At 69.9% G+C, this 56,810-nt stretch carries 51 protein-coding genes, 4 pseudogenes and 1 riboswitch (1 of these 56 running past the window's edge); of the genes and pseudogenes, 29 read left to right on the top strand and 26 right to left on the bottom strand.

The annotated features are described in order from the left end of the window. The 11 genes and pseudogenes from ACWBNA_RS39470 to ACWBNA_RS39420 all read right to left on the bottom strand — a co-directional run. On the bottom strand, window positions 1–170 hold the 5' end (the start) of the coding sequence (locus ACWBNA_RS39470) for an amidohydrolase family protein (protein WP_482709378.1). 775 nt of this gene lie to the left of the window's left edge; 170 of the gene's 945 nt are visible here — the first part of the coding sequence; the start codon lies at window positions 168–170; the stop codon falls past the left edge of the window. A gap of 91 nt (window positions 171–261) precedes the next feature. Continuing rightward, complete coding sequence (locus ACWBNA_RS39465; protein ID WP_482709377.1) at window positions 262–1,248, bottom strand: aldo/keto reductase; 987 nt, start codon at window positions 1,246–1,248, stop codon at window positions 262–264. 141 nt (window positions 1,249–1,389) lie between these two features. After that, the gene (locus tag ACWBNA_RS39460) at window positions 1,390–2,349 is read right to left on the bottom strand and encodes an amidohydrolase family protein (protein WP_482709376.1); all 960 of its coding nucleotides are present in this window, start codon (window positions 2,347–2,349) and stop codon (window positions 1,390–1,392) included. Between the two features lie 57 nt (window positions 2,350–2,406). Next, entirely contained in the window at window positions 2,407–3,993 is a 1,587-nt protein-coding gene (locus ACWBNA_RS39455) for a Na+/H+ antiporter (protein WP_482709375.1), read from the bottom strand. 67 nt (window positions 3,994–4,060) lie between these two features. Then, window positions 4,061–4,432 (bottom strand): DUF2255 family protein, encoded by a 372-nt coding sequence (locus tag ACWBNA_RS39450; protein WP_482709374.1) that lies wholly within the window; start codon window positions 4,430–4,432, stop codon window positions 4,061–4,063. Window positions 4,433–4,458: 26 nt separating this feature from the next. Then, window positions 4,459–5,850: an MFS transporter gene (locus ACWBNA_RS39445; protein WP_482709373.1), complete on the bottom strand. Its 1,392-nt coding sequence runs from the start codon at window positions 5,848–5,850 to the stop codon at window positions 4,459–4,461. Window positions 5,851–5,922: 72 nt separating this feature from the next. Further along, a complete protein-coding gene (locus tag ACWBNA_RS39440; RefSeq protein WP_482709391.1) occupies window positions 5,923–6,123 on the bottom strand; it encodes a nuclear transport factor 2 family protein in 201 nt (66 codons plus the stop codon). Between the two features lie 37 nt (window positions 6,124–6,160). Beyond that, a pseudogene (locus tag ACWBNA_RS39435) lies at window positions 6,161–6,346 on the bottom strand (nuclear transport factor 2 family protein); the annotation flags it as partial. Window positions 6,347–6,460: 114 nt separating this feature from the next. Next, complete coding sequence (locus ACWBNA_RS39430) at window positions 6,461–7,477, bottom strand: zinc-dependent alcohol dehydrogenase family protein (protein ID WP_482709372.1); 1,017 nt, start codon at window positions 7,475–7,477, stop codon at window positions 6,461–6,463. A gap of 26 nt (window positions 7,478–7,503) precedes the next feature. Then, a complete protein-coding gene (locus ACWBNA_RS39425) occupies window positions 7,504–7,911 on the bottom strand; it encodes a (R)-mandelonitrile lyase (RefSeq protein ID WP_482709371.1) in 408 nt (135 codons plus the stop codon). A gap of 95 nt (window positions 7,912–8,006) precedes the next feature. Further along, window positions 8,007–8,339 (bottom strand): carboxymuconolactone decarboxylase family protein, encoded by a 333-nt coding sequence (locus ACWBNA_RS39420; RefSeq protein ID WP_284434739.1) that lies wholly within the window; start codon window positions 8,337–8,339, stop codon window positions 8,007–8,009. Window positions 8,340–8,784: 445 nt separating this feature from the next. On the opposite strand from ACWBNA_RS39420, the pseudogene ACWBNA_RS39415 reads away from it, so the two are divergent. From ACWBNA_RS39415 to ACWBNA_RS39395, 5 genes and pseudogenes are all read left to right on the top strand, one after another. Beyond that, window positions 8,785–9,560, top strand: a pseudogene (locus ACWBNA_RS39415) (MmyB family transcriptional regulator). A 518-nt stretch (window positions 9,561–10,078) separates the two neighbouring features. Continuing rightward, the gene (locus ACWBNA_RS39410; protein ID WP_482709370.1) at window positions 10,079–13,435 is read left to right on the top strand and encodes an alpha-L-rhamnosidase-related protein; all 3,357 of its coding nucleotides are present in this window, start codon (window positions 10,079–10,081) and stop codon (window positions 13,433–13,435) included. Window positions 13,436–13,692: 257 nt separating this feature from the next. Beyond that, complete coding sequence (locus tag ACWBNA_RS39405) at window positions 13,693–14,763, top strand: integrase core domain-containing protein (RefSeq protein ID WP_482709369.1); 1,071 nt, start codon at window positions 13,693–13,695, stop codon at window positions 14,761–14,763. Window positions 14,764–14,839: 76 nt separating this feature from the next. Further along, window positions 14,840–15,031, top strand: a pseudogene (locus ACWBNA_RS39400) (integrase core domain-containing protein); the annotation flags it as partial. A 99-nt stretch (window positions 15,032–15,130) separates the two neighbouring features. Further along, window positions 15,131–16,291: a hypothetical protein gene (locus ACWBNA_RS39395; protein WP_482709368.1), complete on the top strand. Its 1,161-nt coding sequence runs from the start codon at window positions 15,131–15,133 to the stop codon at window positions 16,289–16,291. Between the two features lie 601 nt (window positions 16,292–16,892). On the opposite strand, the gene ACWBNA_RS39390 is transcribed toward ACWBNA_RS39395, so the two are convergent. Both ACWBNA_RS39390 and ACWBNA_RS39385 read right to left on the bottom strand, forming a co-directional pair. Then, on the bottom strand, window positions 16,893–18,524 hold the full coding sequence (locus ACWBNA_RS39390) for a UvrD-helicase domain-containing protein (protein ID WP_482709367.1): 1,632 nt from the start codon (window positions 18,522–18,524) through the stop codon (window positions 16,893–16,895). Continuing rightward, window positions 18,521–20,545, bottom strand: a complete 2,025-nt coding sequence (locus tag ACWBNA_RS39385) for an ATP-dependent nuclease (RefSeq protein ID WP_482709366.1) — start codon at window positions 20,543–20,545, stop codon at window positions 18,521–18,523. The genes ACWBNA_RS39390 and ACWBNA_RS39385 overlap by 4 nt, the downstream gene beginning before the upstream one ends. 319 nt (window positions 20,546–20,864) lie before the next feature. Here ACWBNA_RS39385 and ACWBNA_RS39380 point away from each other — a divergent pair, with 319 nt between their 5' ends. From ACWBNA_RS39380 to ACWBNA_RS39370, 3 genes and pseudogenes are all read left to right on the top strand, one after another. Beyond that, entirely contained in the window at window positions 20,865–22,553 is a 1,689-nt protein-coding gene (locus ACWBNA_RS39380) for a serine/threonine-protein kinase (RefSeq protein WP_482709365.1), read from the top strand. 644 nt (window positions 22,554–23,197) lie between these two features. Next, window positions 23,198–23,759: pseudogene (locus ACWBNA_RS39375) on the top strand (helix-turn-helix domain-containing protein); the annotation flags it as partial. After that, window positions 23,645–23,962, top strand: coding sequence for a tyrosine-type recombinase/integrase (locus ACWBNA_RS39370; RefSeq protein ID WP_482709390.1), 318 nt, complete (start codon window positions 23,645–23,647; stop codon window positions 23,960–23,962). The pseudogene ACWBNA_RS39375 and the gene ACWBNA_RS39370, both read left to right, overlap by 115 nt. Window positions 23,963–24,004: 42 nt before the next feature. On the opposite strand, the gene ACWBNA_RS39365 is transcribed toward ACWBNA_RS39370, so the two are convergent. Continuing rightward, window positions 24,005–25,429: a hypothetical protein gene (locus tag ACWBNA_RS39365; RefSeq protein ID WP_482709364.1), complete on the bottom strand. Its 1,425-nt coding sequence runs from the start codon at window positions 25,427–25,429 to the stop codon at window positions 24,005–24,007. Window positions 25,430–25,750: 321 nt separating this feature from the next. On the opposite strand from ACWBNA_RS39365, the gene ACWBNA_RS39360 reads away from it, so the two are divergent. The 3 genes from ACWBNA_RS39360 to ACWBNA_RS39350 are packed head-to-tail and all read left to right on the top strand — an operon-like array spanning window position 25,751 to window position 27,176. After that, entirely contained in the window at window positions 25,751–26,494 is a 744-nt protein-coding gene (locus ACWBNA_RS39360; protein WP_482709363.1) for a sacsin N-terminal ATP-binding-like domain-containing protein, read from the top strand. Beyond that, a complete protein-coding gene (locus tag ACWBNA_RS39355; RefSeq protein ID WP_482709362.1) occupies window positions 26,446–26,889 on the top strand; it encodes a hypothetical protein in 444 nt (147 codons plus the stop codon). The genes ACWBNA_RS39360 and ACWBNA_RS39355 overlap by 49 nt, the downstream gene beginning before the upstream one ends. After that, window positions 26,886–27,176: a hypothetical protein gene (locus tag ACWBNA_RS39350; RefSeq protein ID WP_482709361.1), complete on the top strand. Its 291-nt coding sequence runs from the start codon at window positions 26,886–26,888 to the stop codon at window positions 27,174–27,176. The genes ACWBNA_RS39355 and ACWBNA_RS39350 overlap by 4 nt, the downstream gene beginning before the upstream one ends. A gap of 228 nt (window positions 27,177–27,404) precedes the next feature. On the opposite strand, the gene ACWBNA_RS39345 is transcribed toward ACWBNA_RS39350, so the two are convergent. After that, a complete protein-coding gene (locus tag ACWBNA_RS39345) occupies window positions 27,405–28,280 on the bottom strand; it encodes an undecaprenyl-diphosphate phosphatase (protein ID WP_482709360.1) in 876 nt (291 codons plus the stop codon). Window positions 28,281–28,423: 143 nt separating this feature from the next. Continuing rightward, the gene (locus ACWBNA_RS39340) at window positions 28,424–28,894 is read right to left on the bottom strand and encodes a winged helix-turn-helix transcriptional regulator (protein ID WP_482709359.1); all 471 of its coding nucleotides are present in this window, start codon (window positions 28,892–28,894) and stop codon (window positions 28,424–28,426) included. A gap of 126 nt (window positions 28,895–29,020) precedes the next feature. Between ACWBNA_RS39340 and ACWBNA_RS39335 the strand changes: the two genes are divergently transcribed. Then, a complete protein-coding gene (locus ACWBNA_RS39335) occupies window positions 29,021–30,190 on the top strand; it encodes a thiolase family protein (RefSeq protein ID WP_482709358.1) in 1,170 nt (389 codons plus the stop codon). Window positions 30,191–30,194: 4 nt separating this feature from the next. Here the strand turns inward: ACWBNA_RS39335 and ACWBNA_RS39330 are convergent, their stop codons facing one another. Further along, a complete protein-coding gene (locus ACWBNA_RS39330; RefSeq protein WP_482709357.1) occupies window positions 30,195–30,986 on the bottom strand; it encodes a TVP38/TMEM64 family protein in 792 nt (263 codons plus the stop codon). Window positions 30,987–31,305: 319 nt separating this feature from the next. Here ACWBNA_RS39330 and tuf point away from each other — a divergent pair, with 319 nt between their 5' ends. Further along, a complete protein-coding gene (gene tuf, locus ACWBNA_RS39325; RefSeq protein ID WP_482709356.1) occupies window positions 31,306–32,475 on the top strand; it encodes an elongation factor Tu in 1,170 nt (389 codons plus the stop codon). A 101-nt stretch (window positions 32,476–32,576) separates the two neighbouring features. After that, entirely contained in the window at window positions 32,577–33,422 is an 846-nt protein-coding gene (locus ACWBNA_RS39320; RefSeq protein ID WP_482709355.1) for a spermidine synthase, read from the top strand. Between the two features lie 78 nt (window positions 33,423–33,500). Here the strand turns inward: ACWBNA_RS39320 and ACWBNA_RS39315 are convergent, their stop codons facing one another. Next, window positions 33,501–34,499: a DUF8017 domain-containing protein gene (locus tag ACWBNA_RS39315; RefSeq protein ID WP_482709354.1), complete on the bottom strand. Its 999-nt coding sequence runs from the start codon at window positions 34,497–34,499 to the stop codon at window positions 33,501–33,503. 66 nt (window positions 34,500–34,565) lie between these two features. Continuing rightward, a complete protein-coding gene (locus ACWBNA_RS39310) occupies window positions 34,566–35,540 on the bottom strand; it encodes a DUF8017 domain-containing protein (protein WP_482709353.1) in 975 nt (324 codons plus the stop codon). A gap of 85 nt (window positions 35,541–35,625) precedes the next feature. On the opposite strand from ACWBNA_RS39310, the gene ACWBNA_RS39305 reads away from it, so the two are divergent. Beyond that, a complete protein-coding gene (locus tag ACWBNA_RS39305) occupies window positions 35,626–36,063 on the top strand; it encodes a DUF4442 domain-containing protein (RefSeq protein ID WP_482709389.1) in 438 nt (145 codons plus the stop codon). A gap of 145 nt (window positions 36,064–36,208) precedes the next feature. On the opposite strand, the gene galU is transcribed toward ACWBNA_RS39305, so the two are convergent. Next, window positions 36,209–37,159, bottom strand: coding sequence for a UTP--glucose-1-phosphate uridylyltransferase GalU (galU, locus tag ACWBNA_RS39300; protein ID WP_482709352.1), 951 nt, complete (start codon window positions 37,157–37,159; stop codon window positions 36,209–36,211). 469 nt (window positions 37,160–37,628) lie between these two features. Between galU and ACWBNA_RS39295 the strand changes: the two genes are divergently transcribed. Further along, a complete protein-coding gene (locus tag ACWBNA_RS39295; protein ID WP_482709351.1) occupies window positions 37,629–39,389 on the top strand; it encodes an RICIN domain-containing protein in 1,761 nt (586 codons plus the stop codon). Window positions 39,390–39,597: 208 nt separating this feature from the next. Next, window positions 39,598–40,254: a DedA family protein gene (locus ACWBNA_RS39290; protein ID WP_482709350.1), complete on the top strand. Its 657-nt coding sequence runs from the start codon at window positions 39,598–39,600 to the stop codon at window positions 40,252–40,254. Window positions 40,255–40,257: 3 nt separating this feature from the next. Here ACWBNA_RS39290 and ACWBNA_RS39285 read toward each other — a convergent pair whose 3' ends face one another. Beyond that, the gene (locus ACWBNA_RS39285; protein WP_482709388.1) at window positions 40,258–40,788 is read right to left on the bottom strand and encodes a gamma carbonic anhydrase family protein; all 531 of its coding nucleotides are present in this window, start codon (window positions 40,786–40,788) and stop codon (window positions 40,258–40,260) included. A gap of 107 nt (window positions 40,789–40,895) precedes the next feature. Between ACWBNA_RS39285 and ACWBNA_RS39280 the strand changes: the two genes are divergently transcribed. Continuing rightward, complete coding sequence (locus ACWBNA_RS39280; protein ID WP_482709349.1) at window positions 40,896–41,651, top strand: acyltransferase; 756 nt, start codon at window positions 40,896–40,898, stop codon at window positions 41,649–41,651. Window positions 41,652–41,659: 8 nt separating this feature from the next. On the opposite strand, the gene ACWBNA_RS39275 is transcribed toward ACWBNA_RS39280, so the two are convergent. Beyond that, entirely contained in the window at window positions 41,660–42,517 is an 858-nt protein-coding gene (locus ACWBNA_RS39275; RefSeq protein WP_482709348.1) for an EamA family transporter, read from the bottom strand. 105 nt (window positions 42,518–42,622) lie between these two features. On the opposite strand from ACWBNA_RS39275, the gene ACWBNA_RS39270 reads away from it, so the two are divergent. Together ACWBNA_RS39270 and ACWBNA_RS39265 are read left to right on the top strand one after the other, a co-directional pair. Further along, the gene (locus tag ACWBNA_RS39270; RefSeq protein ID WP_482709347.1) at window positions 42,623–43,195 is read left to right on the top strand and encodes a helix-turn-helix domain-containing protein; all 573 of its coding nucleotides are present in this window, start codon (window positions 42,623–42,625) and stop codon (window positions 43,193–43,195) included. A gap of 32 nt (window positions 43,196–43,227) precedes the next feature. Further along, the gene (locus tag ACWBNA_RS39265) at window positions 43,228–43,785 is read left to right on the top strand and encodes a YbaK/EbsC family protein (protein WP_482709346.1); all 558 of its coding nucleotides are present in this window, start codon (window positions 43,228–43,230) and stop codon (window positions 43,783–43,785) included. Window positions 43,786–43,788: 3 nt separating this feature from the next. On the opposite strand, the gene ACWBNA_RS39260 is transcribed toward ACWBNA_RS39265, so the two are convergent. Then, complete coding sequence (locus ACWBNA_RS39260) at window positions 43,789–44,883, bottom strand: cation diffusion facilitator family transporter (protein ID WP_482709345.1); 1,095 nt, start codon at window positions 44,881–44,883, stop codon at window positions 43,789–43,791. A gap of 61 nt (window positions 44,884–44,944) precedes the next feature. Between ACWBNA_RS39260 and ACWBNA_RS39255 the strand changes: the two genes are divergently transcribed. Next, window positions 44,945–45,304 (top strand): ArsR/SmtB family transcription factor, encoded by a 360-nt coding sequence (locus tag ACWBNA_RS39255; protein WP_383867161.1) that lies wholly within the window; start codon window positions 44,945–44,947, stop codon window positions 45,302–45,304. A gap of 19 nt (window positions 45,305–45,323) precedes the next feature. Here ACWBNA_RS39255 and ACWBNA_RS39250 read toward each other — a convergent pair whose 3' ends face one another. Together ACWBNA_RS39250 and ACWBNA_RS39245 are read right to left on the bottom strand one after the other, a co-directional pair. Beyond that, a complete protein-coding gene (locus ACWBNA_RS39250) occupies window positions 45,324–46,541 on the bottom strand; it encodes a 4-hydroxybenzoate 3-monooxygenase (protein ID WP_482709344.1) in 1,218 nt (405 codons plus the stop codon). Window positions 46,542–46,692: 151 nt separating this feature from the next. Further along, window positions 46,693–47,100 (bottom strand): CoA-binding protein, encoded by a 408-nt coding sequence (locus tag ACWBNA_RS39245; RefSeq protein WP_482709343.1) that lies wholly within the window; start codon window positions 47,098–47,100, stop codon window positions 46,693–46,695. Window positions 47,101–47,173: 73 nt separating this feature from the next. Then, window positions 47,174–47,362, top strand: a riboswitch (cobalamin riboswitch). A 68-nt stretch (window positions 47,363–47,430) separates the two neighbouring features. Between ACWBNA_RS39245 and ACWBNA_RS39240 the strand changes: the two genes are divergently transcribed. The 6 genes from ACWBNA_RS39240 to ACWBNA_RS39215 are packed head-to-tail and all read left to right on the top strand — an operon-like array spanning window position 47,431 to window position 52,268. Then, window positions 47,431–48,447, top strand: coding sequence for an ABC transporter substrate-binding protein (locus ACWBNA_RS39240; RefSeq protein WP_482709342.1), 1,017 nt, complete (start codon window positions 47,431–47,433; stop codon window positions 48,445–48,447). Beyond that, a complete protein-coding gene (locus ACWBNA_RS39235; RefSeq protein ID WP_482709341.1) occupies window positions 48,444–49,457 on the top strand; it encodes a FecCD family ABC transporter permease in 1,014 nt (337 codons plus the stop codon). Before ACWBNA_RS39240 ends, ACWBNA_RS39235 begins: the two co-directional genes overlap by 4 nt. Further along, window positions 49,454–50,272: an ABC transporter ATP-binding protein gene (locus ACWBNA_RS39230; protein ID WP_482709340.1), complete on the top strand. Its 819-nt coding sequence runs from the start codon at window positions 49,454–49,456 to the stop codon at window positions 50,270–50,272. Before ACWBNA_RS39235 ends, ACWBNA_RS39230 begins: the two co-directional genes overlap by 4 nt. Window positions 50,273–50,327: 55 nt before the next feature. Beyond that, window positions 50,328–51,050: a hypothetical protein gene (locus ACWBNA_RS39225; RefSeq protein WP_482709339.1), complete on the top strand. Its 723-nt coding sequence runs from the start codon at window positions 50,328–50,330 to the stop codon at window positions 51,048–51,050. Then, window positions 51,047–51,589, top strand: coding sequence for a SixA phosphatase family protein (locus ACWBNA_RS39220; RefSeq protein WP_482709338.1), 543 nt, complete (start codon window positions 51,047–51,049; stop codon window positions 51,587–51,589). The genes ACWBNA_RS39225 and ACWBNA_RS39220 overlap by 4 nt, the downstream gene beginning before the upstream one ends. Before the next feature lie 52 nt (window positions 51,590–51,641). Continuing rightward, window positions 51,642–52,268, top strand: coding sequence for a YigZ family protein (locus tag ACWBNA_RS39215; protein WP_482709337.1), 627 nt, complete (start codon window positions 51,642–51,644; stop codon window positions 52,266–52,268). 78 nt (window positions 52,269–52,346) lie between these two features. Here the strand turns inward: ACWBNA_RS39215 and ACWBNA_RS39210 are convergent, their stop codons facing one another. Then, window positions 52,347–52,787 carry a MarR family winged helix-turn-helix transcriptional regulator gene (locus tag ACWBNA_RS39210; RefSeq protein ID WP_482709336.1) on the bottom strand — a complete coding sequence of 147 codons (441 nt, stop codon included), beginning with the start codon at window positions 52,785–52,787 and terminating at the stop codon, window positions 52,347–52,349. Window positions 52,788–53,190: 403 nt separating this feature from the next. Between ACWBNA_RS39210 and ACWBNA_RS39205 the strand changes: the two genes are divergently transcribed. After that, complete coding sequence (locus ACWBNA_RS39205) at window positions 53,191–54,357, top strand: exonuclease SbcCD subunit D (RefSeq protein ID WP_482709335.1); 1,167 nt, start codon at window positions 53,191–53,193, stop codon at window positions 54,355–54,357. Next, window positions 54,354–56,810 (top strand): AAA family ATPase (locus tag ACWBNA_RS39200; RefSeq protein WP_482709334.1); only part of this gene is annotated, 2,457 nt, incomplete at its 3' end. The genes ACWBNA_RS39205 and ACWBNA_RS39200, both read left to right, overlap by 4 nt.

Here is a 56,810-nt window from a genome sequence, read left to right as displayed (position 1 = left end):
ACCTGCCGGTCCACACCGGCCCGTTCCATCAGGGAGAAGCGGGCCTCGAGTTCCTTGTCGGTGTCGTCGGCCCCGAGCCCGCGCTGGCCGCCGGTGGTCGTGACGCCCGAGTCCGCCAGGAAGTCCAGGTAGTCGCTGGGGTAGACGTGAGCGTGCGTGTCGATGCGCATGGAGGGGTTCCTCAGTCGTCGAGGGAAGGGAGGAGGAGGGGGCGATTCCGGCGGTGCGGGAAAGGCAGTTGGGTGAAATGGAGGGACAGGGCTACTTGTCGACCAGGGACATGTGGTGCTCGTTGTAGCGGTTTCCCTGTACTCCGACGCGGCCGACGAGACCGTTGAGGTCGGCGAGTTCGTCGGCGGAGAGGGGCAGTTGGGTGGCGCCGATGTTCTCCTCGATGCGTGCCGTGCGCCGGGTTCCGGGGATCGGAACGACCGACGGATGCTGTGCGAGCAGCCAGGCGAGCGCGACCTGTCCCGGTGTGGCGTCCTTGGCCTGCGCGAGCAGGGTGACGTGGTCGACGAGTGCTTGGTTCGATGCCCGGTTCTCGGCTGTGAACCGTGGGATGTTCGTGCGGACGTCGTCGGCGGTGAACGGCGTCGTGGCGTCCACCGTCCCGGTCAGGAACCCCTTGCCGAGCGGGCTGAAGGGTACGAATCCGATGCCGAGTTCCGAGCAGGTCGGCAGAACCTCGTGTTCGGGGTCCCGGGTCCACAGCGAGTACTCGCTCTGCACTGCCGTCACCGGGTGGACCGCGTGGGCGCGGCGGATGGTCTGCGCACTGGCCTCGGAAAGCCCGAAGCAGCGCACCTTGCCTTCCTGCACGAGTTCCCCCACGGCTCCGGCGACGTCTTCGATCGGCACGTCCGGATCGACGCGGTGCTGGTAGAAAAGGTCGAGCGTTTCGACCCTGAGCCGTTTGAGGGAGGCCGTGGCGACGGCTCGGATCTGCTCGGGCCGGCTGTCGAGTCCGACGGAGGCGCCGTTCTCGATACGGAATCCGAACTTGGTGGCGATCACCGTCTGGTCTCGCACCGGGGCGAGGGCTTCTCCCAGGAGCTCTTCGTTGACGTAGGGGCCGTACACCTCCGCGGTGTCGAAAAACGTGACTCCGCGGTCGACGGCGCCACGCAGTACGGCGATCATGTCGGTGCGATCGCCGGGATTGGGGCCGTAGCTCTGGGACATTCCCATGACGCCGAGACCGATGGCGGAGACATGCAGGTCGCGTCCGAGCGTTCGGGTGTGCATTCTTCCTCCTCGTTGCTGCCAACTCGTTGCTGTCAATGCCGGTGGGTGGTCTTCAAGCCGTAGGCAGGCGCCGCCGCATCCGGTGTTGTCGCAGGTTGCTTTTCATTCGCGTGATCGCGCTGAGGGCCCGCTTACTGCGGTTCACCGCGCCGTCAGCGGGAACAGGCGCTGGGCGTTGGCTGTCGTGAGTGATCGCCATGTCGTGTCCTGCGTCGGTGGTTCGGCCGCGTCGATCGCCGCGATGTGGGCGTCGGCCAGCGGCGCGGGCGTCCAGCAGTAGTCGCTGCCGAAGAGCACGCGGTCAGGGTCGACGAGGTTCAGCAGTGCGGGGACCTGGCGTGGGAAGGCTGTGCCTGCCATGTCGTAGTAGAGGCCGCGGAGTTGCTCGACGGCATCGGGGGAGGGTGACTTCTGCGAAGGCAGGAACAGGTTCATGAATTCGTTGATGCGGTCGGCCAGGACGGGAATCGCGCCGCCGCAGTGCGGGACGATCACCCGCATGTTCGGGTGACGTGTCAGGACGCCTGCCATCACCATGTCGGTGACGGTGCGGGCGGTGTCGAAGATGTACTCGACCATCGGCCGCGGTCGGCCGAGTGCGGACTGTTCCCAGCATGCGGGTGAGGTGGGGTGCAGGAAGACCACGGCGCGGCGGCGGTCGAGTTCCGCGAAGACCGGGTTGAGGCGCTGGTCGCCCAGGTACACCCCGTGGGTGTGCGTCATCAGGGCCACGCCGTCGGCGCCGAGTTCGTCGAAGGCGAAGGCGATCTCCTCCAGTGTGCCGTCGACGTCCGGCAGGGGCAGTGACACGAAGTTGCCGAAGCGGCCCGGGTGGTTCCGGGTCAGTTCGGCGGTGTATTCGTTGACGCGCCGGGCCAGGAGGCGGGCCGCCTTGTCGTCGCCGAAGTGCACGCCGGGGGAGGACATGGAGAGCATCGCGGTGTCGATGCTGTTGCGGTCCATCAGGTCGAGGTGGGCTTGTACGGACCATGAGGGCCAGCCGCCCATGCCGTCGGGGTGGGCATGGCCGGCCGCCGTCGCCTGCTGGACGTAGAAGTCGGGCAGGAGGTGGGCGTGGACATCGATGAGGCCGGAGGACATGACAGCGGGATTCCTTCTCGTGGGGCTCGCGTCGTTAGGGCACATACCGCAAGCGGCCTACTCCACCTGCTCGCCTCCGGCCAACCGGACCTCTTCGTTGTCCAGGGCTGCCTGGAGATGGCGTAGCACGGTGTCGTCGATCTGCGACTCGTCGCGCAGGCGGACGACGGTCGCACGCTTCGTGGCGATGAGGGCGAGGCGGAGGTCGGTGTAGTGGCGGTTGTGGAGCAGGGCGGGATCGTCGTCGGTGCCCGCGCCCCTTGCCCGTACGGTCGCCAGGTTGGCCTCGTACTCCTGGCGCAGCCACTCCACGACCTTCGGAGCGGTGCCCTGTTCGGCGGCGAGCCGGGGCAGCGCCTTGATGGCTTCCTCGTTTGCCGCCGTCTCGGCCAGGACCTGCTCCTCGTCGACAGAGGTGTCGCGTGGCTGCCGGGCCCAGCGCACCACGCCCGGCAGCAGCAGCCCCTGCACCACGAGGGTCACCACGATGACGCCGGAGGTGACGAAGACGATGAAGGCACGGTCGGGAAAGGGCGCGCCGGAGTCGAGGGTCTCCGGCACCGAGAGCGCCACCGCGAGCGACACCGCGCCCCGGAAGCCCGCCAAGCCGCTGACCACTCGCGCCCGGTCGCTCATTCTCCGCAGGCGCTGCTCGGGGCGCCGGTCGATCGCGCGGATCAGATAGGCGGAGGAGAACAGGAACGCGAACCGGACCGCGACCAGGACCACGCTGACTGCCCCGATCGCGATCAGGGCATGTTGGAGGTCGGACCGGCTCAGGTGGCGCAGTGCGTACTGCAGTTCCACTCCGACCAGGACGAACAGGGCGCCGTTGATGATGAACGTGGCCAGGGGCCAGAAGGCCAGTGCCTGGCGGCGGTGCTCGGCGCGGATGAGGCTCGGCGCCACCTGGGCCATGATCAGTCCGCTCACGACGACCGCCAGGACACCGGAGGCGTGAATCAGCTCGGCGAGCAGATATGCCGTGAACGGGGCCAGGATCATGACGAGGTTGCCGAGCAGAGGATCGTCCAGGCGGCGCCGCAGGTTCATGTTGATCCAGGCGACCGCCACGCCGACCGCGGCCCCGCCGCCGTAGGCCAGCAGGAACAGCGCTCCGACGTGTGGCAGGGTGAGGTGCTCCTCGCCGACGGTGATACCGACCGCCAGGCCGTAGATGACCAGTGCGGTGCCGTCGTTGACGAGGCTTTCCGCTCGGAGCACGGTGACTTGACGGCGCGGCAGGGAGCCGGCCAGGGCGCTGACCGCTGTGGCGTCGGTGGGAGCCACGGCCGCGCCCAGGGCCCACGCCGGTCCCCACGGCAGTCCGAGCGCGTGCCCGGCGACCGCCACGGCGCCTGCGGTGAGGATCACCAGGACCGTGCTGAGCAGGACGATGCCGCGCAGGTTCGAGCGGATCTCCCGCATCGACGTGGTCAGGCTCTCCCAGTACAGCAGCACCGGAAGGAAGAGCAACAACACGACTTCGGGCGGGAGTTGGGTCTGCCGGACGGCCGGGACGAGGCCGATGAGGGCACCCACGACCAGGAGCACGATGGGCGGCGCGACACGGAAGCGCTGCCCCAGGACGTTGCCCACCAGCACGGCCGCACCCAGGACGACGACGAGTTCGAGACCGATCATGACACTTGCTCCTGTGCGGGACTGGCTGACAGCGGCGGCTCGGCGGCTTCCACCGGGATCGTCATGGTCATCTGGGTACCAGCCGCAGGGTCGTGGAACGTGCCGCCACCATGGGATCGACGTACGCTCCGCCGAAACGGCCGTACTTGCTGCGGTACGCGGCGTCGACGCGGTCGTTGGTCGCGGGGTCCGGCACCTCGAAGAAGGTGACGTCCTTGTCGACCCCGCCGGAGCGGACGTGTCCCGCGTGGCTGGCCCGCGCGGTACGCCACCAGGCGCCGTCCGTACCGCGGAAGGAACGGACGTACAGGTCGTCACCGTCGCGGACGACCCAGATCGGTACCGGCTTGCGGAGGGTGCCGTTGTCGCGGAGCGGCGCCATCTGCAACTCGTCGGCCTCGGCGATGTGGTCGAGTTCGTCGCTCGTCCATGTCGTCATCGGTGTTTCTCCGTTCTGAAAGCGCGTCAAGGCTGTGGGGCTGGCCTAAGGAAGAGATTCGCGGCGGCGCTGACGAAGGCCATCACCGCGGTGATGGCCAGGCTTTCGCGCAGGCCGTACAAGATGCCGTCGCGTGCCGCCAACAGGGCGCCGAACACGGCGACGGCCAGCGCTCCGCCCAGTTGGCGGCTGGTGTTGAACACGCCGCTGGCCACGCCTGCGCGGTGGGCGGGAACGCTTTCCAGGAGGACCGCCGTGGTCGGAGCCATGGCCAGCGGGCCGCAGATGCCCACCGGGATCATCACGAGGGACAGCGCCCACACGGGGGTGGATGCGGGCAGGAAGGCCAGCGTTGTCGTGCCGGTGCCCATGAGGAGCATGCCGCCGACGATGGGAACGCGGGGGCCGAACCTCTCGGCCAGCCTGGCAGCGAGCACGCTGACGAAGGCGGACAGGACGGTCATCGGCACGAAGGCCAGCCCCGTGGCCAAGGAGGACAGCCCGCGCTGCTGCTGGTAGTAGAGGCTGTAGACGAACACCATTCCCTGGAAGCCGCCTATGAACGCGAAGCCGGTACCCGAGGCGATCACCACGGTGCGGGAGCGGAACAGGTCCAGCGGAACCATCGGCTGCTTTCCGCGAGCCTGAGCGGCGACGAAGACGACCAGCGCCAGGACGGTGATCGCCAGCGACACGAGCACTCGGGGCCCGCCGAGACCCTCGGCGCCGGCCTCGATCACCCCGAAGGTCAGCGCGCCCATGGCCAGTACCGCCGCGATCTGCCCGATCCAGTCGAACGGCACGTCACGTCGCGGCGAGTGCGCCACGCGCAGCAGCAGCAACAGCGCGACCAGACCGACCGGCAGGTTGATGAAAAAGATCATTCGCCAGCTGACCAGGGCCAGCGAACCGCCCGCGACGGGGCCGGCGGCCGCGGCCACGGCGCCGCCGATGGTCCACAGCGCGATCGCCCGGCCCCGCTTGACCGGGTCGTCGTAGGCCTCGCGGATCAGCGCCAGGGACGACGGTGTCATCGTCGCCGCCCCCAATCCCTGCACCATGCGGGCGATGACCAGGGTCACCAGGTCGGGTGCCAGGCCGCAGGCCGTCGAGGAGGCCACGAACACCGCCAGACCGATCCCGAAGGCACGCCGTGCGCCGGCCCGGTCGCTCAGGGACCCCGCGGACAGCAGCAGCGCCGCAAACATCAGCGTGTAGCCGTCCATCACCCACTGCAGGCCGCTCATGTCACCGCCGAGATCGCTGCGGATGTCAGGCAGAGCGACGTTGACGACCGAGGCGTCCAGGGTGATGACGAAGAAGCCGAGCAGAGCGGCCGAGAGCGCGAAGACAGGGGCGGAACCGCGGCGCGGGGCGCCATCGACGGTCGGTGAGGAGGCGGCGGGCGGGGCGGACATGCGGGTACTCCTGGGGCCGGGCAGGGCGTGGGGCGGGCACCGCTGTCGTGGACGGTGCCGGAAGACCCGTGGTCAGGCGGGAGTGGTGGTGAGCGGCTCACCGAGGTGGGTGCGGGTGATGCCGAGCGAGTCCTCGAAGACGCGGTAGTCGGTGATCAGACCGTCGGCGACGGTGAAGCGCAGGATCATCTCGCTTTCGAGTACCTGTCCCGAGGGATGGAACCGGGAGGCGTACCGGCCCGGTGCCAGGACCCGTCCGTCGGTCTCCACCATGGTCCCCAGCTCGAAGGTGAGTGGCTCGACGGCGGAAGAACGCGGTGAGGGACTGCCGGATCTCCTCCGGTCCGGTGCGGCTCCCGGCCCAGGGGGTCAGGCCGGGATCGCCCGGGATCGTCCAGGTCGCGTCGGGTGTGAAGTGGGAGAGGACGCGCTCCATGTCGCGCGTGCCGAAGGCCTCGAAGTACGCCTCGACGGTGGCGATCGCCTCGCTGGTCATGACTGTCGGTCCGTTCTGCTCGGCGGCTGCGACGGCAAGCGGCCGCTGGTGCTCGGTGGTGCCGGGGGTGGTGGGCGCGGCTGATTGGGCGCCCACCACCCCAAAGGCTTCAGGTCAGGGACGCAGCAGCGTCTTGATGGCGCGGCGTTCGTCCATGGCCTTGTAGCCTTCGGCGGCCTGTTCCAGGGGCAGGGTGAGGTCGAAGACCTTGCCCGGGTTGATACGGCCGCTGAGGACGCGGTCGATCAGGTCGGGAAGGTAGGCGCGCACGGGGGCGGGGCCGCCGCGCAGACCGACGTGGGAGAAGAAGAGCTGCTGGCCGTCGATCTGCACGTCATGCGGCATGCCGACGAAGCCGACGTTGCCGCCGGGGCGGGTGGACTGCAGGGCCTGGTGCATCGACTCCTGGGTGCCGACGCACTCGAGGACGGAGTCGGCGCCGATGCCGTTCGTCAGTTCCTTGACGCGGGCGACGCCTTCCTCGCCGCGTTCGGTGACGATGTCGGTGGCGCCGAACTCCAGGGCCAGCTTCTGCCGGGATTCGTGCCGGCTCATGGCGATGATGCGCTCGGCGCCCAGCTCCTTGGCGGCGATGACGCCGGACAGGCCGACCGCGCCGTCACCGACGACCACGGCGGTCGAACCGGGCTTCACCTCGGCGGCTTTGGCGGCGTACCAGCCGGTGCCCATGACGTCGGAGAGGGTCAGCAGGTCCGGGATCAGTTCGTCGGTCGGCTGTTCCGGGGTGGTGACCAGGGTGCCGTCGGCGAGGGGGATGCGGATGTACTCGGCCTGGCAGCCGTTGGGGAAGTCACGGTGCTGACAGTTGGTCTGGTAGCCGGCCTGGCAGTTCGGGCAGGTGTTGTCGGAGGCGATGAAGGAGCCGATGACGAACTGTCCCGGCCTGACGCTCGAGACGTCGCTGCCGACCTCTTCGACGATGCCGACGTACTCGTGGCCGATCGGCTGCGGCTGGGGGACCGGGTTGATGCCCCGGTAGCTCCACAGGTCGGAGCCGCACACGCAGGTGGCGACGGTGCGGATGATCGCGTCCGTCGGTGCCGTGATCTTCGGTTCTGGGGCGTTCTCCACCCGGATGTCACCGGGTGCGTGCAGGATGGTTGCTCGCATGATGCCTTCTCAGCTCTGTCGTGGCGTCAGGGACGGGTGCGGGTACTGACGCGCGGGCCGTTGTAGTCGTCGTCCGGGACGTGTTCGAGCCAGGTGGTGTCGTCCGTCTCCCACAGAGCGAGGTGGACCATGAACTGGTCGGGCGCGGCACCGTGCCAGTGCTCCTCACCCGGGGGTGTGTGGATGACGTCTCCGGGGTGGGCCTCGATGATGTCGCCGCCGCGGGACTGCACGAGGGCGATGCCCTCGACGATGTAGAGGGTCTGGCCCAGGGCGTGGGAGTGCCAGGCGGTGCGGGCGCCGGGAGTGAACCGGACCATGTTGGCCCGCATTCGGGAGGGTTCCTCGCCGCGGTGGATCACGTCGGCGTAGGCGTCGCCGGTGAACCACTCGGCCGGAAGTTTCATGGTCGGAGGCTGCTTCAGCAGTTCCATGGTGTGACATCCCTCGGGTGTGCTGCTGCCGCCGGGCCGTGCGGCGGTGTGTGGGGGAGAGCCCGCGATGTGGGGTGCGTGCGGGCGGAGGAGCCTCAGCCGGACTGGTCGGCCTTGTCCACGATCTCCTTGAGCTGGGTCATCGCGGTCATGGCGTTGGGCCATCCGGCGTAGAAGGCCAGATGGGTGATGGCCTCGACCAGTTCGTCCTTGGTCACGCCGTTCTCCAGTGCCTTGCCGAGGTGGAAGCTGAGCTGGTCGTTTCGGTACAGGGCGGCGAGAGCGGTGACGGTGACCAGGCTGCGGTCGCGGGGGGACAGGTCCGGCCGCTCCCAGATGTCGCCGAAGAGGACCGTGTCGGTCACCTCCGCGAGCTTGGGGGCGAACTCCTGGATGGCCGGCGGCGCGAACTTCTTCCGTTCGGACATGAGGTGGTGCTCCTTGCGTGCGTTGTGTGGGGGGATTCAGGCTGCCCGGCCTTCGACCGGGGGTTGGTCGGGGCGCTCACCGAAGAGCGAGGCGAGCTCGGCGAGGGCGGGGGAGGCGTGTTCGCCCGCCCTCGCGCACTGCGGTGGTACTCGTGGCACCTGCGGAAGCTGGTCCGATGTCCTCTCGTCGATCACTCGCCTCCGCCGCATGTCACGGGGAGATACGGAACCCCGGTGACGTTCGGAATTCGGAAAGTAATTTCTCCCAGGGGTTGGACTTTTCGCCTGTTCGAGTCAATGCTCGCGACAGGAAGATTCTGATCGCCGGACGCGCCATCGACACTGCCACCTTCCCAGGAACCCGCAAAGGGGAGAATTCCATCCTGGGAATCACTTATCCAGGGGAGGAATCGTTACCCCCCTGCCGGAGACCGAGCCGGCTGTCATGACCAGCGACGCGCGTCTGAACGAGCTGGGAGAATTCCTCAAGGCGCGGAGGGCCGAGTTGAGCCCGCGCACCGTCGGTCTGCCCGACACCGGAGGCCGTCGGGTGCCGGGCCTGCGTAGGGAAGAGGTCGCCCTGCTCGCCGCCATCGGCTCCGACCACTACACCGGTTCGAGCTGGCTGCGATCGGCAAGCGTGAACCGCGCCGCCGACCGGCGCAGAAGGTCCATCCACGGCTCAGGCGCATCCTGGACGAGCTGACAGCGACTCCCGCGCTCGTTCTGGGCCGGCACCTGGACATCCTGGCCTGGAACGCTTTGGCAGCCGCTCTGCTGACCGACTTCGACCAGGTCCCCGAGAAGAAGCGCAACTACGCACGGCTGCTCTTCACCGACCCCGCCTTTCGGGAGCTGTACCTCGACTGGCGGACGAACGCTCGGATCTGCGTCGCCCACCTGCGCCTGGAGGCTGCCAAGCACCCTGGCGACCCAGGTCTGGCCGCACTCGTCGGCGAGCTCTCGGTGGCCGACGCCGACTTCCGGCAGTGGTGGGCAGGCCGTCAGATGACCGGCCTGCGGATGGGCACCAAGAGGCTGCGCCACCCGCTCGTCGGCGACCTCACCCTCGACTGGGACAGCCTGACCTGCACAGCCGACCCCGCCCAGAAGCTGGTGACCGCGACCGCCGAACCCGAAACCCCGTCCCATGACGGGCTTCTCTTCCTGGCGTCGTGGACCGCGGACCCGCACACGCCGGCCCGGGACGCGACAGCTTGACCGTGATGGGGGAAGACGGCTTACGCCGTCGTGCCTGGTCCTGAGCGGAGTTGGCGATGAATACCGTCAGGGCACCGACGGGACCGCGTTCCTGCCGGAGCGGTTCGTGGCACCGACCGGTGGCGCGTGTGCCTTCCGTACGACCGCCGGGCGCACATGCGCGGCCGAGGGCGAGATGCGGCATGAACTGAGACCGGAACTCCGCAGTCACTCAACAGCCGTTCCTCGACGCTTCGAGGGCCGTGGAGTGCTTCGCTCACGACCGTGAGGTGTGGCTCATCACGAACGGAGCCTCCTGGCTGCAGATGCTCAAGCTCCGTCTGAGCGGCTAGGTGTGCAAGGTCCGCCTGTGAAAACTCCGGTTGCACGGGCATTGACACCGCGTTGCGCCGGCGCGAGGATCACGTCTGCAAACCGCGAATGAAACGTTTCAAAACTCCGCGACCGGCAATTGCTCTCTCCTCAGTAATGTCAGCCCGGTTGCCACCCTCGCCGCACGTCTACCGTAGGAGCCCCCGATGCACCACGTATCGCGCCGGAATGTTCTGCGCTCGGCCATAGCCGTTGCCCTGGCCCCCACTCTGGGTTCCGTGATGCTGCCCGGGCTCGCACCGGTCGCGTCCGCGGCGGTCTCGTGGACCGCGAAGTGGATCTGGGCGCCGACGAGCATGACGAACCAGTGGGTGGCCTTCCGCAGATCGTTCACCCTGGGCTCCGCGCCCTCCAGAGCCGTGACCCAGATCGCGGCCGACTCCAAGTACTGGCTGTGGGTCAACGGCACACTCGTGGTCTTCGAGGGCCAGCTCAAGCGCGGTCCGAACCGTACGGACACCTACTACGACGAGATCGACCTCGCCCCGTACCTGACCAGCGGCACCAACACGGTGGCGCTGCTGGTGTGGTACTTCGGCAAGCAGGGCTTCTCGCACAGCAGCAGCGGCAAGGGCGGTCTGCTGTTCCAGTCCGACATCACCACCGGCTCCACCACCAGCCGCCTGGTCAGCGACACGAGCTGGAAGCACACGGTCCACCCGGGCTACTCGAACAACACCAGCGGCACCCAGGCCAACTTCCGGCTGCCCGAGTCCAACGTCTACTACGACGCCCGCAACGCCACCGCCATGGCCGACTGGCAGTCATCCGGCTACGACGACAGCGCCTGGAGCGCGCCCACCGACTTCGGCGCCGCCGGCGCCGCTCCCTGGAACGGCCTCGTCGAGCGGCCGGTCCCGCAGTTCCGGTACTCCGGCCTGAAGTCCTACACCAACGCCGCCTCGCTCCCGGCCACCGGCCAGGGCTCCACGGCCATCTCGGCCACCCTGCCGTCCAACCTCCAGGTCACGCCGTATCTGAAGGTGAGCGCCCCGGCCGGCGCCGTGATCGGCATCCAGACCGACCACCACGCCGACGGCCTGGCCCTGGTGGGCGAGGCCAGCGGCTACAACGTCCGCTCCACCTACATCTGCACCGGCGGGGTCCAGGAATTCGAGTCGCTGGGCTGGATGAGCGGCACCGCCGTGCAGTACACCATCCCGGCGGGTGTCACCATCGTGGACCTCAAGTACCGGGAGAGCGGGTACGACACCGACTTCGACGGATCGTTCACCAGTAGTGACGCCTTCTTCGACACCCTGTGGAGCAAGGCCGCCCGCACCATGTACGTCAACATGCGGGACAACTACATGGACTGCCCGACCCGCGAGCGTTCCCAGTGGTGGGGCGATGTGGTCAACCAGCTCAAGGAGGGCTTCTACACCTTCGACACCCGCTCGCACGCGCTCGGCAAGAAGGCCATCTCCCAGTTGACGTCCTGGCAGGAACCCGGCGGCGTGCTCTACTCCCCGATGCCGTCGACCATCTGGACCGCCGAACTGCCCGTCCAGATGCTCGCGTCGGTGTGGTCGTTCGGGACCTACTACCTCTACACCGGCAATGCGGACGCCGTCACCGGCTCGTACCCGGCGGTCAAGAAGTACCTGGACCTGTGGAGCCTGGGCAGCGACGGTCTGGTGGCCCACCGCGCCGGGGACTGGGACTGGGAGGACTGGGGCAGCAACATCGACGCCCGGGTCCTGGACAACTGCTGGTACTACCTGGCCCTGGACACCGCCGCCAAGCTGGCGGCCCTCAGCGGCAACACCGGCGATGTCGCCGGATGGCAGGCCCAGCGCGACAGCATCAAGGCGAACTTCGACTCCCTGCTGTGGAACTCCACGAAGAACGAGTACCGCTCGCCCGGCTACACCGGCGACACCGACGACCGGGCCAACGCCCTCGCCGTGGTCGCGGGCCTGGCCATCCCCAGCCACTACCCGGCGATCACCAACGTGCTGCGCACCCACCTCAACGCCAGCCCCTACATGGAGTTCTACGTCCTGGAGGCGCTGTATCTGATGGGTGCGGCCACTGTCGCCGAGGAGCGGATGCGCAACCGCTACGCGGCCCAGGTCGCCGACCCCGCCTGTCACACACTGTGGGAGCTGTGGGTCAAGGCGGACGGTACCGACAACCATGCCTGGAACGGCGGCCCGCTGTACGCGCTGTCCGCGTACGCCGCCGGCGTCCGCCCCACCAAGTCGGGCTGGGAGACGTACGAGGTCATCCCGCAGACCGGCACACTCACCAAGATCAACACCGTGACGCCCACCGTCGAGGGCGACATCCGCTTCGGGATCACACGCGACGGAACCCAGGTCACCCTGACACTCACCTCGCCGAGCGGCACGACCGCTCGGGTGGGCGTGCCCACCTACGGCGGTTCCCAGCCGGTCATCAAGGCGAACGGCACGACGGTCTACACCGGAGGCTCTTCCACGGGCAGCGTCGGCGGTCTGAGCTATGACGGCAAGGATTCCTCGTACGTCTACTTCAAAGTCCAGCCAGGCACGTGGACGTTCACGGCGACGGGTACCGGCCGCCTCGACAACCTCGCCCTCGGCCGACCGGTCACCAGCAACAACAGCCTCGAGAACAGCAGCTGGGGCAGGAACCGGCTCACCGACGGCAAGCTCACCAGCGTCAGTGGCGCAAAGGGCTACACCAGCAACGAGTTCACCTCCGCCGACGTCAGCGCGAACCCCGTCTGGGTGGAGATCGACCTCGGAGCCGACACCGACCTCGACGCCGTACGCCTCTTCCCCCGCACCGACACGGGCGCGGCCGGGGGCGGGACCGCGGGCTTCCCCGTCGACTTCACGATCCAGACCCGCCCCGACGGAGCCGGCACCTACACCACCGTCCGCACCGTCACCGGCCAGACCAACCCCCAGGGGCTGGTGCAGACATACGGCTTCAAGACCACCACCGCCCGCTACGTCCGCCTGCAGGCCACGAAGCTCGGCGCGCCCGCGTCCGACGAGAGCAGCAAGTTCCGCCTGCAACTCGCCGAACTCACCGTCCCGACCGCCGCGACGACCGTCTCGGCCAACTGCACACTCGAGAACAGCGATTGGGGCAAGACCCGGATCCTCGAGGGCACCACCACCAGCGTCACCGGTGCCAAGGGCTTCACCAGCATCAACTTCCCCTCCGCCGACGTCAGCGCCACACCCGTATGGATCGAGGTCGACCTCGGTGCCGACCGGTCCATCGGCACCGTCACCCTCTACCCGCGCACCGACACCGGCGGAGCCGGCGGGGGCACAGCAGGTTTCCCCGTCGACTTCGCGTTGCAGACCCGCGCCGACGGATCCAGCACCTACACCACCGTCCGTACCGTCACCGGCCAGGCCAACCCGAGCGGATCCGCCCAGACCTACACGCTCACCTCCGCCACCGGCCGGTACCTGCGTCTGAGGGCAACCAAACTCGGCACTCCGGCTTCTGACGAGACCATCCAGTTCCGGCTGCAGCTGGCCGAAATCGGCATCAAGTAGCACGTCAAGCCACAGCTGCCCGCCCAACGCGCACCCGCGTGTCGGGCGGGCAGCCCAGGCGGGGACTGTAAGTGGCACGACCCTGGCGACATCGCCCTCGCCACACAACGGCCGCCGTACTGAGGTGCCGGGAGCAGCTGGTGCTCTGCCGGGAGGTCAGCTCCAGAACGCACGCACCCTGTAGGGTTCCAGAAGTGACGTACAGCATCTGACCAGGCACTTTGCGACTCCGGGCGATCACGACAAGCTCGGACCCCATGGCGCTGCGCATGCTCTACCTGGTCTTCCTCCGACTCCTCGGACTGCTCCTGCTGCTCTCCCGCTCGCAGCAGACCAAGGACGCCGAGCTGCTCGCGCTGCGCCACGAGAACGCGGTGCTGCGCCGCCAGCTCGGCGTCCGGCCACACCTCACCTGGCCGGACCGCGCAGTGCTCGCCGCCCTCGCCCGGCACCTACCCTCCCGGCTGCGCCGACACCGCCTGTTCACACCCGGCACCCTGCTCACCTGGCACCGGCGACTACTGCGCTGGAAATGGAAGCAGAAACCCGCACGGACCGGCCGCCCGCCGATCTCCGAGGAACTCACCGCCCCGATCCTGCGCCTGGCCCGCGAGAACCCGACCTGGGGCTCAACCCGTATCCAGGGCGAGCTGCGGCGCCTGGGCCACCGCGTCGGCGCCTCCACCATCCGACGCATCCTGCGCAGCGCCGGCCTCGGCCCCGCACCCAGACGAAGCGGCGCTGCGACCTGGCGCGAGTTCGTACGCGCCCAGGCCTCCGGTCTGCTCGCCGCCGACTTCTTCCACGTGGACACCGCCGCGCTGACCAGGCTGTACGCCTTCGTGGTCATGGAGGTCGGCGCCCGCACCGTGCACATCCTCGGCGTCACCGCCCACCCGACCGCAGCCTGGGCCACCCAGCTCTCGAGGAACCTCCTCGCCAACCTCGCAGACCGCGCCGCCGGCTTCCGCTACCTGCTACGCGACCGCGACAGCCGCTACACCCAGGCGTTCGATGCCGTCTTCACCGCCGACGGCATCGAGATCCTGAAGAGCGCGCCACAGACACCGCGGATGAACGCCCACGTGGAGAGGTTCATCCGCAGCGTGCGGGCCGAGTGCACCGACCGGATGCTGATCTACAACGAGCAACACGCACGGCGTGTCCTCGCCGAATACGCCGAGCACTACAACTCCGGAAGGCCGCACCGGGCCCTGCACCTTCGCGCACCAGCTGACGATCCGGACGTCATCCCCTTCCCTGCCCAACACATCCAGCGCCACGACGTCCTCAGCGGACTCATCCACGAGTACCGCGACACAGCCTGACGAAGATCACGACAGTCTGGCGAACGCCCAGCTCAACGCATGTGCGGGACTTTTGGCACCCAACAGGGTACGTAGCCATCTCCTGCGCGCCCTGCGCGAATTCGAGACGTTCTATAACGAGCACCGGCCGCACCAGGGTCTTGCGAATGCCCGTCCTCTCCACTCGCTGCCCGCTCCGATCGAGGACCCGGACTGAATCGCCCATCTGGACATACGACGGCGGGCGCGACTCGGCGGCACCCTCCACGAGTATCAACATGCCGCCTGACCGGCATGGAGGAGGTGTTCGGCAAACGCAACGTTAGCGAACCAGCGAGCGTCGGGTATCCGAGCGTCGGGCGGATCAGAGGCTGGCTACGCTCTGCTCATGAGCCACTCTGATGCCGCCTACGCCTGGCTTCCTGATCATCAACTCCACGTCACCCACACCCTGGCCCACGTGGACCACACCATCGACCAGGCCCTCCGTCTCATACACGCGTACTCCGAGCAAGGTCCGCTCACCTTGGGAGAAGTCACGGAAGACGATCGGTCGCACATGGTGGTCAAGGCAATCGCACCTCTGCCCGCCGCCATCCCACGTCTGGTGGCCGACGCCCTCACACAGCTCCGCGCAGCGTTGGAGCACACCTTGTACGCCGAAGTCGAGTCCCTTCTCGGCAGGCCGCTGACCAAGGAGGAGGCACACCGGATCGAGGTCCCCGCGACTGCGACTGAGCGCGATTTCGACCAGTGGCTGCGAGGGCGACGGCGGGCAGACATCCCCCCGCTAGTGGCCGGAGAACCGCTGGTTGAACGTCTCCGCCGGTTGCAGCCCTTTCAGCAGACGGACAGCGATGATCACCCACTCCGGGTCTTGGCGATGCACACCAACTTGGCCAAGCACCGCATGCCCGCCCTCGCCGCCACGCGTGTCGGGGCCGTCTACCCCGACACCCCGGACAAAGGCGTTGAGGTGGCGATTGCTCCGGATCCGGGTGCCGGCCGCAGCATCGCCCTGACAGAGGGCAGCGTCCTGGCCACCGTTCCTCGGGGAGAGCGGATCTTCCTGAACGTGTTCCCCACGGTTGCGCTGCAGCGCCCGCACACTGAGGCCTGGATCGTCGCCGCAGCTGAGTTGGGAGCTCTGGAGAAGTGGGTACGCACCGTAGCCATTCCAACCCTGGTCACCGGGGCGGCTGATGTGTCGAACTTGCCTCCGCAACTGGACATCACCACTGGCCACAACGACGCTCGCCAGGCCCTGCTCGGCGCAGGACACATGCCAGCAGCCGACCGTGCGACCGCCAGAATCAGCGCCGCTGTCTCGCGCGCAAGCCTGGTTGACCTTCTCGCGCCCCTACCGGACAGCCCGAGGCGAGATGTCCTCCACGCCTGGATCGCTTCCTTGGACGATGCCCAAGTACTTGAGCGCGTGCACCGTCTCGCTGCCGGTCAGGTGGTTGCCCTTGTCGGGATCCTGGCTGAGGCCCACCAGTTTGCGGCGGCCCAGGGCCCCGGTAGCCGCTCTACAGCCGGTGGCCGCTGAACACGCCACGTACGCCTCGTCACTGTCGTCTTTCGTTGCCATGGCGATGCTTCATGCCAGCCTCCGCTGACTGTGATCGGTGAACGTCCCCGGCGCAAGGCCCCGGCCATCGACCTCGGCGGGGGCCGCTTTGACACTCCGACCTTTCTCAATTGGCGCGACGCCACCGGTAGTCGCTACCCGCGCCGTATCGGCACTGAATGCGGGTTCCAGCGCTGGTGTAGCCGTACGACCCAGGATCACCGCACCAAGAGCCGGGACGTTTGCTCCTGTCGGGTGCGCTGTCCCTGCCGTCCGCAGTGTCGTCTTCGGCCTCGGAGGTGGGGGTGTCGGTCTCTTCGCCGTATTGGTCGGTCGGAGTGCCTTCCGGCCTCTTCGAATCCGCGTAGCAGGTGTCGTGGGGACTCGCTATCTCCACGGTCACCCGCCAGCCTGGCTCGTCGAGCACGCCGCTGATCAACTCAGCAGTGCACATTCCACTTGTCCCGCTGCGGATCACCGCTGAACGCGAACGCCAGCGGGAGGCCGATCGCCACCGGGTCCACGACGGACTGCCGAAACCATTGCGATCGCAGGGGATTCCGGAACGCACCGCAACACGTCAAGGGTGCACGGTGCCTGACGCGAACCAGTCGTAGGCGTTGGGCAGGGCTTCGTCGGGGACGTCGGTGAGGAAGACGACCGCGAGGCCACGGCGGGCTCTGGAGCACGAGACGTAGAAGAGGTTACGTGATCGCTCCAGTCGTTTCTCAAGGTCACGGCCGGTGAGCATCTTGCCCATGTTGTACTGGGTCCACGACCCGTCGTCGATGATCACGATGACGTTGTCGAACTCGTCGCCCTTGACTCCATGCTGGGTGTGGAACGGGGTGAGCTGCTCGCGGTACTCGATGAAGCGGATGACTTCCTTGTAAGGGACTTCCCGCAGGGCGTTGGAGAATTCGGCCAGTTTTGCGTCGTAGCCTTCGAGGTTTTCAGACTTCCGTCGGCGTTCGAGGTCGCTGAGCTTGCGGGGCACTGACAGAAGGTGCTGGCGAGCCATGTGGTCGAGTACGTCACCGATTGTTCCGGACTCTCGCACCGTCGTCAGTTGTCTGATGTCGGCTGCGATCCGCTGCTTGTCAGTGTGACTTGTGATGGTGGTCCGTCCTGCCACCAAAAGGCTTGTGAGTTCTGCGTAGTCGAGCGCGTGGAAGGCACGACAGAGGGCTTCGACCCGGCTGAAATATTCGATGTACGGCTCGTCGTTGTCCAAAAGCTTGTCGCGACCTCGAGAGCCGAGGATCTGGTACTGCTGCAGAAGGGCACCGTAGGACAGGGCTCCCGCGATCCCTCGGTGGGTGAGCATCAGGTAGCTGGTGGTGTCGTCGCTCCAGCCCAGTTCGGCGAGGTGCTGGCGAGCCGCATCCAGGCGTGCCTGGCCAGTGGGCAGGGTGGAGTTGAGGAAGAGGTGTACTTCCCCGTCTGTGTGCCCGCCTACCGCTTCCTGCTGCAGCTCGGGACGGATCTTGTTGAGAACGGCGACGACCGGGGGAGAGCAGCGGTAGTTCTCGTGCTTGGTGATGACGGTCAGCTTGGAGTGAACAACGGCGCCCTGCCCCGTGGCGTAGATCTTCTGCATGGAGTCGCCGAACAGTCCAACGACGCAGGACTGGCGGCCGGCCCCGGCAAGGTGGTCGAGCAGCAGGCGGATCGTCTTGGGGGAGGTGTCCTGGTACTCATCGACGAAGACGACGGGGTAGCAGTCGGCGATGAGACGCGTGAGTTTGGGATGGTGGGTCACCATGCGCAGCGCGAGGTCGATGACCTCGTCGTGGGATATCTCCCCCCGGTCCAGGCGCCGTCGCCGGTCGACGTACTGGACAGGCGGCAGAGGGCTGGTGAGCTCGCTGAGATCTTCGGGTGTCGGCAGAGCATCGTTATATTCAAGGATCTGCTGCCACAGCTCGGCTCCGAAGCCCTTGATGATCTCCCAGAGAAACTCATGGATGGTTGCGACCGTCACGAGCGGGTTGTCGTGGATCCGGTCGGTGATCTTGCGTTTGGCCACGTTGGTGAAGGTGATGCATGCGATGCGACGGCCCTTGCTCGCCAATTCCGTACCTTGGCTGCGGAGGCTGTGCTCCAGGGCCTCGACCAGTGTCGTCGTTTTGCCAGCGCCGGCACCGGCCTCCACCAGGAAGCTACGCCGTGCTTCCAGTTCACCGATGACCTTGTCGATCGTTGTCTTCACGGGAGTGTCAGCCACTGCAGGCCCTCGTCGATGTACCGGGGCACCTTCCAGCCGTCCAGAAGCATGGCGTCGAAGGCGAAGTCTGTCTTGTGGTCACGGAGGTTCTCCGCGATCTGGTAAGCCTGCGTCGCGATTGCTGCCTCGCTGGGGTGCTCGCCCACAGTGCGGTCGAAGTGCCCCTTCAGCGCGAGGCCGGAGATGTTTTCGGCGAGGACAAGGGCGTTGGCGATGATGAAGGCGTCCTCGAAGCTGCGGCCGAAGGATCCGCCTGGCTGTTCGGGCACCTGATAGGCGACTCGAACGTTCTTGCTCAGCTTGTCTTCGTCTGGTGTGGAGAGCAGGTCGGCGATGACTTCCTTGCCCGGAAGCCAGTGCTTCAGGGTGGAGTTGGAGGTGCAGGCACCCGGGGTGGCAGGATGACAGCCGAGGCGCTTCTTATGGGATGGGTCGACGGAGTCGATGTCCGTGATGATGAGGGTCTTGACGTTGAGGAACTCCAGCAGGCTGCGGAAGCGGACCGCGTAGGCGTCGCCCACTTCGATGACCGAGACGTACTGGCGTTGCAGACGCGCTGCGCAACGGGCGATCATCTTCGGCAGGAGGAGACGTTCGGCCGTCCCCTCGATGAGGATGATCTTGTCTGCGAAGAACATGTCGCAGCGGTGCAGTTCCATGTACTGCTCCAGGAACCGCAGAGTCTCTCTGCCGTCGCTCCTCTTCTTGACGCTGGCCTGGAACGTGGACATGTCCTTGATGGTGACGTGATGCTCTGCGGCGTCGAAGTAGCGGATCTTCGAGAAGCCGCTCCTGGCGACCATGTGGGAAGAGTGCGTGGTGATGACGACCTGCACCTTCCGGAAGGTCTTGCTCCGGATGTACTCCTCGATGTTCTTGATGAACGTCTCCTGCATCTGCGGATGCAGGTGGGCCTCAGGTTCCTCGATGAAGAGGATCTGCAGCGCAGGCTGGGGGCTGGCCTTGCTGCAGCTCTCGATGAAGCCCCTGATCTGCAAAATAGTGAAGATGAGCTTGCTGTAGCCGAGGCCGTTGTGGCCTTCAGGCAGCGGGTACTGATCGTCCCCGGAGGGGTACTGGATCCGGGTGCTCCCACGCAGGACGGCAGCGCCCTCGATCAGAGCGACGATCCGGGGCGGATGCAGTGGAGACATCAGCTCCAGGCCGAAGCGACTCAGGTCGTCGAGGAACGGCTCGAAGAGTTCGTCGTAGTTGGAGTCCAGTTCCTTCGACGCCAGCGCGAGCGCCTCTTCGATCCGATCGACATTCTGGCCACGGTTGTCATCACTGCTTGAGGCCCGGTAGTAAGCCTCGAACGTCTTCGACAGGGTCCGGGTCTTGTCCGCAGGAGTGTCGTCGAACTTGTTCTGCGCGTAGATGAAGCGGACGGCGAGTATCGACCGCGCGGCAGCCGGTTTGAGTTCACGGCTGACCGAGTCATCGACGGGGCTCACCGCACGGTACGTCGCCGTGAAGTACTCGTTGAACTTCCGACGCAGCCACTTGTAGCTGTCGAACTGGCTCCCAGCTCGGCGAGCAGCTTCGCTGAAGTCCGCAAGGAGCTTCACCGGGTCGCCGGCAGCCAGCGTGGCAACGATGCGGACACTACGGCAGGTCTCGTCGAGATCGAGGATCGCAGCGCTGATGGGGGCGAGATCATCCTCCTCGTCGTATTCGACCGTGATCGCGAGACGAATGGCCGGCACCAGCTCAAGCGCCTTGCTCCGCAGGGCTCCAGCGGCCTCTTGGTCGCCCGCAGTGTCCAGCTGCGCGGCATCGGTGAACTGTCGGCGAGCGTGCTCCAGGTCGGCAATGCGACTCGTGGTGAAGTCCTCAAGGACGAACTTGACATCGTCGCTCGGGCTGAAGAATTTCTCGAACAGATTGACGAATGATGTCTTGCCGCTGTTGTTCCGGCCCACGACCAGTGTCGTCGACGCGTCGATCTGGATCTCCGCGTCACGTAAAGCGCGGAAGTTAGCCACTTTGGCGTGGGTGACGTGCATGGTGCTCCCGGAGCAGCCCGACGGAATCCGTGCCATCACCACGCCGTACAACCTGTGGCACGTGAGGCGACAAGCAGTATGTGTTACGAAAAGCTGCTCGGGGGAGTTTTTGGTCAAGAGGTGGACCGCTCGGGGAACAACAGGCCCACCGCCGGGCGGCGTCTGGCAAATGTGGTGGGGAGCCTGCCGGATGTTATGCGGCCGACCGGGCGAGCAAGGCATGGACGGATCCCATCTGTTGCCAACTGGCGTGCGGTGTCGGCGATCCCCGCTAGGGTTCACATCTCGTCCATAATCGCTCTCGGCAGGGGTCTTGTTCGTGTCGCGGATTGCTGCTCGTCGTGCTTCGGACCCGGCCCGCATCGGGCGTTTCCGGGTGGTCGGGGTGCTGGGCGCGGGTGGGATGGGCACCGTGTACGCCGCGGTCGGGGAGCGGGGCGAGCGGGTAGCAGTGAAAGCTGTGCACGCCGGGCAGGCGGCGGATGACCAGTTCCGGGCCCGGTTCCGGCGCGAAGTCACGGTGCTGCGGCGGGTTTCGGGTCCGTGCCTGGTACCGCTGCTGGAGGCCGATCCCGAAGCGGACATTCCGTGGCTGGCGACTGCCTACGTACCCGGCTCGACGCTCGGCGATCACACGGCGGTACACGGGCCGCTGACCGGGATCCAGCTGCACCTGTTCGCGGCAGGTACGGCCGGGGCACTCGCAGCCGTGCACGCCGCCGGGGTGGTCCACCGCGACCTGAAGCCCGCGAACGTGATCCTGGCCCCAGACGGGCCGCGGGTGCTGGACTTCGGCATCGCCCACGTCGCCGACGGCACCGCGGTCACCCGCACCGGCATGCTGACCGGGACTCCGGGCTGGCTGAGCCCCGAGTACTACCGGGACGGCACTACGGGGCCGCCCGGGGACGTTTTCGCCTGGGGTGCGCTGCTCGCTTTCGCCGCCACCGGCCGCCACCCTTTCGGCACCGGCAACGCCGAGGCCGTCGCGTTCCGCGTCCTCAGCGCCGAGCCGGACCTCGCCGGCGTCCCCGATGACTTGCTCAGTCTGGTGACGGCGTGTCTCGCCAAAGACCCGGGCTACCGGCCGTCGTCCGCCGTCGTGGCACAGAAGAGCGGCGAACTGCTCGGCGAGCAGGCGACCCAGGTCCTCGGAGATGTCCACGACCGGCCGACTGAGGTCCCGAACTTGATCGCCGAGCAGTGGCACCCTCCGACCGTGGAAGACCCCGCCTGGCCCGCTCCCGACATACGCCGTCCCGGCAGGCGCGCATGGCTCATCGTCGCCGCGGCAGCCGTGTTTGCCGCGGCCGCGACGGGCACCTGGTTCGCGCTGGCCTCGGGCCAAGCCCCCGCGCGCGCCACCCACTCCCCACAGGCAACTGCGGCCCGTTCCACGCCTGCCGCCGAACCGGCAGCGACCACGTCACGCCTCGCTCATCCAGCCACCAGCGAGTCACAGACCCCGACGGCCGCGGCCTCGTCCGCGCCGGCGCAGACCCAGGTGGTCACCCTCAGTCCCTGGTCACCGGGCGGTACTCCGGCAACCGGCATCACCATCACCGACCGGGCCAGCGGCTCCTGCTTCGGGACCGCCGAATCCACGATGCGCACGGACGCCTGGCGCTGTACCGCCGGCGATCGGATCCTCGACCCGTGTTTCTCCCCGGACTCCGATCCCTCGGACACCAGCGCGCTGTGCATGGACGGAGCCCCCGACCGCATGGTCGAGCTGTCGGTCGCTGAGGGCTTTCCCGGCAACAACAACCACATGCCGGGCGGACCCGACATCGAACCGATCATCCTTGTCCTGGCCAACGGCGCCCGCTGCTCGTTCGCCGGGGGCGGCACCGCGACGCTGGCGGGACAGCGCCTGAACTACGGCTGCGACAACGGCGGCTACCTGTACGGCTACCCGAACAAGACATCCGCCGTGTGGACCATCTCCTACGCCGCCCCCAGCAGCGGAGCCAGCGTCTCCACGCCGATCACCACCGTCTACCAGTAGCGCGCTGACGGCCACGCCGCTGAAGCGGCGGGTGGAGGCGTTTGGCCCGCGATCAACGCCGCAATGCGGCCGGAATCTCCAAGCCCAGCAGGTGGCGGAAGCGCCAACCGGGCCTTCCAGAAGAGCCGCAGCGAAGTACGAACGGCGTCCCTGTGGTGCCAGCCGTGTCTCCTGGGAGACGCCACCCGACATCCCTGCACAGGTGAGTCCTCCGAAGGCTCTGCGTGCGACGCCAGTGCTGCACTGTCGGGGCGTGCGTGAGACACCGTGAGGACGTGCGCAGAACCCAAGAGGTGCACCGGCATCAGTCGGCGTCTTATCGGTGTCCCCGTCGAGTCTCGTTCGTGTACCGATGAGTCACCTCGGCGCGCTTCCTTGGCCAGCCGGTTCCGCTCGTTCTCCTCACGACCCTGGGCCTTCAGCGCCTTCCTCGCCGCGGCCTCCGTGCCGGGACCCCGGGCCCGGCCGACCAGACCGCGCTATCCACTGTGGAGAACGTATGAACCTGCGCCTGTACGGCACTGCGAGCGGTGCCCTTGCCGAATACCTCGTCCACGCAGGTGGGATCGGGTTTGGGCGTTGGCCGAGGCCGATCGAGTCGCCGGTATCGCGCGGCACCGGTTGGCGCCGCATGATGATCGATGGTGCTGCTGAGACTGGCGTACCTGGGTGTGACGAACGCGTTCGCGATGCTGCGACTGCTGCCGATGGGCGACCGGGAGAAAGATGCCGAGATCCTCGCACTGCGCCACCAGATCGGCGTTCTGGAACGGCAGCTGAACGGGCAGCAGGTCCGGTTCCACGCGAGCGACCGGGCGTTTTTGGCGTCGCTCCTGCATGGCCTGCCACGGGAAGTGCTGCGCCGGATGCGGCTGTTGGTGCGGCCGGACACGGTACTGCGCTGGCACCGCAACGTCATCGCCCGCCGACACGCTTCCCAGTCCCGGCCGAAGCGCGGAGGCCGGCCCGGCACCGTGCGCTCGATTCGGGCGCTGGTGCTGCGCCTGGCCAGGGAAAATCCAAGGTGGGGCTATCGGCGCCTGCACGGTGAGCTGCTCGTACTCGGGGGTGAAGGTGGCAGCATCTGCGGTCTGGGAAATCTTGGAGGCCGTTACTCTGTCCGGGGTCCGCTTGTACGTGTTCGCTGCGATCGAGCACGCGAGCCGCCGGATCCGGATCCTGGGCGCGACCGCGCACCCGACCTCCCGCACTACCCGCCGCACTCCATGCGCGACACCTGCGTCTCGTGGCTGGTCCAGAAGGGTGTCTCGCTCTACGAGGTCCAGCACCTCCTGGGCCACGAGAGCTCCGAGAGCACCCAGCGCTACGCTCACTTTCAACCGGACGCGCACAAGGCCGTTATTGGTGCCGGGGAGCGCTTGGACGTTCCGCTCACCATCGCCGCATGAACGATCCTCCGCCCTGTCCCTTCACAGACAGGGCGGAGGCGCTTACCTGATCAGGGGGGGGCGTGCGACATCCTCTTCGGGCGGCGCCCAGCGCCCCTTGCTGTCGAACGGCCAGGGATGGGTGTAGAGATCGCCCTGAAGGAGTCCGCGCAGAGCCTCACGGCTGGCCGGGGGATCCGGCGGAGTTCCCAGCGGCGCGCACAGTGGATCAATCCGGTCTGCGTACGCCTCAGCCCACTGCAGCCACTCCAGCTCCTCCGCCGCAGCGGATGCGCCGTCGGCTCTCGTGCGGGCCGCGCGGCAGAAGGCGCGGATCTCGTCGGCCCGACGCCGTGCCTCCATCTGCTCGACCAGGACATTCGCTCGATGCCGCTCAACTTGTCGCACCCGTGCCTGCGCAACGGCCGCGTACCAGCGGCGTCGCTGCTCGGCCTTGCGGAGTTCCTCTTCCCGCAGCTGTCGTTCGGCCGCCTCGGCACGTTGTTCGAGATCGTGCAGAAGGTGCCCCAGGCGGTACTCCAGCGTCCACCGTGCGCTGTCCCTGTGGGTGTACGAATGCTGGTACCAGCTTTTGGCGGGCGCACCGAGTTCGAGGCGTCCGTTGAACTCGTGGTCGTACTTGGGGATACGCGTCCAAGGATTGCGTAGCTGTTGGCGGATCTCCTGAGCGGTCGGCTCGTGTGGCACCTTGGTCGTCTGCTCTGTGATCGCGAGCGGGAGCGCGTGTCCGCGGATGACGATGACCATCTGGTGTTCGGCTTGGCCGCGATGGAGATCGGTCCGGGTCTCCACCTGGTAGCCGCGGCTTTCCGCCTCGGTAAGGAGCGCGTGCATGATCCGCAGGGCACGGTCGGCCTGCTCCCGCGACACATGCAGAGGGATGACCTCGGGCGTCCCGCGGGTGTCGACTACGGTCTTGGACCTGCCGAGGGCCTTGCACGTGGCACGGACGAGCTGATGGGGACGGCCCAGCACGTCGGGGACGTCGATGGTCGGTACCGGCGGCGGTTGCGCAGCTCTCTCGGCTTCCTCGTCGACCAACGTGAAGACGCAGTCGCCACGCTGCCGTCCGGTCCAGCGCAGCTTGAGCTCTCCTGGCACGTGATCGTGATGGAGCGCGTCGTAGAAGGCCGCCCGCCACCGCCCCCGGGTCCGCGGGCCCGGATCAGGGACGGTGAGCTTCCAGATAGTCGCGGACTGCAGTCGAGCGATCAGCTCGGCTCCGTCGGTAGGAGCGCGCTCGGCCTGTTCGGCATCACCGGCCAAGCGCTCCTTCTCGGCTCGGACCTCCTTGGGATGCTTGCCATGTTTGAGGAAGTAGCGGCCGTCCGACGTCACCACGGCGACGTGCCCGCTACCGCGCCAGCTCCGCTTGATCAGCCCACGCTGCTCAAGGGCCCAAGCCGTGTTCGAACTCTTGGGAGCGATGGGCACGGCACTGGACGCTGCACCGATCTGGCGGAGCATGGCGCCTGCTGTTCAGTCAGCGTGTACTTCACGAGCTTCGGCTCCACCTCGACGAGCTGCGGGCAGACCACCAAGGTAGGGCCGATGAATAGCCTCGGAGCGCTTCCCATCGCCCGTTCGGGTTCCACCACCCGAACCTGGTCCTGCTGAGGTCAGCCAATGGTGTAGGTGGCTTGCCGGGCTCAACCCGTCGAACAGCGTGCCGGGGATGCTCTTTGGGCTCGGATCGTACGGCGGCAGGTCCTTGCGTTGGCATGCGCTGATTGCGCTGGGCTCAGCACCCTGTGTCGTGGGGGAGCGCCGAGGTAAGCGGGGACAGGGATGAGCACGGGGAAGCGGTGCGTCGAAGGGCCGCGGAAGAGGGGAATTGCGTCCGCCGATGCGCTCTTCTCCATGGAGGGCATCCCAGAAGGAGCCGTCGTACCGGAGCCGGAGGGTGAGGCGGCGACTGAGGCGGCGGTCGAGCGACTCGGTAGCCGGTTCGCGCGACTGGACGGTCAAGTACGGCACGCGCTGAGACGTACCCGAGATCACGCCGGCAATCTGTCGAGCGACCGTCTCCAGGGACTCTCGAAGATCGTGCAGAATGCCGAGGACCTCGGCGCCACGGACGTACGCATTCTGACGAGGGGACAGGAACTCCTCGTCGCCCACAACGGCAGCCCCGTATGGTTGCCGGACGTTCTGGCCCTGACGATGCCCTGGCTGACAAGCAAGGCAGAGCAGGCGGAATCCACCGGCAGGTTCGGGATCGGCCTGATGACCCTCCAGTCCCTCTCCCCGCATCTGGGAGTTCACTGCGGGCATTACCGGTTTCGCGTCGGGGATCCGGACATTTCCGTGGCCGAGCCGTTCCCGGCGCCCGACTGGTTCGCCAGCGACACTTGGACGGTTCTAGGGGTTCCGCTGGAGCCGGGCGTGCTCGGCGCGGACGAGGTGGACGCGTGGCTTGCCGAGTGGGGATGTTGCGGGTGCGCCCGGAGGGAGCGAGCACGTGGTTCGGCGCGGTCGGGCCGATGCTCGTGGCCACCGTGCCGCTGGCTCTGCGCCGGCGCTTCCCGCTGACCGTTCTGTGGGGCGTCGTGGCCGCTTCGCTCATGGCCCCGGACAGCCTGGCGCGAAGCATCTTCTACATGTTCGTGATTGCCACCTACAGCGCCGTCGTGCACAGCCCGTACCCGGTGCCGACCCTGGCGAGCGTCCCGGCGGTCCTGCTCGTGATCAGTCTCCTGGCCCGCAATCCGGAACTGCCCGACGTCCCGACCGAGTACGTGCCGTTCCTCATCCTGGTTCCCTTGGCCGCGGTGGCGTCCGGGATACGTATCTGGCGGCTGTTCGCGGGCGATCCGGGCCCGCTCCTGCTCGGCGGCGCGGCGCAGTTCCTCCGCCCTCCGTCCCTCCAACTCGACCATCCGTGCCTGGCGTTCGTCGGCGCGGCGTCACCCACAACGTCAGCATGATGGTCATCCAGGCCGGCGCCGCCCGCAGGGTCCTGGATGCGGCGTTGTGCAGCCCGCGAGGCACTGCTCGCCGCTCGCTATTGGAGCTGGAGGCCGCGACGGTGACCGGCCCGAGGGTCGGTCTGCATGAGCGCCTTGACCGGCCCGTACGGCAACGTGTGAAAGACGTGGAGGCACGCCTCGGCCGGCTCACCCTCACGGCCGCCGCGCTGGACGCCCTCACCGGCGATGCCTGGGACACGGTGGACGAACGGCTGCGTTTCCTCATGGAGAGGGCCGCGGCCTAGGCCGGACATGAACCTCAGATGACCCGTTCCACCCTCTATACGGAAGGGCCCGCACGGAGTGCGGGCCCTTCCGCGTCATCCCCTACGTTGCGGACGCACACGCCCTAGTGGGGCGTATCCCGCCTCCCCGGTGGGAGATGAGTGGGAGACAAGTGGGAGATGATCATGGCGTGGTGCTGCAATCAGGCGCTAGGAAATGCAAGATAGCGCTGCCTGTGCGGCCCTGGTTCAGCCGCCGGATTCGCCCGCGTGCGGGCTGAGCACACCCATGCTGACCAGCACAATCACCACCACACCGAGGGCGATGCGGTACCAGACGAACGGCATGAAGCTCTTCGTGGAAATGAACTTCATGAACCAGGCGATGACGGCGTATCCGACCGCGAACGCGATCACCGTTGCGAAGATCGTCGGGCCCCAGGAGACGTGGTCGCTCTCCATCGCGTCCTTGAGCTCGAACAGACCGGAGGCGAGCACCGCGGGGATGGCGAGGAGGAAGGAGTAGCGGGCCGCGGCCTCGCGCTGGTAGCCCATGAAGAGGCCGCCGCTGATGGTGGCGCCGGAACGGGAGACGCCCGGGATGAGGGCGCAGGCCTGGCACAGGCCGTAGATCAGGCCGTCCTTGACGCTCAGGTCCTCAAGGGTCTTGCGCTGCTTGGCCGCGCGGTGCCGGCCGCCGCTCTCGTCGCGAGCCGCCAGCCGGTCGGCGACACCGATGATCACGCCGACCACGATCAGCATCGTCGCGGTGATCCGCAGGTCACGGAACGGGCCCTCGATCTGGTCCTTGAGCGTCACGCCCAGCACACCGATCGGGATCGACCCGATGATGACCAGCCAGCCCATCTGCGCGTCGTGGTCGGCGCGCATCTCCTTGTTCGTGAGCGAACGGGTCCAGGCCGAGATGATCCGCCCGATGTCCTTGCGGAAGTAGATCAGGACGGCGGCCTCGGTGCCGATCTGGGTGATCGCCGTGAAGGCCGCGCCCGGGTCCTCCCAGCCCGAGAAGGCCGCCGTCAGGCGCAGGTGCGCGCTGGAGGAGACGGGGAGGAACTCGGTCAGCCCCTGGACGAGTCCGAGGATGAGGGATTCAAACCAAGACATGAAGTTACGGAGTCCAAGCGCTGATCGTGGTGAGGAGCGGCGGGCGCACCGGACCACCGGATGCGGTGATCGGAGTGTCGAGGGGCAGCGTAGCGTCCTGAAGTGACGGCATTGGCACAGGGGTTTGGAACCGGCAGCGCGGACTAGGCGGCTGTCGGCCCGGCCACCGTCCATCCCTCGGTCTGGGGGCGGGCCGTCAGGTCCTCGTGGTGGAGCGGGTCGCCGCAGGCCCGGCAGGTGACGACCGGGCTGAGTTCCTGGCCGCAGGAGTGCTGGATCACCATCGGGCGGTCGTCGCCGTCGCGCAGGTGGCGGTCGCCCCACGCCATCAAGGTCATGAGGACCGGCTCCAGTTCGAGTCCGGCCTGCGTCGGCCGGTACTCGAAGCGCTGTGGCCGTTCGCTGTACGCCTTCTTCGTCAGGATCCCGGCGTCCACGAGTCGGCGCAGCCGGGTGGCGAGGATGTCGCGGGGGGCGCCGATGTTGCGCACCAGCTGGTCGAAGCGGCTGTTGCCGAGGCACACCTCCCGCAGGACCAGCAGCGAGTACTTCTCGCCGACGAGTGCGAGGGCGTCGGCGATGGAGCAGGGGCGCGGGTCCTTGGTGGCGGCCATGAAAGTCAGTCTAGGGGAGGGTTTGAATTTCCAACCTACGAGGCTATGGTGAGTTCGGATTTCCTACTCACCGGTAGTCGGCCGGTAGCCGCCGACAGCCCGGGCAGTCATCCTGGAGGCCGCACCATGCGCGACGCAGTGATCGTCGAAGCCGTACGCACTCCCGTGGGCAAGGGCAAGCCGAACGGCGCCCTCGCGCACGTCCACCCCGTCGAACTCCTCGCCCACACCCTGCGCACCCTGGTCGAGCGCTCCGGCGTCGACCCCGCGCTGATCGACGACGTCATCGGCGGCACCGTCGACCAGGTCGGCGAACAGGCCATGAACACCACCCGCTACGCCGTGCTGTCGGCGGGCTTCCCGGAGACCGTCCCCGCGACCACCGTGGACCGTCAGTGCGGCTCCTCCCAGCAGGCCGTGCACTTCGCGGCCCAGGGCGTCATCTCCGGCGCGTACGACCTCGTCGTCGCCTGCGGGGTGGAGTCCATGAGCCGTGTGCCCATGTGGTCGAACGTGCCGGCCGGCAAGGACCCCTTCGGCCCCGGAGTCGCCGAGCGCTTCCCGGAGGGCCTCGTCCCGCAGGGCATCAGCGCCGAGCTCATCGCCGCCAAGTGGTCGATCGCGCGTGAGCGGATGGACGCCTTCGCACTCTCCTCGCACCACAAGGCCGCCGCGGCCTGGGACGCGGGCCTGTTCGACGCGGAGGTCGCGCCCCTGGAGGGCGTCACCCGTGACGAGTGCGTACGACCGGGCAGCACCGCCGACATCCTGGCCGGTCTGAAGCCCGCCTACTTCGACCCCGACTTCGCCGAGCGCTTCCCGCAGATCGAGTGGAACGTCACCGCGGGCAACGCCAGCCCGATCAACGACGGGGCGTCCGCCGTGCTCATCACGTCCGGCGAGACCGCGGCCCGCCTCGGCCTGCGCCCCCTCGCCCGGCTGCACAGCTTCGCGGTCACCGGCTCCGACCCGGTCCTGATGCTCACCGGCGTCATCCCGGCGACGGAGAAGGTCCTGCGCAGGGCGGGCCTGTCGCTCGGCGACATCGACCTGTTCGAGGTCAACGAGGCCTTCTCCAGCGTGGTCCTGGCCTGGCAGCAGGAAACCGGCGCCGATCTCGCCAGGGTCAACGTGCACGGCGGCGCGATCGCCCTCGGCCACCCGCTCGGAGCGAGCGGCACCCGGCTGACGACCACCCTCGTGCACGCGATGCGCGAGCGCGGTGCCCGCTACGCCCTGCAGACGATGTGCGAGGCGGGCGGGCTCGCCAACGCGATGGTCCTGGAGTCCGTGTAACCGGCTACCGCGCCCCGCGCAACTGGTGCCGCTTGCGCCAGGCCACCACCGCGCCCACCAGCGCCGGCAGCGCGATGCAGGCCATCGCGATCAGAAAGGCCGGTGAGGTCGGCGCCGAGGCGCGGTCACCCGCGACCACGTACGCGGCGGTGTTCGGGATGGAACCGAGCGCCGTCGCCACGAGGAAGGGCACGTAGCCCATGCGGGAGACGGCGGCGCAGTAGTTCGCGGCCCAGAACGGCACTCCGGGGAACAGCCGCGCCACCAGCATCGAACGGAAGCCGTGCCGGCTGAGCTGCCCGTCCGCGGCCTTCAGCCACCGGCCGCGCAGCAGCGGGCGCAGCGCGTCCTGCCCGAGCACCCGGCCGAGACCGAAGGCGAGCCCGGCACCGAGCACCGTGCCCGCGATGGCCGAGCCGACACCCAGCTGGGAGCCGAACAGCGCGCCGGCCCCGAGGTTCAGCAGCGGGCGGGGCACGAAGGCGACCGTGCACAGGCCGTACGCCGCCGCGAACACCAGCGCCGCCGCGGCTCCGCCGAGCTGCGGTGGCCAACCGTCCGCCAGCAGTCGCTGCGGTTCGAAGAGCAGCACCGTCGCCGCGGCACTCGCGAGCAGGGCGATGAGCAGGGACAGGCGCGACCACGGAGAGAACAGCACTCTCGAGCAGCGCGCGGCGAGGCCCACCGGAGCGGCTACGGCGAGCTCCGGAGCGGGGACGGCGACGGCGAACTCCGTGGCGGCGGCCCGGGGAGTGGCCGTGGCGGTGCCCCCAGAGCGGTTGGTGGCATCGAGCATTCGGCGACACTAACCGACGAGTATGTGTGATCGCCGTATGGAGGGCGTCCGTTGTGCGGTCCGGCACCGCCGAAAACCATTCGACGTGGGACAACGCGTCGGCCATGATCTGCGTCATGTACCGGTTCGCCTTCCTCCTCGCAGCATCCGCGGTCGCGGATGCCCCGAAGGCTGCCGCTCTCGTCTTCCTCACCGCCGTCGACGGCGCCCGAAGCTGACCCTCTCCGGATCGTCCGGCGGACCCCGCAGGGGGAGGGTCGGCGAGTCCTCGGGGTCCCCGCATTCCACGAGTTCCACCAAGAGGCTTCGAGGTATCGCCATGCCCAAGACGGCGTACGTGCGCACCAAACCGCATCTGAACATCGGCACGATGGGCCACGTCGACCACGGCAAGACCACCCTGACCGCCGCCATCACCAAGGTGCTGGCCGAGCGCGGGTCCGGCACGTTCGTGCCGTTCGACCGCATCGACCGGGCGCCGGAGGAGGCGGCGCGGGGCATCACCATCAACATCGCGCACGTCGAGTACGAGACCGACACCCGGCACTACGCGCACGTGGACATGCCGGGCCACGCCGACTACGTCAAGAACATGGTCACCGGCGCCGCGCAGCTCGACGGGGCCATCCTCGTCGTGTCCGCGCTCGACGGGATCATGCCGCAGACCGCCGAGCACGTGCTGCTCGCCCGGCAGGTGGGCGTGGACCACGTGATCGTGGCGCTGAACAAGGCCGACATGGCCGACGAGGAGCTCACCGACCTCGTCGAACTGGAGGTCCGCGACCTGCTCACCGCGCACGGCTACGGCGGTGACTCCGTACCCGTCGTACGTGTCTCCGGGCTCAAGGCCCTCGAAGGGGACCCGCGCTGGACCGCGTCCGTCGAGGCGCTGCTCGACGCGGTGGACACGTACGTACCGATGCCCGAGCGGTATCTGGACGCCCCGTTTCTGATGCCGGTGGAGAACGTGCTCACGATCACCGGCCGGGGCACGGTCGTCACGGGCGCGGTCGAGCGGGGGACGCTCCGCCTGGGCGACCGGGTCGAGGTATTCGGCGCCGGAGTGGAGAGTGTGGTGACCGGCTTGGAGACGTTCGGCAAGCCCATGGAGGAGGCCCAGGCCGGGGACAACGTCGCGTTGCTGTTGCGTGGCGTGCCGCGCGACGCGGTGCGGCGGGGGCATGTGGTGGCCGCGCCCGGGAGCGTGCCGGCCCGGCGGCGCTTCACGGCGCGGGTGTATCTGCTGTCCGGCCGGGACGGCGGGCGCACGACCCCGGTCTCCACCGGCTACCGGCCGCAGTTCTACATCCGGACGGCGGACGTGGTCGGGGACGTGGACCTGGGGGAGGCCGCTGTCGCGCGGCCCGGGGAGACGGTGACGATGACCGTCGAACTCGGGCGCGAGGTGCCGTTGGAGCCGGGGCTCGGATTCGCCATCCGTGAGGGTGGCAGGACCGTCGGGGCGGGGACGGTGACTGCCGTCGTCTGAGGACGGCTGGTGTGTGGGGGACCGCGGGGCCGTCGTGGCACGGTCGCGCAGTCCCCCTCGCACGCCTGAGGGGCGCGCCGCGGCACAGGCACAATGTGAAGGTGAACGAGCCCATACCCGTCACCCGAGACGTCGACCACGGGACCGCCAAGCTGATGCCCGACGTCGACCGGGAGCGGGCGTGGCTGCTGACGGTCGACGGGGCGCCGCAGTCGTACGTCGATCTGGACGAGCCGGAGCATCTGGAGTTCGAGTACGCGCGGCGGCTCGGGCATGTTCTGGACATCGTCGCGGAGGCGGGGCGTCCGCTGGACGTGCTGCACCTCGGCGGGGGCGCGCTCACCCTGCCCCGGTATCTGGCGGCGACCCGGCCCGGCTCGCGACAGGACGTCGTGGAGGCGGACCGGGGCCTGCTGGAACTCGTCGGTGAGTACCTGCCGCTGTCCGAGGGCGCGGGGATCGCGCTGCACGCCGCCGATGCCCGCGCGTGGCTGGAATCAGCCCCCGAGGAATCCGCGGACGTCCTCGTCGCCGACGTCTTCGGCGGCTCCAGGGTGCCCGCGCACCTGACGTCCGTCACCTACGCCCGCGAGACCGCCCGGGTGCTGCGCGGTGACGGCGTCTACCTGGCAAACCTGGCCGACGCCGCGCCCTTCGACTTCCTCCGCTCCCAACTCGCCACCTTCGCCGCGGTGTTCGAGGAGCTGATGGTGATCGCCGAGCCGGCCGTGCTGCGAGGTCGCCGCTTCGGCAACGCGGTACTCGTCGCCGCCCACCTCCCGCTCGACACGTCCGCCCTGGCCCGTCGCACGGCCTCCGACGCCTTCCCGGCCCGCGTCGAACACGGGCCCGCCCTGCGGAAGTTCACCGGCGGCGCGAAACCGGTGCGGGACGAGGACGCCGTACCGTCCCCCGTGCCTCCCGGCGGGGCCTTCGGCATCGGCTGACCCGTCGTCGGCGCACAGCACGGCGGTTGCCCCGCTCTGCCGGTCCCGGCCCGGCCGGCCAGGACCGACAGTCCGTCCTCAGCCTGTCGGTTCCCCGTGCACCCGCACGGTGCTGAGGATCTTCATGATGGTCTCCTTGGAGACCTCCTCCTTGACGCCCTTGGCCCCGTAGAAGTTCCACGACACGAAGTCACCGGCCGAGTTCTTGAAACCGAAGGTGATCGCCTTGCCGTCGGTCACGCACTTGCCCTTCGCGGGCGTGTCCTTCGACGACGCCCAGGCGTAACTGCCCTTGATGCCGGACGTGGTGGTGTAGGGCGTGGCCTTCTTGTCGAGCGTGATGCTCTTCTTGTCGGGCTGCGTGTAGCCGCCGTAGACCCACCAGGCCGGGGTGTTGATCGCGATCTCGTCGGTGTTCTTGGCGCCGTTGGCACCCTTGGTGCCGGTCGCGGCCAGGGACATGGTGTCGGAGCGGCCGTCCTTGTCGTCGTCGGACTCGCACCAGTTGGACTTGAGGATCGCCGGCGCCGACATCGTGATGATCGGCTTGATGTCGTCCGAGTTCTCCTCCTCGAAGGCGACGGCCGACGTCGGGGACTGCACCTCCCAGTCCGCCGGCACGTCGAAGGCCGTTCCCCACTTGGGGTTGACGACGATCTTCCAGCCCTCGATGGTCGCCTGCTCGGCGTCACCGCCGCGCGGGTCGTCCTCGGAGGGCGACGCGCTCGGCTCGGTGGACGTGCTCGCGGACGGCTTGGCGTCCTTGCCGCCGTCCGCCTCGTCGTCCTTGTCGCCGCCCAGGACCAGGAATCCGGTCACCCCGGCGGCCACGACCACGGCCAGCGCCGCCACGATCGCGACGACCTTCGTCCGGCCGCCGCCACCGCCGGGCGGTGGCGGCGCGGGCGCGCCCGCCGGTGCCGGAGCGCCCCACTGCGGCTGCTGCGCATAGGGGTCGGGCTGCTGGAAGCCGGACTGCTGATACGGATTCGGCTGCTGGTACCCCGGCTGCTGGTACGGGTTGTTCTGCTGCTGCGGGTTCTGCTCGCCCCCGGGCGGCTGCTGTCCTGGCCACATGGGCAGCCACCCTAGCCCCGCCCGGGACACGTTTTGGTCACCGGTCCTTGTCAGGGACGTAGCAAATCAGCGCGCGTCCCCGGACGTGTAGAGCCGTACGGTCTTCATGATCTTCTCCACCGTGGCGGCCGGCACCTCGTCACCGACGCCCGCGGCGCCGACGAACGACCAGGACGCGAAGTCGCCGTCGGCGTCCTTGAAGGCGAAGGTCGTCGCCTTGCCGTCGGTGTCGCACTTGTTCTTCCTGACGACTCCGGAAGACGTCGACGTGGCGGTACTGCCGGTGAGGCCCGAGGCCGTGGTGAAGGAGGTGGCCGGGCCGGTCGTGACCTTCTTCCGGTCCGGCTGGGTGTAGCCGCCGTAGACCCAGGCCGAGGAGTCGGCGCGGGCCGCCGCCTCGGTGCTCCTGGCCCCGTTGTTGCCCCGGGTGCCGACGCTCGCCAGCGCCGAGTAGTCCCTCTCGCCGTCCTTGTCGTCGTCCGACCCGCACCACTTCTCCTTGAGGAGCGCGGGGGCCTTCATGGCGACCAGGGGCTTGTCCTGAGGGTCGTCGTCCTCCGAGACCCACGACACCCAACTCGTCGAGCGCAGCGCCCATTCGGACGGTACGTCGAAGGCGACGCCCAGGTCGGGGTTCACCACGACCTTCCAGCCGGCCACGGTGGGCACCATGGCGTCTGAAGTGCGGGGATTCTCCGATGTGGAGGGTTTCGCGGAGGGCGACGCCGAGGCCGGCGAAGTCGTCGGACCGGGGCCGGCCTCGTCGTCCGTGCCGCCGCCCAGCAGTACGGCCCCGGTCACGGCGCAGGCCACGACCACGGCTGCCGCGACGGTGATCGCGACCGCCTTCGTGCGACGGCCGTCGCCCGGCGGCCCGGGAACCGCGACGCTGCCCGGTGCGGTGGGCGCCTCCCACGGGGCCGGCTGTTGCGGGGCGTACGGGTCCGCCTGCTGGTATCCGGGCTGCTGGTAGGGGTTTCCGTCAGCCGGGCGCTGCTGCGGATTCTGTCCGCCCCCCGGCGGCTGCTCTCCTGGCCACATGGGCCGTAACGATACGGCGATCATTCCGCCGCTCTGGCCCCGCGAGGCTACTCATGGGTAACATGTCGGCATGAACGCAGATCAGTTGTCCATCGGCGAATTGCTCGCCGCCACGGTGCCGATGGTTCGCACGCTGAACCTGGAGTACCTGGAGACCACTCCGGAGAAGGCCGTCCTGGCCCTTCCGGACCAGAGCGAGTACCGCAACCATGTCGGCGGACCGCACGCCGGCGCGATGTTCACGCTGGGGGAGTCGGCCAGCGGTGCGATCGTCCTGGCCGCCTTCGGGGACCAGCTCTCCCGCGCCGTGCCGCTTCCGGTCACCGCCGAGATCGCGTTCAAGAAGATCGCCCTGGGCCCCGTCACCGCCACCGCCACGCTCGGCCGTCCCGCCGCCGACGTCGTCGCCGAACTCGACGAGGGCAAGCGCCCCGAGTTCCCGGTGACCGTCGCCATCCGGCGCGCGGACGGAGCGGTGACCACCGAGATGACCGTCATCTGGACGCTGCGGCCCAACGGCTGAGCGACGGCTTGCGGAGGGGTGCCGGTCGGGGCGTGCGGCTCGACCGGCGCCCCTTCGCCCACGGCTCGACCGGCGCCCCTTCCCGTACGGCCCGACTGGCGCTCTTCCGCCCCGTACGGCCCGGTCGGCGCTCTTCCGCCCGGAATCAGGCCGCGAACCGCTCGCGCCCGGTCGCCGCTCCACCCTCCAGCCCCGCGACGAACTCCTTGAGCCAGGCCGTGAATTCGGGCCCGAGGTCGGGCCGGTCGCAGGCCAGCCGGACCACCGTGCGCAGATAGTCGGCCTTGTCGCCGGTGTCGTAGCGCAGCCCGTCGAAGACGACTCCGTGCACGGTGCCGCCCGCGGCGAGGTCCTGGAGGGCGTCGGTCAGCTGGATCTCGCCGCCGCGCCCGGGCGGGGTGCGCTCCAGGGTGTCGAACACGGCGGGGTCGAGGACGTAGCGGCCGATGACGGCGTACGCGCTGGGCGCGTCCCGCGGCGACGGCTTCTCGACCAGGCCGGTGACGCGGACGACGTCGTCCTCGCCGGTCGGCTCGACGGCCGCGCAGCCGTAGAGCCGGATCTGTTCGCGGGGCACCTCCATGAGGGCGACCACGCTCCCGGCGTACCGGCCCTGGACGTCGAGCATCCGGCTGAGCAGGGTCTCGCGCGGGTCGATGAGGTCGTCGCCGAGCAGCACGGCGAACGGCTGGTCGCCGACGTGACGGCGGGCGCAGAGCACCGCGTGGCCGAGGCCGAGAGGCTCGCCCTGGCGGATGTGGTGGATGGCGGCCAGGCGGGCCGGGTCGCGCACGGCGTCCAGCCGTACCGCGTCACCCTTGGCGGCGAGCGCCTGCTCCAGCTCGAAGGCGTTGTCGAAGTGGTCCTCGATGGCCCGCTTGTGCCGGCCCGTGACCATCAGGACGTCGTCGAGCCCGGCCGCGGCGGCCTCCTCGACGACGTACTGGATGGCCGGCTTGTCGACGACCGGCAGCATCTCCTTCGGCGTCGCCTTCGTCGCGGGCAGGAACCGTGTACCGAGGCCGGCCGCCGGGACGACCGCCTTGCGGACGGCGCGGGCAGGGGCGGGGGCGGCTGTCGTGTGGGGGACGATCATGCGGCTCATGCTGGCGTACGGGGATGAGAGCACGCCGGGAGAAACCTCTCAGTCCGCTGTGTGAGCGGGACGGGAACTTGGAGATTGCGTGTGTCAACGGGCCTTGAGGGCACACAACTTGACGGCTCGGCTCCGGTGTTTTTCGAATGCGGGTGCGGATACCGTCGGTAACTTTTCTGAAGTTGCCGCTTTTTGAACCTGTGTCACTCCAACTTCTTGTTTCCTGTGATCTCTTTGTGCGAAAGTGAGCGCCCCCCCTGACCGACCGCTCATTACGACTCCCCATAACGCCCCGCACCTGACGCGGCATAGGTATGCACCAATCAGGCACCTGCTTTCCTACGGACGCGCATTTCGCATGCCGTCCTGCGGCTTGGAAGGAATTGGTCCAGTGCAATCCCCCTACCCCCCACGTCCCCCGTACGCGCCACGGCCCGGATCGAGCCCCGCGGAATCCGACCGTGACCTCATGGCCCGGCTCGACGCGGCCGGCACGGACGCCCACGCCGTCGCGCTCCTGATGGCCCGGCACTGGCGGGCGACCTACGACTACGCGGCCATCTGCCTTGTCTCCTCGGCGGGTTCGGCGTCCATGGCGGCCGCCGCCGCGTTCCACCGGGTGCTGGGACCGACGGGCGGCGGTGCGGTACGGCCCCGACTCCTGCGGGCGGTTCGGGAGACCGTCAAGGAGTGGGCCGCGGACGACGGCATTTCCGCCGTACTGCCGGAACTCCGCAAACCGACCGGCGGCCGTGGTCTGCGCGCGGCGAGGTCGGTCACCCCCGAAAGACGACAGCTCGCCGAGCGGGCATTCCAGGCTCTTCCGGGAGCCTCCCAATGCCTGCTGTGGCACACGGAGGTCGAGGCCGAGCCCATTTCCGTACCGGCCGGTCTGCTGGGGGTGGACACGGCCCGGGCGTCGGCCGCCCTGGAGCAGGCACGCGAGCAATTCCGGGTCGGTTGTGTACGGGCCCACCGGGAACTGGCGCCCACCACGGAATGCCGCTTCTACAACCGCCTCCTCGACGTCCCCATTCGCCGGGGCGCAGGCCTGCTGCCCGATGTCCAACAGCATCTGATGGCGTGCCGGTACTGCCGGCACGCGGCCGAGCAGCTCAGTCATTTCGACGGCGGACTGGAAGACCTGCTGGCCGAGACGGTCCTCGGCTGGCGCGCCCGCCGCTATCTCGACTCGCGGCCCGGCCGGGGCAACGACCAGGACACGTCGGCCGTGGGACTCGCCCTGCGGCACAGGCCAGGCGGCCGCCACCGTCCCGCTCAGGCCGGCCTCCTCGCCGCGCCGCGCAGGCATCCGAAGGCCATGCTCGTGGGCGCCGGTCTGACGTCCCTCGCCCTGCTCGTGACCGTGCTGGTCACCAAGGGCTGGTCCGACGAGGGCGGCGTCCCCGGACCCCGCGCCACCTGGGGCGCGGCCAGCGGCAACACCGTCTCCCCGGGCGCCGACGAGTCCCCGTCCGCCGGATCCCCGTCCGCCGCATCCGTGGGCAACCGCGTCGAGGTCGGACACGGCAGGCTCCGCAACGTGGTCGCCGGCCTCTGCCTCGACGTCCGCGGGGGCAGGTCCGAGGACGGCGCCGGGACCGTCCTGACGGCGTGCTCGGCAGCCGGGTCCCAGCAGTGGTCGTACCAGGACGACGGTCTGCTGCGCAGCGCCCTCGCTCCCACCCTCTGCCTGGACGCCGACGCCGGCGAGGGCTCGGTCGTCCTGGCCGACTGTGTGGTGCACGCCGGTGAGGTCCGCTACGACCTCACCGTCCGCGGGGAACTGCTGCTGCGCCGGGGCGGAGGCCTGCTCGTGGCGCCCGGACCCGGTAAGGCGCTGGTCGTCGCCGAGCGGGACGGATCGGCGGAGCAGCGGTGGGTGCTGGAACCCGCGAGCGGTGACGACGCCGGAGCGAAGGAGCGGGGCGAGACGCGGGGCGAGACACGGGACGGCAGCCCTGGGACACCGGGCTCGCCGCCGGCCGCCGCTCCGTCGCCCGACACCGATCCGCCGCACCCGGACCTCGAAGCTCCCCAGGGCGACCAGCCGCTCGCGCCGCCGCAGTACGAAAGGCGGATGGCCCAGGTCGGCACCGGCGCCTCCGGCGCCGACCGCGAGCCGGCCGCACCCGTGGCGAAGGTGGCGACCCTTCCGGGCACCATGCGGGACACCGCGGAGTCGGTCGCCGACACCGCCGTCACGACCGTTGCCACGGTCCTCGGCTAGCCGGGCCGTCGGAGGGCTGCAGGAGGGCGGGTCGGACGGGCTCGGATCTTGTCCGGCTCGGCATGTTCGGCCGCCCAGGGCGAGAGCGGCGTACACCCGTGGGGCGCCGAGGCGTCCCGGTGACCCGGTGACCCGGTAGGCTTCCCGCCGTGCGCCGGTTCACCGGGGCACGCCGGGAATGCAGGGACGCGAATCGGAGGAACCGGCGTTGCACGTCCAGGACTGGCTCGACACGGTGCCCGCGGTCGCCGTCTACGCCCTAGTGGGAATCGTCATCGGACTGGAGAGCCTGGGCATCCCGCTGCCCGGCGAGATCATCCTGGTGTCGGCCGCCCTGATGTCCTCGCAGCACGCGGGCATCGACCCGGTGATCCTCGGTGTCTGCGCCAGCGTCGGCGCGATCGTCGGCGACTCCATCGGCTACGCCATCGGCCGCAAGGGCGGACGTCCGCTGCTGGCCTGGCTCGGCAGGAAGTTCCCCAAACACTTCAGCGAGGGACACATCGCCACGGCCGAGCGGTCCTTCGAGAAGTGGGGCATGTGGGCCGTCTTCTTCGGCCGCTTCGTCGCCCTGCTGCGGATCTTCGCCGGACCGCTCGCGGGTGTGCTGCGGATGCCGTACTGGAAGTTCCTGATCGCCAACGTCCTCGGCGGGATCCTGTGGGCGGGCGGCACGACGGCCGTCATCTACTACGTCGGGATCGTCGCCGAGTCGTGGCTGAAGCGGTTCTCGTGGCTGGGGCTCGTGGCGGCGGTGCTGGTGGGGCTCACGTCGATGCTGGTGCTGAAGCGCAAGGCGAAGAAGGCGACGGCGCAGAAGCAGGCGGCCGAGCCCGAGCCGGAACCCGTCCCGGCCGCCGACTGACACTCAGTCCTGATGTACTTCGCCGTGCGCCTTCGCCAGGTCCGCGTACATCGTGCCGTTCAGCGTGACCCCTTGGCGCTCCTCCTCCGTCAGCTCCCGCCTCACCTTCGCGGGGACGCCCGCGACGAGTGAGCCGGGGGGTACCTGCATGCCCTGCGGCACCAACGCCTGTGCGGCGACCAGGGAACCCGCCCCGATCACCGCGCCGTTGAGAATCGTCGCCCCCATGCCGATCAGGCAGTCGTTCCAGACGCTCGCCCCATGGACGACGGCGTTGTGACCGACGGACACCCGCTCGCCGATCGTGACGGGAAAGCCGGGGTCGGCGTGGAGCGTGCAGTTGTCCTGGATATTGCTCTGCGCTCCGACGGAGATCCGCTCGACGTCGCCGCGCAGCACCGCGCCGTACCAGACGCTCGCCCCGGCCTCCAGCGTCACGTCCCCGATGACCGAGGCGGTGGGCGCCACGAACGCCTCCTCGTGGATGTCCGGTTCCCTGCCGCCGATGCCCGTGATCAACGCCTTCTGCCCCATGGCACTCTCCTCGTCGTCGACAACACCGGCACCGTACGCCACCTGTGGGGCGAAGATCACAGCCCCTCGATCTCATGAGGCCACATCACGCTGAGTACGGTAAGCGGGTGCCGAAGCGCAGGAACACGTTCTCATCATGGTCGCGCGGCCTCGCGCAGCGGGCCGTGCACGCGGGCTGGGCCTGGGTGCAGAGCACCGGCTCCGTCACCGCCGAACACCCGGGACGGTTCCGCTTCGGCGCGCTCGGCACGGGCACCCGGCTGGCCTTCCCGCTCGGCACCGTCTTCGGCGAACCCTGGATCCACCTCGGGGCGCACTGCATCGTCGGCGAACAGGTCACCCTGACCGCCGGGTTGATGCCCGACCTCGACCTCGGCCCGGAGCCGATCCTGCGCATCGGCGACGGAGTCGTCCTCGGCCGGGGCAGCCATGTCATCGCCGACACGACGGTCACCATCGGCAGCGACTGCTACTTCGGGCCGTACGTCTACGTCACGTCCACGAACCACTCGTACGACGACCCGCACGAGCCGATCGGCAAGCAGTGGCCGCGGATGGAACCGGTGGAGATCGGGCCGGGCTGCTGGATCGGGACGGGGGCGGTGATCCTGCCCGGCGCGCGGATCGGGCGGAACGTGGTCGTCGCGGCCGGAGCGGTGGTCCGCGGTGCGGTACCCGACCACGCCGTGGTGGCGGGGGCGCCCGCCCGGGTCGTACGGCGCTGGACGCCCGGCGACGGCTGGCAGCCGCCGCTCAGGACGCCGGCACCGGTGCCGATTCCCGAGGGAGTCACCCCGGAACAGCTGCGCCGGCTGGCCGGCCTGGACGACGAGACGGCGGCGAAGCTCGCCGAGCTGGACTGACCGAGGACTCAGCCCGTCGCCAGAAGCAGCGTGCCCACCAGGGCCAGTCCCGCTCCCGCCGCCTGCACCGCCCGCAGTCGTTCGCTGAGGAAGCCGCGCGCGGCCAGGGCGGTCACCACCGGGTACAGCGAGGCGAGGACGGCGGCGACGGTGACCGGGCCGTGCTGAGCGGCGACGGAGTACGTGCCGTTCGCCGCGACGTCCGCGAGCCCGACGAAGGCGAGCGCCGGCAGCGAGGCCCAGGGGAAGCCGCCCTCCGGGAGGGCGTCGGCGCCACGCTTCACGGAGACGTACAGGGCGGCGCCGCCCACGGCCACATTGGTCACGCGCTGCACGAACAGGGCGAGGAACAGGCCGGTCATGGTCGTCGAGGCCTCCGCGATCAGCGCGAACACCGTGCCGAAACCGAGAGCGGCGACCAGGGTCAGAAGGATGGTCCGGCGCTGCACGGGCGCGCCCCGCAGCTGTGGTCCGCCCGCGAGGACGACACCGGCCACGGCGACCGCGATGCCCGCGACCTGCACGACACCCGGCCGTTCGCCGAGGAAGAGGCCCACGCCGACGGGGACGGTCACGCTCAGGGTGGCGAGCGGGGAGACGACGCCCATCGGACCGAGCGCGAGCGCCTTGTAGAAGCAGAGGAGGGCGACCGGGCCCACCGCGCCGGCGGCGACCGCGAACCACAGACGCGGACCGGCTTCGCTCCAGGCGCCGGTCGCCACGACGACGGCGCCGAGCACGGCCGCCGCGACGGTCTGCGAGACGACCACCACCGTCAGCGCCGGGGTGCGCCGGGTCAGCAGTCCGCCGCCGAAGTCGGCCACGCCCCACAGCAGGCTGGTGGCCAGGGCGAAGAGTGCTGTCACGGTGGCCTCGCAGTACAGTTCGGTGAACGATGGGGTGCACCCACACGGTAGTTCAGTGAAATGAACTCTGTCATCCAGAATATTGGACTAGATGTTGGACGGAATGTGTCGGACCTCGACCTGCTGACCCAGTCCCTGGCGCGCAACGTCAAGCACTGGCGCGCGGTGCGCGGCTTCACCCTCGACGTGCTCGCCGCGCGGGCCGGAGTCAGCCGCGGCATGCTCATCCAGATCGAGCAGTCCCGCACCAACCCCAGCCTCGGCACGGTCGTCAAGATCGGCGACGCGCTGGGGATCAGCATCACCACCCTGCTCGACTACGAACAGGGGCCGAAGGTCCGGGTCGTCCCCGCCGAGCAGGCCGTCCGGCTGTGGCGCACCGACGCCGGCAGCTACAACCTCCTCCTCGCCGGCACCGAGGCCCCCGGCCCGCTGGAGATGTGGGAGTGGCGGCTGATGCCGGGCGAGAACAGCTCCTCGGACCCGCATCCCACCGGCACCGCCGAACTGGTCCATGTCACCGAGGGCGAGCTGACGCTCACCGTGGACGGCGTGGAGTACCGCGTCCCGGCGGGCGCGACCGCCTCTTTCGAGGCCAACACCCCGCACACGTACGGCAATCAGGGCGACGTTCCGATGCGGATGCTGATGGCCGTCTCCGTCCCGCCCGTGCACTGAGCCGGCCCGGGCGGCTTTGTTAGCGTGCGGTCATGGACGCACCCATCGGACACTTCGACCACGCCGTCCCCGCACCGGACTGCCTCGACGAGCTGACCCGCCCGGTCGCCGACGCCGTACGCCACTGGAGCGGCAGCGTCCCCGCCGAGCAGATCGTCTACGTCGACACCGACCCGCGGTGGGCCGACACCGCCGTCTTCGTCGAGCACTACGGCCGTGAGCTGCTGGAGAGGTCGGCGAACTGCGTGGTCGTCGCCGGCAGACGCGGCGGCGAGAGCACCCTGGCCGCGTGCGTCGTGCTCTCCACCGCCCGGGTCGACGTCAACGGCGTCGTGCGCCGCCAACTCGGCGCCCGCAAGGCCTCGTTCGCCTCGATGGACACGGCGACGGGGGAGACCGGCATGGAGTACGGCGGCATCACCCCGGTCGGACTGCCCGGCGACTGGCCCGTGCTGGTGGACTCCGCCGTCGTCGACCTGCCGTACGTCCTGGTGGGCAGCGGGCGGCGGCGCGGCAAGCTGCTGGTACCGGGGAAGGCGTTCGCGGAGCTGCCGGGTGCGGTGGTGCTGGAGGGGCTGGGGGTCGCCTGACTCTCAGGCCGCCCCGTGGTGGGCGAGGGCGTGGTGCGGATCCGCCTCGCCCGGCACCGGCGCCGGGTCGGCGTGCACCAGGGCCGCGGTGAGGCGCGGGACGGCGTGCAGCAGGGCGTGTTCGGCGTCCACGGCGATGCCGTGCGCCTGGCGTACCGTCGCCTCGCCGTCCACCACGACCGCCACCTCGGCACGCAGCCGGTGCCCGATCCAGCGCAGCCGCAGCTCGCCCACCTCCCGCACCCCTTCGACCTCCCGCAGGGCCTGCTCGGCCCGGTCCACGAGCGCCGGGTCGACGGCGTCCATCACCCGCCGGAACACCTCGCGCGCCGCGTCCCGCAGCACCAGCGTGATCGCGGCCGTGATCGCCAACCCCACAATGGGGTCGGCCAGTTGCCAGCCGAGGGCCGAGCCGCCCGCGCCCAGCAGCACGGCCAGGGACGTGAATCCGTCCGTACGGGCGTGCAGCCCGTCGGCCACCAGCGCGGCCGAGCCGATGTCACGGCCGACCCTGATCCGGTACCGGGCCACCCACTCGTTGCCCGCGAAACCGACCAGCGCGGCCACCGCGACCGCCGACACGTGCTCGACGGGCCGCGGATCGAGCAGCCGGTCCATGGCCACCCACCCCGCGAAGGCCGCCGACGCGGCGATCGTCAGCACGATCACGATGCCCGCGAGGTCCTCGGCGCGGCCATAGCCGTAGGTGAAGCGACGGGTCGCCGCGCGCCGGCCCAGCACGAACGCGATTCCGAGCGGTACGGCGGTCAGCGCGTCCGCGGTGTTGTGCACCGTGTCGCCGAGCAGCGCGACCGAACCGGAGACGGCCACCACGAACGCCTGCGCCAGGGCCGTCGCGCCCAGCACCGCCAGGGAGATCCACAGGGCCCGCATGCCGCGTGCCGACGACTCCAGGGCGGAGTCCAGCTTGTCGGCACTCTCGTGGGAGTGGGGAGTGAGGAGGTGTGCGAGGCGGCGGCGCAGGCCGGAGGCCGGGTGGTGGTGATGGGCGCCGTGGTCGTGCCCGTGATCGTGCCCGTGGCCATGGTGGTGTCGGTCGTGCTCGTGCTCGTGCTCGTGGTGGTGTCGGTCGTTCACGTGGGTCCCCTTCCGGTGTGAGGAGTGGACGCGCGACGGCCCACGAGGCCATTATGTGCGTATGAGCGCACGCATGCACCTATCACCTGCGAACGATGCGCACCCGCGCACCCCGGGCGAGGAACAGTTCGCACTCGCCGCCGAACTGCTCGCCCTGCTCGGCGACCGGACCCGGCTCACCCTGCTGCACGCGCTGGCCGCGGGAGAGGCCGACGTCACGACGCTCACGGAGGCGTGCGGGGCGGCCCGGCCGGCCGTCAGCCAGCACCTGGCCAGGCTCCGGCTGGCCGGCCTGGTGAACACCCGCAAGGAGGGCCGCCGGGTGGTCTACTCCCTGCCCGACGGCCATCTGCGCCGCCTGGTGGACGAGGCGCTGAACGTGGCGGACCACCGGCTCAGCGACCGGCCGCCGCACGACTGACGCACCCGGCCGAGCCGGGTCAGTACGCCGTGGCCGTGCCCAGATACTGCTCGGCGAAGGCCGCCCCGGCGGCGGGCGAGGTGAACAGGCGGCGGAGCCGGGCGAAGGTTGTGCCCGCGCGGTAGGCGTCGCCCGAGGAGGTGCCGTGGTAGACCTCGGAGAGCCACTGCGAGAACTCCTGGTAGTCCCACACCCGCCGCAGGCACGCCTCCGAGTAGCCGTCCAGGCCGGTCTCGTCGCCCTTGGTGAGGTACCCGGCGAGGGCGTCGCCGAGGAGGAACGCGTCGTGCAGGGCGAGGTTCATCCCCTTCGCCGCGATGGGGGCGGTCAGGTGCGCGGCGTCCCCCGCCAGGAAGAGCCGGCCGAACACCATGGGCTCGACGACGTAGCTGTGCATGTCCAGGACACGCTTTTCGATCAGCCGCCCCTCGGTGAGCGGGCCGAGGCCGGTGGCCGCGAGCCGCTCCTGGAGCTGCGACCAGACGCGTTCGTGCGACCAGTTCTCCGGGTCGTCGCCGGGCGGGCACTCCAGGTAGTACCGGGTCACCTCGGGGCTGCGGGCCATGTGCCCGGCGAAACCGTTCGGGTGGATGCCGAACACGACACAGTCGTTGGACGGAGGGGCCTCGGCGAGCAGCGCCAGCCAGCCGATGCCGTAGTCGTGCCGGGAGATGTGCGCCTGCTCGGGCAGGGCGCCACGGGTCGCCCCGCGCCCTCCGTCGCACCCCGCGACGAAGTCGCACTCGACGACCTCCCGCTCGCCCGTCTCCGCGCCGACGTACGACACCGAGGGCCGGTCGGTGTCCAGATCGTGCAGCTGGACGTTCCGCACGCCGAACCGCACCTGCCCGCTCCGCACGTCCGCGTACTCGCGCACCAGGTCCGTCACCAGCAACGGCTGCGGGTAGACGAAGTGATGCGTCCCCGTCAGCTCCACGTACGAGAAACGGAAGCGCTCACCGCCGAACCGGAACTCGCACTCGGTGTGCAGCTGCGCGCGCTGCAGCAAGGTGTCCGCGAGACCACGCCGCTGAAGCCCGCGCACGGCCCACTCCTCGAGGAGGCCCGCCCGCGGCCGCTGCTCGATGAACTCACGCGTCTCCGTCTCCAGCACGAGGCAGTCGACGCCGGCGGCCCGCAGGATGTTGCCGACGGTGAGCCCGGCGGGCCCGGCACCCACGACAACGACCGGAAAGCGTTGCGGAGCAACGGAGTTGGGAGGACTGGTGGCGGTCACCCGCACATTATGTCGGGGCGTCCGGGAGGGTTTCGGCAATTCCGGACGCAGCGGAATGCCCGCGTGACCACCCGAGCTGTCAGAGGTGTTGGTGCTGCGGGCGGCCAGGCACCGGCCCCTCGGTGTCCTCAGGGGGCGATGGGCCCGTCCGTCAGCCCAGGCGGGGGATCTCGATCGCCGGGCAGCGGTCCATCACCATTTCCAGCCCCGCGGCCCGGGTGCGGTCGTACGCGGCCTCGTCGATGACCCCGAGCTGGAACCAGACGGCCTGCGCACCCCTCGCCACCGCCTCGTCGGCGACCGCTCCGGCGAGGTCGCTGTTCACGAACACGTCCACGACGTCCACGTCGAAGGGGATGTCCGCGAGCGAGGCGTACCCCTGCTCCCCGTGCACCGTCTCCGCCTTGGGATGCACCGGCACGATCCGCTTGCCGTAGCGCTGCAGCACCTCTGCCACGCCGTACGCGGCGCGCTGCCGGTTCGACGACAGGCCGACCACGGCCCAGGTGTCACCGAGCCCGGTGAGGATCTTGCGGACCGTTGCCTCGTCGCCGTACACGGTGGTCTCCTCGGGGTCGCGAACGCACTGACCTCTGGCACAACAGCGCGCCGCGACCGTGGATTCCCCACCGTGATAGCTTGCCGAGGCCAGTCGAACCCATGACACGTGGGTCAGGGAATCCGGTGCGAATCCGGAGCTGACGCGCAGCGGTGAGGGTGACGGGCGGGGCCTCGGCCACTGGACGACGGTGTGTCGTCTGGGAAGGCGCCCCGACCGGATGATCCCGAGTCCGAAAACCTGCTGGCGGCCCTCGCGGTGACGTACGGCGGGGGAGCACCGTACGACCGGGCTCCGCGTTCGAGCCCTCGACGATCGAGGACCATTCCCGTGCAGATAGCACGTCTTGCCCGTCCCTCCGCCCTGCTCGCGGCCGGATCCCTGCTCCTGGCAGGCTGCGGCGACGCCGGCACATCCGCTGCGAAGGCCGCGGTCAGTCTCGACAACTGCGGCCGTACGGTACGCGTCGAGGCCCCGCCGGAGCGTGCCGTCTCCCTCAACCAGGGCACCACCGAGATCATGCTCTCCCTCGGCCTCGCCGACCGGATGGCGGGGACGGCGACCTGGACCGACCCCGTGATGAAGGGCCTGGAGAAGGCGAACGCGAAGGTGGAGCGGATCGCCGACAACAACCCCTCCTTCGAGCGCGTCCTGGACGCCGAGCCGGACTTCGTCGCCGCCTCCTTCGTCTCCACGCTGGGGAAGGGGGGAGTGGCCTCGCGGGAGCAGTTCGAGAAGCTCGGCGTGCCCACGTACGTCTCCCCGTCCGACTGCGCCGGCAAGGACAACTCCGGCGACGGCGACGGCGCACGGTCCGAGCCCCTTACCGCCGAGGCCGTCTACGGCGAAATACGTGACCTGGCAGCCGTCTTCGGGGTGAAGGAACGGGGCGACAAGCTCGTCGGCGAGCTCAAGGCGCGGATGGCGAAAGCCACTTCCGGCATCCACGCCTCGGACGTGACCCTCCTGTACTGGTTCGCCAACTCCGAGTCGCCCTACATGGCGGGCTGCTGCGGCGCTCCCGGCGTCATCACGCGCTCCCTGGGCGCCAAGAACGTCTTCGACGACACACACGACGAATGGCCGCAGATCAACTGGGAGACGGTCGCCGACCGGGACCCCGACGTCCTCGTCATCGGCGACCTGACCCGCAAGTCGCAGACCGCCGAGTCGGCCGAGAAGAAGATCGCCTTCCTGGAGTCCAACCCGGTCACCAGGAACATGGCCGCCGTCCGGCACCAGCGGTACGTCCTGCTGAGCGGGCAGGCCATGAACCCGACCATCCGCACGATCGAGGGCGTGGAGCGGGTCGCGGCCGGCCTGCGCGAGTTCGGGCTCGTGAAGTGACCGCCCGGGCGGTCCTGCTCGGTGCGGCCGGGACGGTCCTGCTGTGCTGCTCCCTCGCCGTCGCCATCACCATCGGCCCGGCCGACATCCAAGTCGCCGACGTGTGGTCCGTCGTCGCTGCCCATCTGGGCGTCGGCACCTCGGAGTTGACGCCGATCCGGGACGGCATCGTGTGGCAGCTCAGGCTGCCGCGCACGCTCCTCGCGGCCGTGTGCGGCGCCGGACTCGCCGTGTGCGGCGCGGTGATGCAGTCGCTGCTGCGCAACCCGCTCGCCGACCCGTTCGTCCTCGGGGTGTCCTCGGGCGCGTCGACCGGGGCCGTACTGGTGGTCGTGCTGGGCGTCGGCGGGGGCGCGGTGTCGGTCCCGGCGGGCGCGTTCCTCGGCGCCCTGGTGTCGTTCGCGCTCGTGCTGTTCCTCAGCCACACGCTCGGCGGCGGCACCGACCTGGTCGTCCTCGCCGGCGTCGCCGCCATGCAGCTCTTCTCCGCCCTCACCTCGTTCGTCGTGATGACCGCGGCCGACGCCGAGACCACCCGGGGCGTCCTCTTCTGGCTCCTCGGCTCCCTCGGCGGGGCGGGCTGGACCGACGTGTGGGTGTGCTTCGCCGTCCTGGCCGTGGCGCTGGTGGTGTGCCTGTCGTACGCCCGCACCCTGGACGCCTTCGCCTTCGGGCAGGACGCGGCGGCCGCCCTCGGGGTGTCCGTGGCCCGCACCCGTCTGGTGCTGCTGTGCGTCACGGCCCTGCTCACGGCCGCGCTGGTCAGCTCGGCCGGGGCCATCGGCTTCGTCGGGCTGGTGCTGCCGCACGCCGCCCGCGCCCTGGTCGGCCCCGGCCACGCCCGGCTGCTGCCGGTCACCGCGCTGGCCGGGGCGGTCTTCCTGGTGTGGGTCGACACGCTGGCCCGCACGGTCCTCGACCCGCAGGAGGTGCCGGTGGGTGTCGTGACGTCCCTGATCGGAGTGCCGGCCTTCGTGGCGGTGCTGTACCGGACGCGGAGGGTGCGGTGAAGGAGACCCTGCGCACGGAGTCCGACGCGCCCGCCGCCTCAGCCGAGGGCCTGCGTGCCGACCGGGTGAGCCGCCGAGCCGACGGCCGCCTCATCCTGGACGGCGTCACCCTCGCGCCCGCACCGGGCTCCACCGTCGGTCTCCTCGGCCCCAACGGCTCCGGCAAGTCCACCCTGCTGCGGCTGCTGGCCGGCCTGCTCGGGCCGAGCGCCGGCGTCGTCACGCTCGACGGCACACCGGTGGCCGGTCTGCCCCGCCGCGAGGTCGCCCGGCGCCTCGCCGTGGTCGAGCAACAGGCAGACACCCAGGTCGAGTTGACGGTCCTGGACGTCGTACGGCTCGGACGCGTCCCGCATCGCCGCGCCTGGACGCCCGCCGCCGCGCACGACGAGGCGGCCGTGCGGTCGGCCCTGGACCGCGCCGGGCTCACCGATCGCGCCGACCAGCCCTGGCACACCCTGTCGGGCGGTGAACGCCAGCGGGTCCAGATCGCCCGCGCGCTCGCCCAGGAGCCCCGCGAACTGCTCCTCGACGAACCCACCAACCACCTCGACATCCACCACCAGCTCGACCTGCTGTCCCTGGTCACGGCCCTCCCGGTCACCGCCGTCGTCGCCCTGCACGACCTCAACCTCGCCGCGATGTACTGCGACCGGGTGGTCGTCCTGCACAGCGGCCGGGTCGTGGCGAGCGGCACCCCGGGTGACGTCCTGACCGAGCGGCTCATCGCCGAGGTGTACGGGGTGCGGGCCGCCGTGACCCGCGAGGGGCCCGAGGAGCGGCCCCATGTGCGGTTTCTGGGCACGCTGATCTGAACGTGTGTTCGGGCGGGCGGTGGCGCGGTGCGGTCCGCGCGCCTACGCTCACCTCGTGCTGCGCATCACCGACGCCCGAACCGGCGAGCCCGTCGACCCCGCCCCCGCCCGCCGGGGTCTGACCCGTGTCCACGCGCATGCGGCGGGCCACGACAGCACCGCCCTGCGCGTGCTGCTCGTCGCCGACGTCCTGTTCCGGGCCCTCGAACTCGGCGGCACGCCCGTCTGGGCGCTGCTGACGGGGGAGCGGCAGCAGACGGAACTGCGAGCAACCGCGGCGGCCCTCGGCATCCGGCCGTTCGAGGACAGCCGGGACGTCTCGTCGGGGCTGGGGGAGGCGCAGGTCATCCACGTGGTGGCCGACAGTGAGCCCGTCCCCGACGGCGTCCGCATCTGCGTCGGCCCGGTGGACCAGGCATCCGGCGCCGTCCCGGAGGGCGCCGACCCCGCCGTCGTACGCCTCGCGCTGCTCTCCCGGCACCGGAGCGAGCCCGTGCGGCTCGACGCGGACACCCTGGGGGAGGCCGGCGAGACCCTCGCACGGTGGCGGCGCGCGGTCGCCGACTGGGCGCGCAGGCCGTCGCGGGCGATTCCCGAGGAGGTGCGCGGAGAGCTCCGTACCGCCTGGGAGGACGACCTGGACATCCGCGCGGTGCTCGGGGTGCTGCGCGGGGTGGAGACCTCGGACCTGCCCGAAGGCGCCCGCTTCGAGACGTACGCCTACGCCGACCGGCTGCTGGGTCTCGAACTCACCCGCGACGTGGGATCGCCGGCGTGATCGCGCGGGCGGGAGCGGGCCCGCTGCGTCACCTGCTCGTCCTGCGGCACGCCAAGTCCGCCTGGCCGGAGGGCGTCCCCGACCACGAACGCCCGCTCGCCCCGCGCGGCCGCCGTGACGCCCCGGCCGCCGGCCGGGCCCTCGCGGAGGCGGACCTGCTGCCGGACCTCGCCGTGTGTTCCACCGCCGTACGCGCCCGGCAGACCTGGGAGCTGGCCTCCGCCCAGTGGGGGACACCGCCGCGGGTGCGGTTCGTGGCCCGGGTGTACGCGGCGGACGTGTCCGGCCTGCTGGCCGTCGTGCACGAGACGCCCGCACAGGTCGACACGCTGCTGCTGGTCGGGCACAACCCCGGCCTGGAGGAACTGGTCCTCGGCCTCGCCGGGGACGGCCTCGACGACACGCTGGACGAGGTGCGCCTGAAGTTCCCCACCTCGGCGATCGCCGTGCTCGCCTGGCGTGGCGCCGCCTGGTCGGATCTCGCCCCGGGCACGGCCCTGCTGACGGACGTGATCGTCGCGCGCGGCAAGAAGAAGTGACCGGGAGAAGGCCGAAGACCGGGAAGCGGATCAGCCCGCATAGGGTGGTCCGATGCAGGACGAGTACCGCACAGTGGCCCGCGCCGGAGTGCACGAGACCGAGGTCAACCGCTCCCGCTTCCTGTGCGCCCTCGCCCCGGCGGCCACCGAGCAGGAGGCCCAGGACTTCGTCGCGGGCATCCGGAAGCGGCACGCGGACGCCACGCACAACTGCTTCGCGTACGTCATCGGCGCCGACGCCGCGATCCAGAAGGCGAGCGACGACGGCGAACCCGGCGGCACCGCGGGTGTCCCCATGCTCCAGATGCTGCTGCGCCGCGACATGCGGTACGTCGTCGCCGTCGTCACCCGCTACTACGGCGGCGTCAAACTCGGCGCCGGCGGGCTCATCCGGGCCTACGGCGGAGCGGTCGGCGAGGCCCTGGACACCCTCGGCACCCTCACCCGCCGCCGCTTCCGGCTGGCCACGGTGACGGTCGACCACCAGCGCGCCGGCAAGGTGCAGAACGACCTGCGGGCGACGGGCCGCCAGGTGCGGGACGTGCGCTACGGCGAGGCGGTCACGATCGAGATCGGCCTGCCGGACGCCGACGTCGAGGCCTTCCGGGCGTGGCTCGCGGACGCGACCGCGGGAACGGCCGCGCTGGAACTGGGCGGAGAGGCGTACGGGGACGCCTGATCAGCCGGCCGCAGCCGCAGCCGCAGCGGCAGCCGGGGTCCGGGCATTCCGCCCACTGTCACACCCCTGACCCGAGCTTCAGGAGTCGGCCGAAGAGGGCGACGGAGTCGGTGCCTCCATCACCTCCGCCAGCCGGCCCAGCGCCTTGAGCACCCACTCCCGGTCCTCCCCGAGCCCGGCCGGCAGCTCGACCTCGGCGGCGGGTTGTCGGGGGGAAGCGGTCGTCGACCGCCTTGGCGCCCGCGGGGGTGATGGTGACCAGGCGGCACGGCGGTCGGCGGGGTTCGGGGCCCGGGAGATGAAGCCGCGCCGCTCCAGCTTGGCGAGGGTCTTGCTGATGCCCGCGCGGGACAGACCCAGGTTCATGGCGGGGCGGCGGGCGATGAGCGGGTCGGTGGCGTGGCGGAGCGGGATGAGCATGTCGACCTCGGGCGCGGTGAGCGGGGCGCCCTCGTAGAGAGGCTCGACGGCGCGGTCGAGGAGGCCGGTGGCGGGTTTGAGGAGGGCCACCACGTCCATGGGGGAGGTGTCGAGGCCGGGGTTGTGGCGGGACCAGTGGGCGCGGTTCCGCCAGGGGCACGGCGAACCGGAGCACCGCCGGCCGGCCTGACCCGGCCGCGCGCACGATGCCTCGCCCTCGCGCAGGTGGACGCCGTGACCCGACGAACCCCTGGGCGGGAAGCGGTCGTTCCCCGCGGGAGGAAGTGGCGTCGGCATCTCGCCCGTCACACCGGTCACTTCGCCAATCGCGGCATCAAGGACATTCCCTGTCATCTGATGTCGGATGGGGTGACGGACAGAGGTTCGTGGTGGATCAGGTACCGGCAGGCGTTAGCGTGGTGGATGCTGACGGCGAGCTTGTGTTGGTTCGTACTGGTTCCAGGGGTGTTGTAGGGGGAGATATGCGGGTCGGAGCGGGTTTGTGAGATTGCTGCACACTTCCGACTGGCATCTCGGCCGGGCGTTCCACCGGGTGAACATGCTCGAAGCCCAGGCGGAGTTCATCGGCCACCTCGTCACGACCGTGCGCGAGCGCGGCGTGGACGCCGTCGTCGTGTCGGGGGACGTGTACGACCGCGCGGTGCCGCCGCTCGCGGCGGTCGAGCTGTTCGACGACGCCCTGCACCGTCTCGCCGACCTCGGCGTGCCCACGGTGATGATCTCCGGGAACCACGACTCGGCCCGCCGGCTGGGCGTGGGCGCGGGCCTCATCGACCGCGCGGGCATCCACCTGCGGACCGAGCCGTCGGCGTGCGGCACGCCGGTGGTGCTGTCCGACACCCATGGCGACGTGGCCTTCTACGGCCTGCCCTACCTCGAACCGGCCCTGGTGAAGGACGAGTTCGGCGTGGACAGGGGGGCCGGACACGAGGCAGTGCTCGCGGCCGCCATGGACCGGGTCCGCGCGGACCTCGCCACGCGCGCGCCCGGCACCCGCTCCGTCGTCCTCGCGCACGCCTTCGTCACCGGTGGCGAGGCCAGCGACAGCGAGCGGGACATCACCGTCGGGGGAGTGGCCGCCGTGCCCGCCGGTGTCTTCGACGGCGTCGACTACGCGGCACTGGGGCACCTGCACGGCTGCCAGACCATCACCGAGCGCGTGCGCTACTCCGGCTCCCCGCTGCCGTACTCCTTCTCGGAGGCCGACCATCGCAAGACCATGTGGCTCGTCGACCTGGACGCCGGCGGTTGTGTCACCGCCGAGCGCGTCGACTGCCCGGTCCCGCGCGCACTGGCCCGCATCCGGGGGCGCCTGGAGGAACTGCTCGTCGACCCGGACCTAGGCCCGCACGAGGACGCCTGGGTCGAGGCGACCCTCACCGACCCGGTCCGCCCCGCCGACCCCATGGCCAAGCTCAGCGAGCGCTTCCCACACACGCTCAGCCTCGTCTTCGCCCCCGAGCGGGCGGCGGACGACCCCGCCGTGTCGTACGCCAGGCGACTCGCCGGGCGCACCGACCAGCAGATCGCGGAGGACTTCGTGGCCCACGTGCGGGGCGCCGGACCCGACGAGCACGAGCAGGTGGTGCTGCGGGACGCGTTCGACGCGGCGCGTGCGGACGAGGCCGTGCGGGAGGTGGCCCGATGAGACTGCACCAGCTGGAGATCACCGCGTTCGGGCCCTTCGGCGGCTCCCAGAGTGTCGACTTCGACGACCTGTCGGCGGCCGGGATCTTCCTGCTGCACGGGCCGACCGGCGCCGGGAAGACCTCCGTCCTGGACGCCGTGTGCTACGCGCTGTACGGCTCCGTGCCGGGCGCCCGGCAGTCCGGTCAGGGGCTGTCGCTGCGCAGCGACCATGCCGCGGCCGGTACGCGGACCGGGGTCCGGCTCGAACTCACCGTCGCCGGGCGCCGGTTGGAGATCACCCGGCAGCCGCCCTGGGAGCGGCCCAAGAAGCGCGGCTCGGGCACGACGCTCGACAAGGCCCAGAGCTGGCTGCGCGAGTACGACGCGGCGACCGGCGCCTGGAAGGACCTGAGCCGCTCCCACCAGGAGATCGGCGAGGAGATCACCCAGCTGCTCGGCATGAGCCGCGAGCAGTTCTGCCAGGTCGTCCTGTTGCCCCAGGGCGACTTCGCGCGGTTCCTGCGCGCCGACGCCGAGGCACGCGGCAAGCTGCTCGGCCGTCTCTTCGACACCCACCGCTTCGCCGAGGTCGAGAAGCGGCTCGCCGAACGCCGCCGCGCCACCGAGACCCAGGTGCGTGACGGTGACTCCGAGTTGCTGGCCGACGCGCATCGCATGCAGCAGGCCGCCGGGGCCGCCATGGAGCTGCCGGACCTGGCGCCGGGCGAACCCGGCCTGTCCGACGCCGTCCTGTGCGCGGCGGCGATCGCCCGCAGCACCGTCCGCGAACAGCTGACGATCGCCCACTGCCGGCTCACGGCCGCCGAGTCCGCCCAGGCGGCGGCCGACCGCGCGCTGGCCGACGTACGCGAACTGGCCCGGTTGCAGCGGCGGTTCGCCGACGCGCGGGAGCGGGCCGCACTGCTGGAGGAGCGCGCCGACGGCTACCGCCAGGCGCAGGAACGCATGAACCGGGCCCGCAAGGCGGAGGCGGTGGCACCCGCGCTGGACCTGCGGGATGCGGCGGACACGGAACACCGGCGGGCCGCGGCGGCGGAGGCACGCGCGCGTGCGCTGCTGCTGGACGCCCTCGGCGACGGGGAAGCGGGTTTCCCGCCCGGCGCCGTTCCCGGCGAAGGGCACGCGAACGCCGGACCGGAGGATACCGGTGGGCGGACGAGTGCCGGACCGGAGGAGGCCGATGCCGACCCGCACGCGCTTGCCCGGCCGTCGGCCGCCTTCGCGGACGCCGGTGCCGCCGGACTCGCCGCCGCCGCACGGCGGGCCGCCGAGGAGCTGGGCGGGCTGGAGTCCGCCCGCCGCGGCGAGCGTCGGCTGGCGCAACTCATCGCGGAACGGACCGAGTTGGAGCGACAGGAACGGGACGACGAGGACGTCCGGCAGGAGGCCGAGACCTGGCTCGCCGGGTGGGAGGAGACCCGGGCCGGACTGCAGAGCCGTATCGAGTCCGCGCAGGAGGCCGCGGCCAGGGCCGAACAGCTCGCCGTCCAGCGCGAACCCGCCCAGCGGCGGCTCCGGGCGGCCCGGCAGCGCGACCAGTTCGCTCTCGACACGGACGCCGCGCAGCGCCAGGCACTCGCCTCGGCCGAACGGGCCGTACAAGCCCGCACCCGCTGGCTCGACCTCAAGGAACAGCGCCTGAACGGCATCGCCGCCGAACTGGCCGCGAACCTCGCCGACGGCGAGCCGTGCGCCGTCTGCGGAGCCACCGAACACCCCGCCCCCGCCCGCAAGGTCGCCGGGCACGTCGGGCGCGAGGCGGAGGAGAGCGCCCTCGCCGCCTACCAAAGGGCCGACGAACAGCGGGCCGAGGACGAACGGAGCTTGGGCGTCGTGCGAGAGGCACTGGCCGCCGCCACCGCGGAGGCCGGCGACACGCCCACAGAGCAACTCTCCCAAGAAGCGGACGAGTTGGAACGGCTCCACGGGCAGGCGCGCCGGGACGCCTCCGTGCTGCACCCCGCGCACGAGGAGCTGCGCCGGGCCCAGGCCGAGCACGAGCAGCGGACCGCCGCCCAGCAACAGGCGGCGGTCCGAGCCGCCTCCCGGGTCGGCCATCGCGAGCGGCTCGACCGCGAAAGGGCCACCCTGGAAGGTGAGTTGGCACAGGCGCGCGGCGTCGCCGACAGCGTGGCCGCCCGGGCCGCTCAGCTGGAGCGGCGGGTCACGCTGCTCACCGACGCCGCCGACACCGCACGCGCCGCCGAGGACACCGCCCAGCGACTCAAGGACGCCGACGCCCGCCTCGCGGACGCCGCCTTCCGCGCCGGGTTCGACACCCCGCAGGCCGCGGCCGCCGCCCTCCTCGACGAGGCGGCCCACCGCGAGCTGCAACGGCGGCTGGACGCCTGGCAGTCCGAGGAGGCCGCCGTACGCGCGGTCCTCGCCGAGGCCGACACCGCGGCCGCCGCCCAGCAGCCCGCAGCCGACCTCACCGCGGCGGAGCGGGCC

The organism is Streptomyces sp. Q2 (assembly GCF_056820935.1).
This window is presented reverse-complemented; position numbering and strand designations above follow the sequence as displayed.

Bases quoted from the DNA above. Each gene is read 5' to 3' on its own strand.
- ACWBNA_RS39465 (WP_482709377.1), bottom strand. From the start codon at position 1,248: ATGCACACCCGAACGCTCGGACGCGACCTGCATGTCTCCGCCATCGGT.
- ACWBNA_RS39460 (WP_482709376.1), bottom strand. From the start codon at position 2,349: ATGTCCTCCGGCCTCATCGATGTCCACGCCCACCTCCTGCCCGACTTC.
- ACWBNA_RS39455 (WP_482709375.1), bottom strand. From the start codon at position 3,993: ATGATCGGTCTCGAACTCGTCGTCGTCCTGGGTGCGGCCGTGCTGGTG.
- ACWBNA_RS39450 (WP_482709374.1), bottom strand. From the start codon at position 4,432: ATGACGACATGGACGAGCGACGAACTCGACCACATCGCCGAGGCCGAC.
- ACWBNA_RS39445 (WP_482709373.1), bottom strand. From the start codon at position 5,850: ATGTCCGCCCCGCCCGCCGCCTCCTCACCGACCGTCGATGGCGCCCCG.
- ACWBNA_RS39440 (WP_482709391.1), bottom strand. From the start codon at position 6,123: ATGGTGGAGACCGACGGACGGGTCCTGGCACCGGGCCGGTACGCCTCC.
- ACWBNA_RS39430 (WP_482709372.1), bottom strand. From the start codon at position 7,477: ATGCGAGCAACCATCCTGCACGCACCCGGTGACATCCGGGTGGAGAAC.
- ACWBNA_RS39425 (WP_482709371.1), bottom strand. From the start codon at position 7,911: ATGGAACTGCTGAAGCAGCCTCCGACCATGAAACTTCCGGCCGAGTGG.
- ACWBNA_RS39420 (WP_284434739.1), bottom strand. From the start codon at position 8,339: ATGTCCGAACGGAAGAAGTTCGCGCCGCCGGCCATCCAGGAGTTCGCC.
- ACWBNA_RS39410 (WP_482709370.1), top strand. From the start codon at position 10,079: ATGCACCACGTATCGCGCCGGAATGTTCTGCGCTCGGCCATAGCCGTT.
- ACWBNA_RS39405 (WP_482709369.1), top strand. From the start codon at position 13,693: ATGGCGCTGCGCATGCTCTACCTGGTCTTCCTCCGACTCCTCGGACTG.
- ACWBNA_RS39395 (WP_482709368.1), top strand. From the start codon at position 15,131: ATGAGCCACTCTGATGCCGCCTACGCCTGGCTTCCTGATCATCAACTC.
- ACWBNA_RS39385 (WP_482709366.1), bottom strand. From the start codon at position 20,545: ATGCACGTCACCCACGCCAAAGTGGCTAACTTCCGCGCTTTACGTGAC.
- ACWBNA_RS39365 (WP_482709364.1), bottom strand. From the start codon at position 25,429: ATGCTCCGCCAGATCGGTGCAGCGTCCAGTGCCGTGCCCATCGCTCCC.
- ACWBNA_RS39360 (WP_482709363.1), top strand. From the start codon at position 25,751: ATGAGCACGGGGAAGCGGTGCGTCGAAGGGCCGCGGAAGAGGGGAATT.
- ACWBNA_RS39355 (WP_482709362.1), top strand. From the start codon at position 26,446: ATGCTCGTGGCCACCGTGCCGCTGGCTCTGCGCCGGCGCTTCCCGCTG.
- ACWBNA_RS39350 (WP_482709361.1), top strand. From the start codon at position 26,886: ATGATGGTCATCCAGGCCGGCGCCGCCCGCAGGGTCCTGGATGCGGCG.
- ACWBNA_RS39345 (WP_482709360.1), bottom strand. From the start codon at position 28,280: ATGTCTTGGTTTGAATCCCTCATCCTCGGACTCGTCCAGGGGCTGACC.
- ACWBNA_RS39340 (WP_482709359.1), bottom strand. From the start codon at position 28,894: ATGGCCGCCACCAAGGACCCGCGCCCCTGCTCCATCGCCGACGCCCTC.
- ACWBNA_RS39335 (WP_482709358.1), top strand. From the start codon at position 29,021: ATGCGCGACGCAGTGATCGTCGAAGCCGTACGCACTCCCGTGGGCAAG.
- ACWBNA_RS39330 (WP_482709357.1), bottom strand. From the start codon at position 30,986: ATGCTCGATGCCACCAACCGCTCTGGGGGCACCGCCACGGCCACTCCC.
- tuf (WP_482709356.1), top strand. From the start codon at position 31,306: ATGCCCAAGACGGCGTACGTGCGCACCAAACCGCATCTGAACATCGGC.
- ACWBNA_RS39315 (WP_482709354.1), bottom strand. From the start codon at position 34,499: ATGTGGCCAGGACAGCAGCCGCCCGGGGGCGAGCAGAACCCGCAGCAG.
- ACWBNA_RS39310 (WP_482709353.1), bottom strand. From the start codon at position 35,540: ATGTGGCCAGGAGAGCAGCCGCCGGGGGGCGGACAGAATCCGCAGCAG.
- galU (WP_482709352.1), bottom strand. From the start codon at position 37,159: ATGATCGTCCCCCACACGACAGCCGCCCCCGCCCCTGCCCGCGCCGTC.
- ACWBNA_RS39295 (WP_482709351.1), top strand. From the start codon at position 37,629: ATGGCCCGGCTCGACGCGGCCGGCACGGACGCCCACGCCGTCGCGCTC.
- ACWBNA_RS39285 (WP_482709388.1), bottom strand. From the start codon at position 40,788: ATGGGGCAGAAGGCGTTGATCACGGGCATCGGCGGCAGGGAACCGGAC.
- ACWBNA_RS39265 (WP_482709346.1), top strand. From the start codon at position 43,228: ATGGACGCACCCATCGGACACTTCGACCACGCCGTCCCCGCACCGGAC.
- ACWBNA_RS39255 (WP_383867161.1), top strand. From the start codon at position 44,945: ATGAGCGCACGCATGCACCTATCACCTGCGAACGATGCGCACCCGCGC.
- ACWBNA_RS39215 (WP_482709337.1), top strand. From the start codon at position 51,642: ATGCAGGACGAGTACCGCACAGTGGCCCGCGCCGGAGTGCACGAGACC.
- ACWBNA_RS39210 (WP_482709336.1), bottom strand. From the start codon at position 52,787: ATGGACGTGGTGGCCCTCCTCAAACCCGCCACCGGCCTCCTCGACCGC.